Origin of the sequence: Mycobacterium sp. IS-836 (assembly GCF_001954275.1) — a bacterium.
In the GTDB taxonomy this organism is placed as follows: domain Bacteria; phylum Actinomycetota; class Actinomycetes; order Mycobacteriales; family Mycobacteriaceae; genus Mycobacterium.
The window spans coordinates 1-57,671 of the sequence record NZ_MBEU01000083.1 but is presented as its reverse complement, the minus strand read 5'-3'; the positions used below and the strand labels follow the sequence as shown (position 1 = coordinate 57,671).

At 65.4% G+C, this 57,671-nt stretch carries 41 protein-coding genes and 1 pseudogene (1 of these 42 running past the window's edge); 14 read left to right on the top strand and 28 right to left on the bottom strand.

Annotated features, from left to right (window positions below):
• The 4 genes from A5747_RS22420 to A5747_RS22405 form a co-directional block, all read right to left on the bottom strand.
• Positions 1-669, bottom strand: the 5' portion of a protein-coding gene (locus A5747_RS22420; RefSeq protein WP_076128420.1) for a glycosyltransferase. The gene continues 606 nt to the left of window position 1, outside the view; only the first 669 of its 1,275 coding nucleotides appear in the window; it begins with the start codon at positions 667-669; the stop codon falls past the left edge of the window.
• A gap of 121 nt (positions 670-790) precedes the next feature.
• The gene (locus A5747_RS22415) at positions 791-2,206 is read right to left on the bottom strand and encodes a UDP-glucose/GDP-mannose dehydrogenase family protein (protein ID WP_233148117.1); all 1,416 of its coding nucleotides are present in this window, start codon (positions 2,204-2,206) and stop codon (positions 791-793) included.
• Positions 2,190-3,155, bottom strand: coding sequence for a UDP-glucuronic acid decarboxylase family protein (locus A5747_RS22410; RefSeq protein ID WP_076128416.1), 966 nt, complete (start codon positions 3,153-3,155; stop codon positions 2,190-2,192). The genes A5747_RS22415 and A5747_RS22410 overlap by 17 nt, the downstream gene beginning before the upstream one ends.
• A gap of 363 nt (positions 3,156-3,518) precedes the next feature.
• Positions 3,519-4,787, bottom strand: a complete 1,269-nt coding sequence (locus A5747_RS22405) for a glycosyltransferase (RefSeq protein WP_076128414.1) — start codon at positions 4,785-4,787, stop codon at positions 3,519-3,521.
• A gap of 559 nt (positions 4,788-5,346) precedes the next feature.
• Here A5747_RS22405 and A5747_RS22395 point away from each other — a divergent pair.
• A complete protein-coding gene (locus A5747_RS22395) occupies positions 5,347-6,987 on the top strand; it encodes a GMC oxidoreductase (protein ID WP_076128410.1) in 1,641 nt (546 codons plus the stop codon).
• Between the two features lie 5 nt (positions 6,988-6,992).
• On the opposite strand, the gene A5747_RS22390 is transcribed toward A5747_RS22395, so the two are convergent.
• Positions 6,993-8,306 (bottom strand): wax ester/triacylglycerol synthase domain-containing protein, encoded by a 1,314-nt coding sequence (locus A5747_RS22390; protein ID WP_076128453.1) that lies wholly within the window; start codon positions 8,304-8,306, stop codon positions 6,993-6,995.
• A gap of 47 nt (positions 8,307-8,353) precedes the next feature.
• A complete protein-coding gene (locus A5747_RS22385; protein WP_076128450.1) occupies positions 8,354-9,628 on the bottom strand; it encodes a glycosyltransferase in 1,275 nt (424 codons plus the stop codon).
• Positions 9,629-10,116: 488 nt separating this feature from the next.
• Between A5747_RS22385 and A5747_RS22380 the strand changes: the two genes are divergently transcribed.
• A complete protein-coding gene (locus A5747_RS22380; RefSeq protein WP_076128408.1) occupies positions 10,117-12,207 on the top strand; it encodes an FAD-dependent oxidoreductase in 2,091 nt (696 codons plus the stop codon).
• A 792-nt stretch (positions 12,208-12,999) separates the two neighbouring features.
• Here A5747_RS22380 and A5747_RS22375 read toward each other — a convergent pair.
• Genes A5747_RS22375 through A5747_RS22365 form a run of 3 tightly spaced genes read right to left on the bottom strand, consistent with a single transcriptional unit; the run spans position 13,000 to position 16,911 of the window.
• Positions 13,000-13,941 (bottom strand): aldo/keto reductase, encoded by a 942-nt coding sequence (locus A5747_RS22375; RefSeq protein ID WP_158070287.1) that lies wholly within the window; start codon positions 13,939-13,941, stop codon positions 13,000-13,002.
• A 48-nt stretch (positions 13,942-13,989) separates the two neighbouring features.
• Positions 13,990-15,594 (bottom strand): GMC family oxidoreductase, encoded by a 1,605-nt coding sequence (locus A5747_RS22370; RefSeq protein ID WP_076128404.1) that lies wholly within the window; start codon positions 15,592-15,594, stop codon positions 13,990-13,992.
• A 48-nt stretch (positions 15,595-15,642) separates the two neighbouring features.
• The gene (locus tag A5747_RS22365; protein WP_076128402.1) at positions 15,643-16,911 is read right to left on the bottom strand and encodes a glycosyltransferase; all 1,269 of its coding nucleotides are present in this window, start codon (positions 16,909-16,911) and stop codon (positions 15,643-15,645) included.
• Positions 16,912-17,298: 387 nt separating this feature from the next.
• Between A5747_RS22365 and A5747_RS22360 the strand changes: the two genes are divergently transcribed.
• The gene (locus A5747_RS22360; RefSeq protein ID WP_083700595.1) at positions 17,299-19,473 is read left to right on the top strand and encodes an acyltransferase family protein; all 2,175 of its coding nucleotides are present in this window, start codon (positions 17,299-17,301) and stop codon (positions 19,471-19,473) included.
• A 229-nt stretch (positions 19,474-19,702) separates the two neighbouring features.
• Positions 19,703-21,901, top strand: coding sequence for an acyltransferase family protein (locus A5747_RS22355; RefSeq protein WP_142245692.1), 2,199 nt, complete (start codon positions 19,703-19,705; stop codon positions 21,899-21,901).
• 58 nt (positions 21,902-21,959) lie between these two features.
• Here A5747_RS22355 and A5747_RS22350 read toward each other — a convergent pair whose 3' ends face one another.
• Both A5747_RS22350 and A5747_RS22345 read right to left on the bottom strand, forming a co-directional pair.
• A complete protein-coding gene (locus A5747_RS22350) occupies positions 21,960-23,228 on the bottom strand; it encodes a glycosyltransferase (RefSeq protein WP_076128398.1) in 1,269 nt (422 codons plus the stop codon).
• Between the two features lie 135 nt (positions 23,229-23,363).
• Positions 23,364-24,272, bottom strand: a complete 909-nt coding sequence (locus tag A5747_RS22345; protein WP_142245695.1) for a sulfotransferase family protein — start codon at positions 24,270-24,272, stop codon at positions 23,364-23,366.
• Between the two features lie 833 nt (positions 24,273-25,105).
• On the opposite strand from A5747_RS22345, the gene A5747_RS22340 reads away from it, so the two are divergent.
• Positions 25,106-26,614, top strand: a complete 1,509-nt coding sequence (locus A5747_RS22340) for an MFS transporter (protein ID WP_076128446.1) — start codon at positions 25,106-25,108, stop codon at positions 26,612-26,614.
• Positions 26,615-26,666: 52 nt separating this feature from the next.
• On the opposite strand, the gene A5747_RS22335 is transcribed toward A5747_RS22340, so the two are convergent.
• Positions 26,667-27,941, bottom strand: coding sequence for a glycosyltransferase (locus tag A5747_RS22335; RefSeq protein ID WP_076128444.1), 1,275 nt, complete (start codon positions 27,939-27,941; stop codon positions 26,667-26,669).
• A gap of 472 nt (positions 27,942-28,413) precedes the next feature.
• On the opposite strand from A5747_RS22335, the gene A5747_RS22330 reads away from it, so the two are divergent.
• Positions 28,414-29,763: a hypothetical protein gene (locus A5747_RS22330; RefSeq protein ID WP_198938240.1), complete on the top strand. Its 1,350-nt coding sequence runs from the start codon at positions 28,414-28,416 to the stop codon at positions 29,761-29,763.
• A gap of 33 nt (positions 29,764-29,796) precedes the next feature.
• On the opposite strand, the gene A5747_RS22325 is transcribed toward A5747_RS22330, so the two are convergent.
• Positions 29,797-30,027 carry an MbtH family protein gene (locus A5747_RS22325; protein ID WP_076128392.1) on the bottom strand — a complete coding sequence of 77 codons (231 nt, stop codon included), beginning with the start codon at positions 30,025-30,027 and terminating at the stop codon, positions 29,797-29,799.
• Positions 30,028-30,671: 644 nt separating this feature from the next.
• On the opposite strand from A5747_RS22325, the gene A5747_RS22315 reads away from it, so the two are divergent.
• From A5747_RS22315 to A5747_RS22305, 3 genes are read left to right on the top strand one after another with little or no spacing between them, the layout of a single operon-like run.
• Positions 30,672-31,091 (top strand): MmpS family transport accessory protein, encoded by a 420-nt coding sequence (locus A5747_RS22315; protein WP_076128388.1) that lies wholly within the window; start codon positions 30,672-30,674, stop codon positions 31,089-31,091.
• The gene (locus A5747_RS22310; RefSeq protein ID WP_076128386.1) at positions 31,088-33,973 is read left to right on the top strand and encodes an RND family transporter; all 2,886 of its coding nucleotides are present in this window, start codon (positions 31,088-31,090) and stop codon (positions 33,971-33,973) included. The genes A5747_RS22315 and A5747_RS22310 overlap by 4 nt, the downstream gene beginning before the upstream one ends.
• A 24-nt stretch (positions 33,974-33,997) precedes the next feature.
• Complete coding sequence (locus A5747_RS22305) at positions 33,998-36,916, top strand: RND family transporter (RefSeq protein WP_076128442.1); 2,919 nt, start codon at positions 33,998-34,000, stop codon at positions 36,914-36,916.
• A 14-nt stretch (positions 36,917-36,930) separates the two neighbouring features.
• Here the strand turns inward: A5747_RS22305 and A5747_RS22300 are convergent, their stop codons facing one another.
• From A5747_RS22300 to mutA, 4 genes are all read right to left on the bottom strand, one after another.
• Positions 36,931-38,217, bottom strand: a complete 1,287-nt coding sequence (locus A5747_RS22300) for a serine hydrolase domain-containing protein (protein ID WP_076128384.1) — start codon at positions 38,215-38,217, stop codon at positions 36,931-36,933.
• Between the two features lie 64 nt (positions 38,218-38,281).
• Complete coding sequence (gene meaB / locus A5747_RS22295; RefSeq protein ID WP_076128382.1) at positions 38,282-39,283, bottom strand: methylmalonyl Co-A mutase-associated GTPase MeaB; 1,002 nt, start codon at positions 39,281-39,283, stop codon at positions 38,282-38,284.
• Positions 39,284-41,545 (bottom strand): methylmalonyl-CoA mutase, encoded by a 2,262-nt coding sequence (gene scpA / locus A5747_RS22290; RefSeq protein ID WP_076128381.1) that lies wholly within the window; start codon positions 41,543-41,545, stop codon positions 39,284-39,286.
• 5 nt (positions 41,546-41,550) lie between these two features.
• Complete coding sequence (gene mutA, locus A5747_RS22285; protein WP_076128440.1) at positions 41,551-43,440, bottom strand: methylmalonyl-CoA mutase small subunit; 1,890 nt, start codon at positions 43,438-43,440, stop codon at positions 41,551-41,553.
• A gap of 193 nt (positions 43,441-43,633) precedes the next feature.
• Between mutA and A5747_RS22280 the strand changes: the two genes are divergently transcribed.
• The 3 genes from A5747_RS22280 (at position 43,634) to A5747_RS22270 (ending at position 45,647) form a co-directional block, all read left to right on the top strand.
• Positions 43,634-44,404, top strand: a complete 771-nt coding sequence (locus A5747_RS22280) for a TVP38/TMEM64 family protein (RefSeq protein WP_076128379.1) — start codon at positions 43,634-43,636, stop codon at positions 44,402-44,404.
• 147 nt (positions 44,405-44,551) lie between these two features.
• Complete coding sequence (locus A5747_RS22275; protein ID WP_369805172.1) at positions 44,552-45,343, top strand: endopeptidase; 792 nt, start codon at positions 44,552-44,554, stop codon at positions 45,341-45,343.
• Between the two features lie 31 nt (positions 45,344-45,374).
• Positions 45,375-45,647 carry a hypothetical protein gene (locus A5747_RS22270; protein ID WP_076128377.1) on the top strand — a complete coding sequence of 91 codons (273 nt, stop codon included), beginning with the start codon at positions 45,375-45,377 and terminating at the stop codon, positions 45,645-45,647.
• A gap of 5 nt (positions 45,648-45,652) precedes the next feature.
• Here the strand turns inward: A5747_RS22270 and A5747_RS22265 are convergent, their stop codons facing one another.
• Positions 45,653-47,050, bottom strand: coding sequence for an MFS transporter (locus A5747_RS22265; protein WP_076128375.1), 1,398 nt, complete (start codon positions 47,048-47,050; stop codon positions 45,653-45,655).
• Between the two features lie 134 nt (positions 47,051-47,184).
• Here A5747_RS22265 and A5747_RS22260 point away from each other — a divergent pair, with 134 nt between their 5' ends.
• Positions 47,185-47,601 carry a nitroreductase family deazaflavin-dependent oxidoreductase gene (locus A5747_RS22260; RefSeq protein ID WP_083700594.1) on the top strand — a complete coding sequence of 139 codons (417 nt, stop codon included), beginning with the start codon at positions 47,185-47,187 and terminating at the stop codon, positions 47,599-47,601.
• A 35-nt stretch (positions 47,602-47,636) separates the two neighbouring features.
• Here the strand turns inward: A5747_RS22260 and A5747_RS22255 are convergent, their stop codons facing one another.
• Positions 47,637-48,785: an SPFH domain-containing protein gene (locus tag A5747_RS22255; RefSeq protein WP_139333350.1), complete on the bottom strand. Its 1,149-nt coding sequence runs from the start codon at positions 48,783-48,785 to the stop codon at positions 47,637-47,639.
• 49 nt (positions 48,786-48,834) lie between these two features.
• A complete protein-coding gene (locus tag A5747_RS22250; RefSeq protein ID WP_076128374.1) occupies positions 48,835-49,269 on the bottom strand; it encodes an NfeD family protein in 435 nt (144 codons plus the stop codon).
• A 57-nt stretch (positions 49,270-49,326) separates the two neighbouring features.
• On the opposite strand from A5747_RS22250, the gene A5747_RS22245 reads away from it, so the two are divergent.
• A complete protein-coding gene (locus A5747_RS22245) occupies positions 49,327-50,232 on the top strand; it encodes a hypothetical protein (protein WP_076128372.1) in 906 nt (301 codons plus the stop codon).
• Here A5747_RS22245 and A5747_RS22240 read toward each other — a convergent pair.
• From A5747_RS22240 to A5747_RS22205, 8 genes and pseudogenes are all read right to left on the bottom strand, one after another.
• Positions 50,198-51,251, bottom strand: a pseudogene (locus A5747_RS22240) (ferrochelatase). The gene A5747_RS22245 and the pseudogene A5747_RS22240 sit on opposite strands and share 35 nt — an antisense overlap.
• Before the next feature lie 6 nt (positions 51,252-51,257).
• A complete protein-coding gene (inhA, locus tag A5747_RS22235; protein ID WP_076128369.1) occupies positions 51,258-52,067 on the bottom strand; it encodes an NADH-dependent enoyl-ACP reductase InhA in 810 nt (269 codons plus the stop codon).
• 22 nt (positions 52,068-52,089) lie between these two features.
• Entirely contained in the window at positions 52,090-52,857 is a 768-nt protein-coding gene (fabG, locus tag A5747_RS22230) for a beta-ketoacyl-ACP reductase (protein ID WP_076128367.1), read from the bottom strand.
• Positions 52,858-52,999: 142 nt separating this feature from the next.
• Positions 53,000-54,007 carry a VWA domain-containing protein gene (locus A5747_RS22225; protein WP_076128365.1) on the bottom strand — a complete coding sequence of 336 codons (1,008 nt, stop codon included), beginning with the start codon at positions 54,005-54,007 and terminating at the stop codon, positions 53,000-53,002.
• On the bottom strand, positions 54,004-54,960 hold the full coding sequence (locus tag A5747_RS22220) for a DUF58 domain-containing protein (protein WP_076062884.1): 957 nt from the start codon (positions 54,958-54,960) through the stop codon (positions 54,004-54,006). The genes A5747_RS22225 and A5747_RS22220 overlap by 4 nt, the downstream gene beginning before the upstream one ends.
• Positions 54,957-56,090, bottom strand: coding sequence for a MoxR family ATPase (locus A5747_RS22215; RefSeq protein ID WP_076128363.1), 1,134 nt, complete (start codon positions 56,088-56,090; stop codon positions 54,957-54,959). The genes A5747_RS22220 and A5747_RS22215 overlap by 4 nt, the downstream gene beginning before the upstream one ends.
• Before the next feature lie 120 nt (positions 56,091-56,210).
• On the bottom strand, positions 56,211-56,957 hold the full coding sequence (gene ripB / locus A5747_RS22210) for an NlpC/P60 family peptidoglycan endopeptidase RipB (RefSeq protein WP_076128361.1): 747 nt from the start codon (positions 56,955-56,957) through the stop codon (positions 56,211-56,213).
• Positions 56,958-56,966: 9 nt separating this feature from the next.
• The coding region (locus tag A5747_RS22205) for an NlpC/P60 family protein (protein WP_142245690.1) at positions 56,967-57,671 on the bottom strand (705 nt) is incomplete at its 5' end.

The following is a 57,671-nucleotide window of genomic DNA, read 5'->3' as shown; positions in this document are numbered from 1 at the left end:
TTTCGCCCATTCGGCGGCCAGCCCCGGAAAGCACACTTCGTCGTAGGCCTGGATTTCCAGCGATCCGCGTTCAGCGATCCGTCGCGTCGCGGGGCCTTTGGCCTTCGGTAGGCCGAGTTCACGACGCTGCGCGTCCTCGGCCTTCTTCCAAATGCGCCATCCGAACCACTCGTACACGGTCATCGCAAGGCGGACCAGCGGTGGCGGCAAGCGTGTGGGAAAGGCGATCTGACCATTGGTCCGCAGCGGGAAGTAATGCAGTGTGGCCAGCGGAATGCCATGGTACTCCGCGACATTGGCGGCGACTTCCTCGTAAACCAGTCCGGTGAAGAGCAGGTCGGCGCCGTCGGCCAGCGCCGTCAGCGTCTTGCTCATCTCCCCCATGCATTCGCTGCGGTGCCCCCAAACCTCGCGCCACAACCGACGCAGCTCGCCGATCCTCCAAAAATTGCGGTAGAACTGCGTCCATAAGTTGCGGTGCGCGTCCAGCATCGCCTGCGTCTCCGGCCCATAGGCGACCGCCGAAAGTCCGGCCGATTCCGCGAAGCCGACTAGTTCGGGCGGGACCGCCATGCGCACCTCGTGGCCCCTGCGGAGCAACTCGCGGCCGGCGGCGACGGAGGGCTCGACGTCCCCGCGAGTTCCGTAGCAGGCCAGCACAAATTTCATCGCGGTCCTGGGCTTTCAGTTGTCATGCGCATAGGTGACACCAAAGTATCGGCCCGTCATCACCTTTGGTTGCTTTGACCGGCCTTGCGTGTTTGGTGTCGGCTGATCGTCGCCGCTGGTTCTACTGCAGCGGCGTTCGTATACCGATGCCGCTGTGAAGTAATCCTGACTCAATGAGCAAATTCGCGTCGAGAAGGTTTCTCGTATCGATAACGTTTCGTCCAGCCATCAGGTCGGCCACCCGCGCCCAATCGAGCGCCCGGAATGTCGACCACTCGGTGAGCAGTACCACAACATCCGCGTCTTTCACGGCCTGGTAGGCATCCGGGACGACCGTGATGCCATCGGTGACGCCAGGAACGTCCCCCGGCACAGCTGGGTCGTATGCCGCCAATTCACATCCCTCAGAAGCAAGCTGATCAGCCACGTCGAGTGCTGGCGAGTCGCGGAGGTCGTTTGTGCCGGCCTTGAAAGTCAGGCCAAGCAGCCCGATTCGCTTGCCATTCAACGCCCCTCCCGCAGCCGCCCGGACACGATCGACGACTCGTGATTTTTGTTCTGCATTACTGCGAACGATGGCTTGCAGAAGCGGCAATTCCAGCCCTATCTGCTTAGACATGTATAGAGCCGCGGCGGTGTCTTTGGGCAGGCACGAACCACCCCAGCCGGGCCCCGGCCGGAGATACGAATCGCCGATCCGAGGGTCGTATCCCATGCCTTCGGTGACCGCGGCGATATCCGCGCCCAGCCGTTCGCATAATTCGGCGACCTCATTGACGAATGACAATTTTGCGGCAAGGAATCCGTTGGCCGCGTACTTGACCAATTCTGCACTTGCCGTATCCGTAAATAGTGTGGGGGCGGCGAGCGAGTCGTAGAGTGCGGCGACCCGCTGAGCTGTATCCGCTCGGTCCGAACCGATCACAATGCGGTCCGGTTTGAGGAAATCATCGACGGCAAAGCCTTCGCGCAGGAATTCCGGGTTGGAGACAACGCCGATATCGGACTGTCTGAGCAGCGCAGCCACTCGTGCCGCCGTGCCGACCGGGACTGTCGACTTAATAACGAGAACGCTGCCGTTCGGAAGCGTGTCGCGAACTTCGAGCGCAACGTTGTCAAAGCAAGTCATGTTGGCCTGGCCGTCTACCCCCATTGGGGTGGGCAAACACAAAAATATGACTTCAGCATCCGCGACAGCGCCGGCACGTACGAAGCGCAGGCGCCCTGATGTGAGGCCTTGCCGGACGATTTCCGGGAGACGTGGCTCAACGATGTCCACATGACCGCGGCTCAGCCGCTCAACCTTGGCTTCGTCCACATCAGCGCATATGACCCGATGTCCGAGCATCGCAAGGCAAGCCGCCGTCGTGAGTCCGACATAACCGGCCCCCACCACGGCAATGCGCCCAGCCATATCAGTCCCCTCGGCAATGCATTCTCGATGGATCAATATACGTTCGCGTGTCGTAGTTCGGTCGGTGACAATGTCCGTTTGATCGCCGCCATAATGCGAGCCGCGTTCATCGATCCGCCTCACCAGGCTGTGCGCCGCCCTTGATAAGGTCACGGAACCAGCTGATTGTTAGTTTCAGTCCGTGGTCGAGATCTGTGACCGGCTTCCAACCGAGGACCTCACGCGCCCGCGAAATGTCTGGACAACGCATCGTCGGGTCGTCGGGCGGCCGTGCTATGAACTCGATGTCTGACCTCGACCCGACCGCTGCTCGTATGCGTTTCGCCAGTTCCAGCACGGTAATTTCCTCAGGGTTTCCGAGGTTGACCGGGCCCGGAGTATCGGACTTGATAAGGCATACCAGGCCGTCCACCAGATCGTCGACGTAGCAGACAGATCTCGTTTGGCTCCCGTCGCCGGTGACGGTCAAACTTTCGCCGCGCAACGCCTGCCAAATAAAGGTGGGTATCGCACGGCCATCACTTGGCCGCATTCGCGGGCCGTAACAATTGAAGATTCGAGCAATCCCCGTATTCGCTCCAAGCCGAGCGCGGTAACTGGTCGTCAGGGCTTCGGCAAATCGCTTGCCCTCGTCGTACATACTGCGTGGCCCAATGGGGTTGACATTGCCCCAATAGCCTTCCGGCTGCGGGTGGACTTGCGGATCGCCGTATACCTCGGACGTGGATGCCAAGACGAAGCGAGCACGCTTTTCGTGCGCCACTTCTAGGCAATTGAGGGTGCCGGCCGAGCCGGCCTTGAGCGTTTCGATCGGTAGACGTGCATAATCGTGCGGAGATGCGGGACTGGCCAGGTGCAACACGACGTCTAGCGGGCCGGCCACCGTGAACGGATCAGTGACGTCGGCCTTTATGTAGCTGAAAGAACCTAGCCGCGACAGGTGATCGATATTGCGCGGGCTACCGGTGCTGTAGTTGTCCAGGCAGACAACGTCATGGCCGTCGAGCAGCAAGCGCTCGCACAGCGCAGAGCCAATGAAGCCAGCGCCGCCCGCCACAAGTGCGCGACCCATGACTAAGAGAACTCTCCTCGCGATGCCGCCGGGTCGACGCATTGTACGAATACGGCCAATTTCATCGCAGATCGTGACCTTTCACTTGCCGTTCCGTTCTGCGAAACGAGTACGGGAGCCTCCCCATCATCCGGCTCAGCCGCCCAGGAGCATAACTCACTACCCGCGCTGGCGACCTGAAAATCCAGTACTTTGACCAAGCGTCCCGACAGCCAGACCGCCGACGAGAGTCCCTAAGGCGATAGCCAAGCCACGGCCGTTGGGGGCTCCTTACGAGAGGCGCACCGATGTGGGTTTGACTGCCGGATAGCCAGCGGTCGGATTTGCCGGGCGCTGATCACCGCGACGGGCCGCCTTCACCGGTCAGCCGGTGTGGCCGGCGCGGGCGAAACTCTCTAGGGCATCGGCGGCTGCCGCAACGCTGTCCGCGGATTTGGTCATCCGGGAGGCGATCTCGCGGGCCCGAGAGACGTACTGCGGGGCCAGGATCGTGCGCAGGTCCGCGACCAGCGATTCCCGGGTTGTGCTCGAAAAGCGCCGAGCGGTACCCACTTTTAGCCGTTTGACCCGAGCTCCCCAGTACGGCTGATCGCCCAACATCCACAGGATCAACGTCGGAACCCCGGCCCGCAAGCCTGCGGCGGTGGTGCCCGCGCCGCCGTGGTGCACGACCGCGCGGCAGGCGGGAAACGCGGCCGCGTGGTTAACCGCGCCTACCACCTTGACATGCTCAAAATGGGACACATGACTGAAGCCACCCCCGCCGGCACAAACCAACGCCCGCTCACCTAACTCCGTGCACGCCGCCCCGATCATTGCGAGCGCGTCGGCAGCGGCTTCCACCGGCATACTGCCAAACCCGAAGTAAATCGGCGGTGTTCCCGCAGCAATCCACGACGCGATCTCGTCATCGGCATCGGTTGGCAACTCCATCGTCAACGCACCAACAACAGGCCGTCGGCCTTCGAATTTGGCGCGTTCCTCTACGCGCCCGGGACAGCACGCCTCATCGTAGGCCTGGATTTCCAGTGATTTCCGTTGGGTGATGCGGCGCGGCGGGGGGCATGTCGCCTTCGGCAGGCCAAGTTCACGCCGCTGCGCGTCCTCGACATTCCTGGCCACGCGCCAAGCCACCCACTCGAAGGCCGCCGCTGCGGAGCGCACCAGCGGCGACGGCAGGATGGGTACAAGTTGCTCGTAGGCCCGCGCCGGCGCGTAATGATATGTTGCAAACGGAATGCCGTGATACTCCGCAACATTGGCAGCCAGCTCCTCGAAAACCGGTCCGGTGAACAGCAGGTCAGCCCCATCCGCCAGCGACACCAGGCTCGTGCTCATCTCCCCGCAGCGCTCGGTGATCAGCTGCCAGTATTCCCGCCACAGCATGGTCAGATCCCGGATCTTCCAGAACTTGCGGAATAAGCACGCCGACAAGTTGTGCTGCGCTTGCAGAACGGGCTGCATATCCGGTCCGTAAGCGACCGCCGTAAGCCCAGCCGATTCGCAGAAGCCAACTAAGTCAGGTGTGACGGCGATGGACACGTCATGCCCCCGACGCAGCAGCTCACGGCCGACGGCGGCGCCGGGCTCGACATCGCCGCGGGTTCCATAGCATGCCAGCACAAATTTCATCGCGAGAATCCAAGCCTTTCAGTTGTTGTCTGCTTAGGCGCTCTCAGGAGCATCGGTCATTATCGCTCGTTTTTCTGCAGGCGGCCGGGCGTTCGCCAATTGGCTTCAGTTGGTTGGTCGTTCGCGGTTGGTTCGGACAGCAGCCGCTGCGCAATACCTGCGAAATCAGCGATCCGCGTGACCGCGACTACGCGTTCCTCATGCTGAACGCACCGTTGGACCCGGTGCCACGACAACTCTTTTACGACCTCGATGGGTCGGCCGGACGGGTCGGCCTGCTTGGCAAAGGCGTCCCGAGATGAATACAAGACCGCTGCCTGCCGATGTCGGAGCGTTGAGCTTCGCCTACGCCACGTCCTGCGACCGGCGCCCCTTCTTGTAGGCGCGGTTGCACCGGTCCCGCCAGCAACACTAGCAACGGATCCAAGGCGGTATCGGACACCGAAGTTCCGCCGGGGTCGACGCAGGGAACGACGACCTTCGTGTGGCAGCCGATGGTACGTTCATGTTCGCCCAACAGGGGTACAGCTTTGGGCCATCATCTGCTGAGGGGTTCGTTTTGGCTGACGGCGAGGTGGACGCGCGCGAGGCGGAACGCGTTACGTGGGACGTGATTGTCGTGGGCACCGGCATGGGCGGCGGGATGCTGGGCTACTCGCTGGCCCGGTCAGGCCGCAGGGTGCTGTTCGTCGAGAAGGGGCGCTCGACATTGCCCGGGGCCCCGGGGACGATTCGCTCTGCGATACCGGAAATCGCCGAGCCAGTCGCCGCCCGCGCGGCAGCGACCTACCACGACGCCTTGTCCCGGGCCGGGCGCTCCACCGACGAGATCGAAGACATCAGCGGGCGGCACGCGCGACGTTACTTGGCCGGGGTCGGCAGCGGGACCGGCGGCTCGTCGGCCATCTACAGCATGGTATGCGAACGGTTCTTTGCTCGCGATTTCATTCCCCGGCAGGACTTTCGCAACCCCGGCGACTCCACGGTGCCGGAGGCGTGGCCGATCACCTACGACGAGCTGCGGCCCTGGTACGCCACGGCCGAGCAGCTGTTGGGGGTGCGCGGCCAGCATGATCCCCTGCGGCCCGAGGCGGCGGACGCCGATCTCCCTGCGCCACCGCCGTTTTCGGCAAACAACCAGCCGCTGGTCGACTACTTGCTGGGACGCGGATTGCATCCATATCACCTTCCGATGGCCTGTGATTACACCCAGGGTTGCGCGACCTGTCAGGGCTATCTTTGCGACCACTCGTGCAAAAACGACGCCGCCCGCAATTGCTTGCTGCCCGCGGTTGCCGAATACGGCGCCGAACTGCTTGCCGAATGTCGTGTCGTGCGCGTGGATGCGGACAGCTCGCATGTCCGCCAGGTGATCTGCGAACATCACTCCGGCAGGTTGACCCTGAAGGCAAAGGTGGTGGTGCTGGCCGCCGGTGCGCTGGTCACCCCGGTGCTCTTGTTCAATTCCCGGTCGGGTGATTGGCCGCGCGGATTGGCCAACGGCTCAGACTTTGTGGGGCGCAACCTGATGCGGCATCTCGTCGACCACATCGAGGTCTGGCCACAACCCGACTGCAAGGCCTCAGACCAAGACAAGCAGATCGGGCTGAACGATTTCTATTTCTGGGAGGGCCAGAAATACGGGACCGTGCAGTCAGGTGGCGCGATGCCGCCCATGGAGGCGCTGACCAACCACCCCGGCTGGCAGCACAAGGCAATGCGCTTCATCAGCCCGGCGGCGCGCCCAATCTACGAGCGGTTCTTGAGCGGCGGACTGCTGCTGGACGCCGTGATGGAAGATCTGCCGTATCTGGACAATCGCATCCTGCCGTCCGATCAGCCGGGCTCGGACGGCCGCCAGCGGCTGCGACTTCAATATCGCTTGCACCCCAACGAGATCGAGCGCCGCGCCATGTTCATGCGGCAGTTGAAACAGGTGTTTGAGCCGTTTCGCAAAATTACCCTGCGGACCGCCAAGGACAATGTGGTGCTGGCCCACGTCTGCGGCACGTGCCGCTTCGGTGCCGATCCCAAAACCAGTGTGCTGGACCCGCAAAACCGGGCGCACGAACTGGACAACCTCTACGTGGTGGACGCCTCGTTCTTCCCGTCCAGCGCCGGCATCAATCCCAGCTTGACCGTCGCGGCCAACGCCCTGCGGGTGGCCGCGCACGTGACCGACGTACATTTCGCCGCCTGACGGGATCAGAGAAGCGTGCCCGTGAGCGAGAACTCGTCTAGGGCATCCGAAAGCTCTTGTCGCAAACTGTCATTCGAGTTGGGGCGGCCCGGCTGGTAAGCAGTGACCGAGACGAAGACATGTCTCGGTGTAGCTCCTGAGACCAACCACAGCAGCCCGCCAAACGTGTGCACCATCGCCTTGGTCATGCCCGGGTAGAGAACTTTCATGGCGAAGTAGTCGGCATCCGTACCAGCCGGCCGGCCGGCGTCGGGATTGACCACCCCGAGGTTGGATGAGAGAACGCCGTTGGGCACGCCGCCCAATCGCTTGATTAGTCGCGGGGGAATCAGGGGAACAAGAGTCAACAATGACCGGTGCTCAGCGGTTCCCTCCTCCTGGCGAGTCAGCGCATCCTTGATCGCGGCTCGGATTCCGCCGAGGTCCTTGGTCGCGGGTGCGGGGTTGACCGGGACCGGGACAGCGAAATTCGCGTTGGCGCGAGTGTCGTTGGTGGTGCGTTCGTTGACTGGCATCCCCAAGACGAGGGAGCCACCCTCGGTGACGCGTCCCAATCGCTGGGCGAGTCGTGCGGCCAACCCCACAAGCAATGTGTTGCTGGTCCCCCCGAGTGACTGCGCGCGGGCCTTCCACGCGTCGCCATCGACGAAAACCGTTGCCGTTGAAAAGGTGATGGGTTCATCGGCGCCCGCGGGCAGCGCAGGCGCCGGGGTGGCGCTTGCGGCGCTATCTCTGCGGTTTCGGCGGGCCATCCGTACCGCGGTCGCGATGCCGCGGCCGATAGCGGGAATGTCGCGCAGGGTTTGGCGGGCGTCCTCGCATACGGCCTGCCACCGCCGGCGCGATGCGGCGGCGGGCCAGCTGATCGTGTCGTCGCGGCCACGTGCGGCGTCCGCCGCCGCCTCGCACATGCCCACGCCGTCGGCGAGGCAATGGGAAACGACCAGGCTGATCCCGGCGCCGCCGTCGGTGAACGGGACGACGGCAAGGTGCCATCCCGGTCCATGCTCGCAATCCAACGGGGTGTTGGCCTGCTCGCTGAGCCACGCGTCGAATTCTTCACGCGGCCGGGCCGACGCGACGATCTCGATGTCGGAGGAGCAGACTGCCGATATCCAACGGTGGCGGCCGAATGGCAAGGGCGACCGTTCTATGCAACGAGATAACCGCCCCCGCTGCAGATGTTCATGAAACTGCCTCAGATCGTCGATTTTGACCGGCCCGTCGTACAGCCACATGCATTGCAGCCGGGTGCCAACCCCCGTCGCGCGCCCAAGGTCAAAGGCGGCTTGGTCGATCAGATCGAGAACTCTGTCCATTTGCGTACCGTACTTCTTGTCGTCGCCGGTCGGTCGGCCTTCGTCGATCAGCCAACGCACCGCAGGCGGGCGACATTTTCCAGGAGATCCGCCGCGGCCGCCGCGCTCTCGGAAGGTTTGTTCGTTCGGATGGCGATCTCGCGGGCCCGAGCCATGTATTCCGGGTCGAGGATGGTGCGCAGGTCCGCGACCAGCGAGTCCTGGGTAGCCTTCGAAAGATACCGGCCAATGCCCACTTTCATTCGTTTGACCGCATTTCCCCATATGGGCTGATGCATCCGTAACGTAGCCAGGATCAATTGGGGGACGCCGGCGCGCAGGGCCGCGGCCAGGGTACCGGCGCCGCCGTGGTGCACGACCGCGCGGCAAGCCGGGAAGATGGCCGAATGGTTCACCGCGTCCACCACCTTGACGTGCTCGAAATCGCGGACGCCGCTGAAGTCGCTCCAGCCGGCGCAAACCAACGCCCGCTCGTCCAGCTCCGCGCAGGCCGCGCTGATCATGCCCAGTATGTCGGCGGCAGACTTAACCGCCGTGCTGCCAAACCCGAAGTAGATCGGCGGTCTTCCCGCGGCAATCCATGATGCGACCTCTTCATCGGCGTCGGTCGGCAACTCCATCGTCAGGGCGCCGACGAAGGGCCGCTGGCCATGCCATTTCGCCCATTCGGCGGTCAGCCCGGGAAAGCACAATTCGTGGTAGGCCTGGATTTCCAGCGAGCGACGTTCGGCGATCTGTCGCGACGCCGGGCCTGTGGCCTTAGGCAGGCCCAGCTCACGGCGATGGTCGTCCCCCAGCTTCTTTGTGAGGAGGCGCCAACTCACCCATTCATCCACGCGCATTGCGGAACGCCCCAACCGCGCCAGCGGGATCGGAACGAGGTGGCCGTGGGCGCGGAGGGGGAATGTATGCAGCGTGGCCAACGGAATGCCGTAGTAATCGGCGACATTGACGGCCGCCTGCTCGCCAAACCAGAAAGTGACGAGCAGGTCTGCCCCGTCCGCCAGCGACGTCAGCGCGCTACCGATCTCCTTCCAGCACCGGGTAAATAGTCGGTGATCTTCGCTCCCCAGCCTGATCAAATCCCGGATTTTCCAGAAGTCGCGCCAGAAACGCGTCATAAATTCCTCATGCAGCTCCTGCCACGCCAGCGAATCCGGCCCGCAGGCGACCGCCGAAAGTCCAGCCGCCTCGACGAAGCCAACCAGGTTGGGCGGGACGGCCATGCGCACGTCGTGCCCTCGATGCAGCAGCTCGCGGCCGACCACGACGTAAGGCTCGACATCGCCACGCGTTCCATAGCATGCCAGCACGAACTTCATTCGGAAAATCATAGAGTTGTCGTCAAGCGCGCCGACGCCCCGACACGTCAAACGCACGGGCCGAAGTTTCCGCTTCGGTGGGCGAATGCCAAGGCTTCGATGTCTGCCGCTCGAGATCCGTTGTCGCGGTGACCAAACCGGCTGGTCCGAAGCACTGCGCCGCGAAGCGATGAACTATGAAGAGTCGGTGCGCCTTTGACGCCAAGTCATCTTCGATGAGTCAGACGGCGACAGGCGGAGGTCGGTCTGGCCGCCACCATCCCGGTCGCGGTCTAGCGAACGCGGGCACAAATGGAGGCGGCGCCGGCGACGTCGACGCGCTGCTGGACGACCCGTGTTCTGCGCCCCGTTTGTGCGGTTCATTGCCGTCCCGGGCGGGGAGCCGCGATGCCCCGCAGGCGCAGTCACAACGGTGGCTGCGGGATTGGGCGCTACCGAACTGATCGGTTCGACCGTGCGGCGGCGATCGCCACGATAGCCTGGGACCCGTGGTTAAAACGGGGGCCAACGTCGACACCCAGCAGCTGTCCGCTAGCGACGGCGTGCTGCGGTCAACCGCGGCGAGCATCGTCGATCCCGAGATCGGTCCCCGCATACTTCTTGTGGGCGCAGGAAGATTCGGTAAGAAGCACTTGGCCACGCTTGAAGTACTGCACCAGCGGAACGTGCTTCGGCTTGCAGGGGTCGTGGTTCGTACGAAGGAAAGCGCCGAATTGTTGCATGCGTCGACCGAATTTCCGGTATTCGAGGGACTGAACGATGAATTGCTCGCCTCGGTTGATGGCGTTGTTGTCGCTACTCCGATGGCCACCCATGCCGACCTGGTTCGGCGGATATTGCCCCACGCGCATGTGTTAATCGAAAAACCACTCGGGGTAAGTCGTGATGAAGCAGAAGAAACGGCGCGATTCGCGCGAACCCAGCCGAGGGCACTCATGGTGGGGCACACCATGCGTTTCGACGCCACCGTAATGCGGCTGAAAGAAATGATCCGTCGTGTCGATCCGCTCGGCGTGGAGATATCGTTCATACAACCGCAAATCACCGATTTGGGTCGCGACATCGAACTAGAATTATTGCACCCGTTCGACATCGTCGACTTTTTGTTCGACGACAGACGCCTAATTCGAAAGCGCACCACCAAGCTCACCGAGCGCTGCCAGCTCGTCGGCGCGCAATATGCGGATAATTTGCATGCCGTGTATCGGTTTGGGTGGGCAGGCGAGAAGAAGCTACGGACGATAAAGCTCCTCGCCGATGATCTTGTCGTCGCCGCGGACCTGCTCACCGGGCAGATCGTGACATACAAAAAGGGCCAAATCGCGAACGCGATCGATTGTTCGGACCCCGTTACGCCGCTCGAGCGTGAATTGACGCAATTTGTCCGTGTTATCGCGGGGGAAACGATCGACTACCCGGACGCGAAGCTCGGCGAGCGCGTAGTCAAGATCGCGCTCGAGGGCCGCGGAAGCAAGGCGGCAAAGGGAAGACCGACGGTCGCCGTGATCGGCGCCGGAATCTTCGGGACGAACTGCGCGATCGAGTTGTCGCCCGGGTTTGATGTGGTGCTGTTCGAAAAAAATGACGACATATGCACCGAGGCCTCGAAGTACAACCAGTACCGGCATCATTGGGGTTATCACTACCCCCGCAGCCAGGAAACCATTGACGACATTGCGGCGACGATCGGCCCATTCGAAGAGCGATACGAAGCCGCGGTCATCAGAAATTTTCCGACGTACTACAGCGTGGCAAAACGCGGTTCGAAGGTCAGTAGCGCGGCATATCTCGAGTTCTGCCGCGACAACGACCTCGCGTACCACGAGGGCTATCCCGACGAAAGATTTCTCGACCGGATGAAAGTCGGCGCAAGCCTCAAAACCTTTGAACCGATCTACGATTTCAAGCAGTTGAAGAGGACTACCGCGGATCTGCTTGAAGCGTCGGAAGCCGAATTGCGGTTCAACAGCGAGGTCATCGGCGCGCGCATCGTCCAAGACGGAAAAATTTTGCTCGTCGTTAGAGACGCGGAGGGCAATACCACAGAGGAAGTGTTCGATCATGTCGTGAACGCGACCTATGCTCGCCACAACCACTTCCTCAAATGGCTCGGATTTCCGATCAAGCCGATCCGTATCGATCTGGTCGAAGTCGCCTGGGTGCGGCTCGGCATTCCAAAAATCTCTTTTGCGGTGATGGATGGCCCCTTCACCAACATGGTGCCGACCAAGGACGACGGATTATTCACGCTGGTCCACATTAAACACTCCGTCCGGAAGCGCTTCGTGCCGAAGGATGGCCTGGTGCCGTCCGATATATTCCGAGAGATTGGATCACCGGTGACCGAAAAAGTCATCCGTGAAAGTGCAAAGTGGCTTCCCATCGTGCGCGAGGCCGAGGTAGATAGTATCCATTATGTGTTGCGCGGAGTGAATGCGTATAGAGAGCATGATGACATGCGCACTTCCGATATCACCGAACATGGATTCGGCTGCTATTCGATCCTCGGTGGGAAAATCATCCACGCCGTCTCGGTCGCCCGGGAGGTCGCGCGAAGGATTGGTGCGCAGTATTCGTGATCGGGCTACGTGTCCCAGGAATAGGGGACCCGTTTGTTCACAAAGATTTCGTCAAAAAGAGTAGGCCGTGGTCGCGAACTCCATCGAATGCCTCCGACGTCAACGAAAAAATCCGCGTCCTCGGTCCTTGAAGAACCATCGAGTCAAGAACTTGTCTTGGCCGATTTGACTTTGGTAACCCAGCCCGAGCCGCTCCGCGGAAAAGACACCTCGATAGATGTCTTTTGGCGATGCTCAGGGATCGTGGCTCCGGAATAGCTAAACTATGGCTGCGCCGGCGGATCCCGGTGTCATGATTTGTCCAGAGTTATCCGTAAAAGGTAAGGCTCGTGAGTGAAGCAATCCTCGACCACGGGAACCCGGGTCAAGTAGATGATCGCTCCGAGCGCAGTTCCTTGCACGGCCGAGCTTTAGTGAGGTACTCCAACCTTTTGGGTCACGCCGCTGTTCGGTCGTCAAATCCAGCTCAGAGGGGTCGCGCACCGGCATCTCGCACGTGGCCTTCACCGTTACGCTGTGGCGGTGCTGCGATGGGCGCACCTACGCCACCTGTCCGCGGAGATCCAAGTGGCGCACGCAGCACGTCCCCCGCCCCGGCGAGCTGCCCCGACGAAATATTTCCCTCACCACGCACCGGTCGCCGTTGTTCGTCTTCTGCCACATCGTGCCTTCATCCCAAAGCTGTTGTGCGCAAAACAGAATTTTCCGCCGCTTCGCCCGGTGGGAGTGCTGCGCCGCGTGGGCGCCTGCGACGTTGACGCGCTGCTACGGTGTCCACGGAGATCGGGACCGTCATCGGGCGGTTTGACCCGTATCGAGCCAATGGAGCGTCGCTTCATTCAGCTTCAAGGACAACGCGCCCACGTTCTCGGCGAACTTCTCGAACGTCGAGCAGCCCACCACGGCGAATGGCTGAAGCGGGTGGCGCAGCACGTACGCGAGCGCCACCTGCGCGACGGTGGCATCGTGCTCACGCGCGAACGTCCTTGCGCGCTCGAGCCTTTCGATGTTTCTGTCGGTCCCGAAGTAGGTTGCACACCACCGGCTCCGTCGGTTGGCACCCGGATCCTTCGGATCGTAGTGGTCGGAAAAAAATCCGCGGGCAAGGCTCGAGTACGCGAACACCGCCAGCCCGTGCGCCGCATACCACTCGCGTGCGCCACGCGCGCCGTCGCCGCCGAGAGTGATGCCGCCAGGCCACGGAGGTCGCGTCCACTCGGCGAGGCTGAATTGAGCGCTCGACGCGCTGAACGGTTTGAGCCCCGCGCTGTCGGCGAACGCGTTGGCGGTGGCGATCCGCTCGTGCGACCAGTTCGACGCCCCGATCGCGCGGATCTTGCCTTCGTCGATGTGGCGGTTGAGCCGTTCGATGAGCGGTTCGATCCGCGCACTTGAGTGGTCGAAGTGCAGCAGATACAGGTCAACGAAATCCGTCCCGAGCGCCTTGAGCGATGCGTGCAGGTCGTGCGACACGTCGGAGGCCGAGAGCCGCGGTCGACGTGATAAGAGGTGGTGATGGCATCCCTTGCTGATCACGACGACCTCGTCACGGTTGCGACGTTCCCGGATCCAGGCGCCCAGCGTCCGTTCGCTGTCCCAGTAGATGCGCGCCGTGTCAAATGTGTTGCATCCGAGCTCGAATGACCGATCCATAAGCGAGAAGGCTTGCTGCTCAAGGGTTCGACTGCGCACCAGGGGCAGAGGCCGGCCATGTAGTCGATCGGTGCCGAACACAATGCGCGAGACCGGCTTGTCAATCCCAGCGACCCTCGCGTAGTCCATCTAGTTCACGCGCTTTCGATAGTCACCAACGATGAACCGACACGCTCGAACCGTCAGAGCCATCATCGTGAGCGTGGGATTCTGGAACCCGGGTGAAACAAAGCACGCGCCGTCAGTCACGAACACGTTGTCAGCATCCCAGCACTGACAGTACGAGTTCAGCACCGAGTCGTCCGGTTTGTCGCCCATGCGCGCGCCGCCCGTCTCGTGAATGGCGCCCCCGGGCCATAGCGCGCCGCAGTCGGCAAGGACGAGGGATCGAAGCCGTCGCACGGGGATGTTCCAGCGACCGACCTCGATGTTTTTGCCGACCCGCAGGCCCCCGGCGGCGGCAATTTCTGGAAGCTTGCGCTTCATGTGCGCAACCATCTCGAGGTCATCCTGGGAATGAGCGCATTCGATCCTGGCCACCGGGATCCCCCATGCGTCCTTGACCGTTGGGTCGAGCGAAACGTGATTCTCGTAGCGGGGCTGCATCTCGCCGAACGCGCTCATGATCCACACCGGCGCACCGCGGCCAATCGCCAGCTGAATCCCGTAGCCGCCGGAAAAGTTCTTCGATTCCTTGTCGAGGAAGCTCGGAATGTAGAGGCCCGTGCCGGCGAAGTCGAATCCATCCTCGTTGAGCCCGAGCTCCACGTCTTCGTCAGAGACCGTGCCGACTTGCGTGTAGGAAACGTGGTCGCACACATAACGTCCGAGATGGCCCGACGATCCGCCCACGCCGGCGGGGTGCCTGGCGGATTCCGAGTTCAGCAGGATCCGCACGCTCTCGATCGCCGAGGCACACAGCACGACGACGTGTCCCCGAACCGCCCGCGCAGTGCCCGTCGACCGCTCCACGTATTCAACGCCGGTCGCCCTCCCCGACTGTGCGTCGATCAGCAATCGGCTGACGACGGCATCGGTACGAACTTCGAGCCGGCCTGTCGCCAGTGCGAGCCGCATGGGAAGCGGAATCCTGTTGTTGTCGTACTTGGTCTTCCGCGCATGCGTCACGCGGATGTTCGGGAGGCGCATCTCGACATTCGTCAGGAACGCGTCTTCGAGCTTCGTCGTTGTCGCGGGACCGATGAACTGTCCGTCCGGGCAGTTTGGAATGCCCGCCGGTGCCCCGTAGACGCCGAGCGTCCGCTCGACGATGTCGTAATACGGCGCCAAGTCGTCATACGACAGCGGCCAATCGAGGCCGTCGCCACGGACGCTGGCGGCTTTGAGCTCGAAATCGGACATCCGGGGGACATGTCTCCACCAGGTGTGCAGACGCCCCCCGAGTTGCCGGCCCCTAAACCATAGGAACGTCTCGCCCCGCGGATTCGTGTACGGATTCTCTCGATCGCTGACGTAAAACTGCTTCGTGGTATCGGAAAACGACGAGCATCGCGCCTGAACGTGCTGTCCCCGAATCGCCGCCTTGACGCGACCGGCAACGCCCATCACGCCCACATCGGTGCGGGCCGGAAAGTCTCGGGCGATGTCCAGGTCCCGGCCCGCCTCGAGCAGGACCACATTCAGACCGCCTTCCGTCAACTCTTTGACCGCCCACGAGCCGGCGGCTCCCGAGCCGACGACGATGGCGTCATACGTTGAGTCGCTACTGCGCATGCGTGCGGTACTCATGCCGAGGCGATCGGGCAGCGCCGCCGGCGCCGATCAGCTGACGCGCTTCTGGCGGGCAAAATTCTCCAGGAGATCAGCGGCGGCCGCAACGCTGTCGGCGGGTTTGGTCATCCGGGCGGCGATTTCGCGGGCCCGGACGGCGTAATCCGGGGCAAGGATGGTGCGCAGGTCCGCGAGGAGCGACTCGCGCGTCGTCCTCGCAAAGCGCCGGGAGGTCCCGACCTTCAACCGTTTGACCGCGGCTCCCCAGAGTGGCTGTTCGCCCAACAACCACAAGATCAACGTGGGGACTCCGGCGCGCAGGCCCGCGGCCATGGTGCCCGGGCCCCCGTGGTGCACGACGGCGCGGCAAGTGGGAAACACGGCCGCATGGTTCACCGCACCCACCACCTTGACGTGTTCGAATTCGGGAAGGTCGCGGAAGTTACTCCACCCGGAGCCAACCAGCGCCCGCTCCCCCAGCTCCGCGCATACCGCTGCGATCGTGGCGAGCGTGTCGGCGGGAGAGTCGACCGGGATGCTGCCAAACCCGAAGTAGATCGGCGGTGTCCCGGCGGCGATCCATGAGGCGATCTCCTCGTCGCCATCCGTTGGCAACTCCATCGTCAGCGCGCCGATAAAAGGCCGTTGGCCGTTCCACTTCGCCCACTCCGCGGCCAGCCCGGGAACACAAACCTCGTCGTAGGCCTGGATTTCCAGGCATCCGCGTTCGGTGATTCGTCGGGACGCCGGACCCTTCGCCTTCGGCAGGCCCAGCTCACGGCGCCGCGCATCCTCCGCCTTCTTCCACACCTGCCAGACCATCCACTCGGTGACCGTCATCGTGGCGCGGCCCAACGGCGCAGGCAGGTAAGGCACGTACTGACCGTTGGGCCGCAGCGGGGCGTGATCGAGCGTGGCCAACGGAATGTTGTGATATTCTGCGACGTCGGCGGCGACGCCCTCGAAAATCATGCCGGTGAAAATCAGATCGGCCCCCTCCGCGAGCGACGTCAGGGTCTTGCTCATTTCCCCCCAGCTCGCGAAATTGGGCTCCCACGATGCACGCCACACCTCGATCAGATCCCGGGTCCGCCAGAAGTTGCCGAAGAGATCCCTCCAGAAGTTGCGGTGCGCGTCGATCGTGACCTGGGTATCCAGCCCGTAGGCGACCGCGGCGAGCCCCGCCGATTCGGCGAAGCCAACCATGTCGGGTGGGACCGCTATGCGCACGTCATGCCCGCGGTGCAGCAGCTCACGACCGACGGAGGCGCAGGGCTCGACGTCGCCACGTGTCCCGTGGCACGCCAGCACAAACTTCATTGCGGACCCTCGCCTTTCACGTCCAGTGCGGCGTTCTACAGAAGAAAGCGGCGGCCGTGCGTGCCCGGCTCAGCCGCCCAGCAGTATAGCCAGGCGCCAGCGTATCAATCTGAAAACCAGAAGATTTGGGCAAGCGGCGGGCAGCATCAGAACCGCTGCAGGAGAGCGCTGCAATATCTCTGACCGAATTGCCTTTGGGGCCAAGCGATCACACACATGCATCGGGCCGTGCCGCAAAACATGACGGCTACGGTTGCGGCCTAAGAGTTTGGCTGCGGGCGGTTGAGCCTCGTTCCCCAAAGGCGGGACGTAGGGAAGTCAATCCATTGGCTGCTGCCAAGATGTAAGAATGCCCTTTATTCGAAGCACGCGTCCTCTTGCGAGGTGGTGACCTTGCGCCAAGCCGACAGCTTTGGCACTGCAGAAGGGGTGCAACGTCGCCGGTCGGCGCAGACGGGATTTCGCCCCGACATCGAGGGCTTGCGCGCCATCGCGGTGTTCGCCGTTGTCCTCTTTCACGCCGACGTGCCCGGCGTCGGTGGTGGATACGTCGGCGTGGACGTGTTTTTCGTGATCTCAGGCTTCCTCATCACCGGGCTGCTGTGGCGCGAGGTGAGCACCACCGGCAGCGTCCGGCTGCGGCGGTTCTACGGCGCGCGGGCCCGCCGACTGCTGCCGGCTTCGGCCACGGTCGGCGTCGTTACCGCGCTCAGCTCGGCTGTCCTGCTACCCCCACTGCAGGCCCGGACCGTCTTTGGTGATGGCATTGCCTGCGCGTTGTATGTCGGCAACTACCGGTTCGTCCTCCAAGCCGTCGACTACTTCAGCACCACGCTGCCGTCGCCGTTCCTGCACTACTGGTCTTTGGGCGTAGAGGAGCAGTTCTACCTGGTGTGGCCGGCCATGATGATCGGTACGGCGTGGCTTATCCGGCGTGTGCGTCGGCGCAGCAGAGCCGATGCCCCCTCGGCGAAAAGCCCGTATCTGGTGGTCCTTGCGCTGGTCGCCGCCTTGTCGTTTGCGTTGTCGCTCGCGGCCACTTACCTGGTTCCCGCCGTGGCGTTCTTTTCGCTGCCGACCCGGGCTTGGCAGTTGGCTGCCGGCGGCCTGGTCGCCCTCACGGCCGGCCGATGGCGCCGACTACCAGCACTACCTGCCGCGATTGCGGGATGGGTAGGGCTGGCCATGATCCTGCTGGCCTGCACCCTATTCGATACCACCACGCCCTTCCCGGGTACCGCCGCGCTATTGCCGGTGCTGGGCGCGGCGCTGGTGATCGGCGCCGGCTGTGCTGCACCTTCTCAGGGATGCGGCCGCGTCCTGGCTTTGTCGCCGATGCGTGCGATCGGCCGGGTGTCGTATTCGTGGTATCTGTGGCACTGGCCGGTGCTGCTGCTCGCACCGCCATTGCTGGGCCACCAACTCGGGCTGGCCGACAGGTTGGCAGCGGTCCTGGTCTCCGGCGGCCTGGCCGTGCTCACCCTGCATCTCATCGAAAACCCGTTGCGCTTCGCCGCTGCCGTACGCCGGTCTCCCCTCGGCAGCCTTGCGCTTGGCAGCGCCGCCACCGCGGTTGCAGTCTGTGTGGGCGTAGCGCTGCTGGTGTTGATGCCTCCCCCAATCGGACGCGGCACCCCGGCCGCGAGGCTCATCGTAACTGCGGCGCCTGTCCCCGCGGGCCGCAGTATTGACGCGTACGACGCGGCGGTCCAGCACGCGTTCGCGCAGGTGCAGACGGCGGTCGCCGCAGCCGCCGACCTGAAGGCCGTACCGTCGAACCTGGACCCACCACTTGCCGACGCGGACGCCGCAATTCACGCCATCGACCTCACCACCTGCATGCGCAATTTTTTCCAGGCGGAACAGCCCGAGTGCGCGACAGGAGATACCGGCTCCACGACGACGGTTGCCCTGGTCGGCGACTCCCATGCTGCGATGTGGAGTTCGGCGCTCCAGCAGGTCGCCGCCCAACGGCGCTGGCGGCTGGAGGCCCTGATGAAGGCGGGCTGCCCATTGATGGATTTGCCCATGGGAAACATGCGCAGTTTCCACTGCGAGCAATGGCGCGGTCGGATAATGGCCCGATTACGCGCCGAGCACCCGCGGCTGGTCGTGGTGAGCATGTGGCGGGCCTACCATCCCAGCTACGGTTGGATACCAAGTTTCGCGACATACGACCCGGCGTGGATCGACAGCTTGACCCGCCTAGTGCAGCAGCTGCGCGGCACCGGTGCGAAGGTGCTGGTGCTCGGGCCGATACCGGACCCACAGTCAATGGTGCCGATCTGCCTGTCCGGACACCTCGATGACGCGACGGCCTGCTCGCCGGCGAGATCGACGGCGGTGAACGAATCCGGCATCGCGGCTGAGTCCGCCGCGACCAAAGCCGGCGGCGGACAATACGCCGACGTCACCGAGCTGTTCTGCACCACTGACCGCTGCCCGGTCATCGTAGCCAACTCCCTGGTCTACGCTGACTCGAATCACACGACGCTCGAATACTCCCTTGCATTGGCACCGGTAATCGGGGCGCTAGCCGACCGTGCGCTCGCGAGCAGTTGACATGCGGCAGCCCGAATTGCCTTTGAAGCCAAGCGATCACACGAATGCGCGCGGCAGCGTCGCAAGAATGACGGCAACCGTTAGCAACCTACGTCTTGCCTGAAGTTTGACTGCGACCGGCTAGGCCGCGTGTGCAGTTGCGGGATGTGGCCAAAGAAGCCCATTTGCTGATGCTGCGGTGTAAGAATGCCTCTACTCGAAGTACGCGTCCTCTGAAAAGGTGGTGGCCTTGCGCCAAGCCGACAGCGTTCGCCCTGGCGAAGGAGTGCAATGTCGGCGCCCCGCACAAACGGGATTTCGCCGCGACATTGAGGGCTTGCGTGCCGTCGCGGTGTTAGCCGTTGTCCTCTTTCATGCTGACGTGCCCGGTGTCGGCGGCGGCTACGTCGGCGTAGACGTGTTCTTCGTGATCTCGGGCTTCCTCATCACCGGGCTCCTTTGGCGCGAGGCGAGCACCGCGGGCACGGTCCGCCTGCGCCGCTTTTACGGAGCGCGAGCGCGCCGACTGCTGCCGGCCTCGGCTGCGGTGGGCGTCGTCACCGCGATCGCCTCGGCTCTGCTGTTACCCCCGTTGCAGGTCCGAAGTGTCCTGGGTGACGGCATCGCTAGCGCGTTGTATGTCGGCAACTATCGGTTCATCCTGCAAGGCGTCGACTACCTCGCCCCAACGATGCCGCTGTCGCCGTTCCAGCATTACTGGTCGTTGGGCGTCGAGGAGCAGTTTTACCTGGTGTGGCCGCCATTAATCCTCGGTACGGCGTGCGTGATCCGAAGGCTGCGTCGACGCATCCCGTCCCACGCCACCTCGTCGCACCGCCCGTATCTGGTGATCCTCGCGTTGGTTGGGGCCGTGTCGTTCACGCTCTCGCTGGGGGTCACATACTGGCTGTCTGCTGTGGCGTTCTTTTCACTGCCAACCCGGGCGTGGCAGCTCGCCGCCGGCGGCCTGGTGGCTCTCACAGCCGGCCAGTGGCGCCGGCTTCCGGCACTACCTGCCGCGATCATAGGATGGGCCGGGCTGGCCCTGATCCTGCTGTCCTGCAACCTATTTAGCACAAGAACGCCATATCCGGGCATTGCCGCGGTAGTCCCCATACTGGGCACCGCGCTGGTGATCGGCGCCGGCTGTGCCGCACCCTCTCAGGGATCCGCCCGCGTGCTGGCCCAGCGGCCGATGCGGGCGATCGGGCGCATGTCGTACTCGTGGTATCTGTGGCACTGGCCAGTGCTGCTGCTGGCCCCGCCCTTGTTGGGTCACGCGCTTGGGCTGGCCGGCAGGCTGGCAACGGTCCTCGTTTCCGGCGGGCTTGCCGTGCTCACCCTGCATCTCGTCGAAAATCCGTTGCGATTCGCCAGTCCCGTGCGCCGCTCTCCTCTGGCCAGTCTGGCGCTCGGCGGTGCAGCCACTGCGGTAGCCGTTGGTGTCGGCGTGGCGTTGTTGATTGTGGTGCCCCTGCCGGTCGGTCGCGGCGCGCCAGCCGTGGCGCTGACCATCAACGCGAGCCCTCCCCCCAGCGGCTCCAACATCGACGGCTACGACGCAGCCTTGCTGCACGCCGTTGCCCAAGTGCGGGCCAAGGTCGCCGCATCCTCCGACCTCAAAGCCGTACCGTCGAACCTCGACCCGTCGCTTGCCAACGCGTCGGGCGAACTCAAGGTCATGTTTGTCAATGGATGCCTGCGCAATTTTCTTCAAGTCGGACAGCCTAAGTGCGCAACGGGCGATACCGCCGCCACGACGACGGTGGCCCTGGTCGGTGACTCGCACGCCGCGATGTGGGCTCCGGCGTTCCAGCAGGTCGCCACGCAGCGCCACTGGCGTCTAGAAACCATGGGCAAAGGCGGCTGCCCAGTGATGAACTTGCCCACCAACCCTAACCCCCTCCGTCGCCTGCTATCCACCGATTGCGAGCGGTGGCGCAGTCAGATCATCTCTCGGTTACGCGCCGAACACCCGCAGCTGGTCGTGGTGAGCATGTGGCGGGGTTACGGCGCCGGCACCGGTGCGGACTTCGGTTGGGTGCCGGGTTTCACCTCATACGACCGGGCATGGATCGACAGCCTGACCCGACTCGTGCAGCAACTGCGCAACGCCGGCGCGCGGGTGCTGGTGCTCGGGCCGATCCCGGATCCCCAATCAGTGGTGCCCATCTGCCTATCCGGGCACCTCGACGACGCAACCGCCTGCTCACCGCCAACATCGATGGCGGTGAACCAATCCGGCATTGTCGCGGAGTCCACCGCAACTAAGGCCGGCGGCGGTTACTACGCCGACCTCACCAACCTGTTCTGCACAGCCAACCGCTGCCCGGACATCATCGGCAACGCCCTGGTGTACTTCGACCGGAATCACCTTACAGTCGAATACGCCCGGGCGTTAGCACCGGTGATCGGTGCGCTGGCCGACCGCACGCTCGCGGGTAACTGACATGTCCCTTGCAGGACAGGCACTTTCACGACCGGTTCGGACGCCCTGCCTTCGTCGATCAGCAAACCCGCCGCGTGCGGGCGAAATCCTCCAGAAGATCAGCAGCGGTGGCAATACTGTCGGCGGGTTTGCTCATCCCGGTGGCGATCTCACGGGCCCGCGCGACATATTGCGGGGCAAGAATGGTGCGCAGGTCCGCCACCAGCGATTCGCGCGTAGTACGCGCAAAGGGCCGGGCCGTGCCCACTTTCAATCGTTTGACCACCGCTCCCCAGAGCGTCTGGTCCGGCCACGTCGAAAGGATCAACGTGGGGACTCCGGCACGCAGGCCTATGGCTGTGGTGCCAGCGCCCCCGTGGTGCACGACCGCACGGCAGGCGGGAAAGGACGCCGCATAGTTCATCGGGCCCACCACGTTGACGTTCTCGAAATTGTGGACGTCGCCGAAGTCAGTCGACCCGGCGCCAACCAGCGCCCGCTCGCCCAACTCTGCACAGGCGGCGTCGATCATCGCCAGCGTGTCCGCCGGAGATTGGACGAGCGTGCTACCGAACCCGAAGAAAATCGGCGGTGTTCCCGCGGCGATCCACGACACGATGTCCTCGTCGGCGGCCGTCGGCAACTCCATCGTCAGCGCACCGACGAAGGGCCGCAGGCCATCCCATTTCCCCCATTCGGCCCCCAGCCCGGGAAAGCACGCCTCGTCGTAAGCCTGGATCTCCAGCGATCCGCGTTCCGCGATCCGTCGCGGCGCGGGCCCGGTGACCTTAGGTAAACCGAGTTCACGGCGCTGCGCATCCTCGAGCCTCTTGGTCATGGGCCGCTCCAGCCACTCGTTCACCGCCATGACGGCGCGGCCCAACGGCGCCGGCAGAATCGGAACGAGCTGGCCGTTGACTCGCGTCGGAAGGGTGTGCAGTGTGGCCAACGGAATGCCGTAGTACTCCGCAACATTCGCCGCGGGTTGCTGGCCAAGCAAGCTGGTGAACAGCAGGTCGGCCCCGTCTGCCAGGGATACCAGCGTCGCGCTCATCTCCCGCCAGGCCTGGGCAAACCGCTGCCAATCTTCGCGTGCCAGCCTGATCGCATCCCGGATTCGCCAGAAGTTGTGGAACAAGTGTGTCGTGAAGTCGCGGTGGAGGTCCTGCCACTTGCGCGCATCCGGCCCGTAGGCGACCGGCGCAAGCCCGGCCGACTCGGCGAAGCCGACGAGATCGGGCGGGACGGCCGTGCGCACCTCGTGCCCTCTGCGCAGCAGCTCGCGACCGACGGCGACGGAGGGCTCGACATCACCGCGTACTCCGTAGGCTGCCACCACAAACTTCATCGCGGACCTTAGCCTTTCCATCGTCGCGCGAGGGGCCAACCACACGCGCAACGGCCATTATCCCTAGTTCTTCGATTCTCGGCTGGGCGTTCGCCGATTGGCTTCGGCCGTAACGGCGTTCGCTGAATGCCGGGTCTAGGCCCAAGTCCCGCGGCGTCGGTGAGCCAGCGCGTTGACCTCCATGATCAGTTTGAACACGGATGGCCGGATGCGCCGGTTGAGCTTCTGCAGCCGCTGGAAATCCTTGAACACCGTACGGAAACCGCTTTCGCTCGCGCGATACGCCTCGAAAACGCGGTCCAGCGCAGCATGATCCCAGGGTTCGTCCCGCGCGGCGGCGCCGAGCGTTTCGTAGACCGCGGAAACCCAGTCTGTGCCAAAGGGCTCTGCCACCGGGTCGCAGTGTCGTTGGCGGTGCAAATCCGGCTTGAGAAACTCATCGATCGCGTCCTCGTCCCGGGTGTCGAGATCGACCTCGAGCGCCGCGGAAATCCTTTTTATTTCCCGGCGCCAGTCATCGAGAACATTGGCGTACTCGACGAACACGCGCGGTAAGCCGCGCGTGTTCCTCTCCGCCAGTAGGTTGAATTTCAGCCACAAGGCGCTCGACAGATCCGGTGAGGCCGAAATCTGCGCAGCCACCGACGCGATGACCTCCTGCGGACGGCGCACCGTGATCACGGTCATGACGTCGAATCCGGCCAGACGCGCCGCGTCGAACCACACGTCGGCCAGGAGCGTAATCCTCGGGTCCTTGATGACCACGAGCGGCGCGGCCGGCAACGTGTTGAGATACGCCCGGATATCGGCGACGCAGGCGGCCCTCGCCTTGTCGCCCAACACACCTTCCTCATGCAGGCGTAGTGTCGGGTCGAAGATAGTGCTGTGGTGCCGGTACAGGATCGCTTCGTTGAGATAGTTGGCTTTGCGCGGCTCGAAATAGCCGAGCGGATTGTCCGCCATGGCCCCCACCAGCCCGGCCGGGAGCGTAGCACCGCAGAACGAGAGAAGTCCCGTAAGCGCCGCCGTCCCAGAGCGGTTCATGCCCAACACGAACAGAACGACCGGGCGGCCCGGAGCCCCGGCCTCTGCGGCGGGACTCACGCGCGTGACTCCGCCGTCACCGCACCAACGGAACAAGATCCGGCGGTACGCTTCGCGGCAGCGCGTCGGCTCTTGATCATGGCGCCAGGTTAGACGAAAGCGGCGGGCGCGGCCATTTTTCGCGAATCACGGAATGTCGCGTCAGTCCATGGCGGCCCGGACTCAGCGCCGCTCCCCCGCGCTTCGCCGTTCCCAGGGCCAGATTCGTTGTCCCCGTTGCGATATCGGCGGGCAAGCATGATCGGGTGCGAGTCGGAACGAGATCAGACGGCTAAGCCGGCCGGATCGCATCAGAGAGGCGGTCATGACCGGGGTGGCGGCCGCGGGACATCTGGAACCACGGGCGGCACCGCCTCCCCTTATTTTATCCCGAAGCTGCCCGTGATACGTTGCGCGACAGAGCATTTCGCCGAACGGCGCGACCAATCGGTGAGATTGCCGGCCCGTTCGGGCCCCGAAACGGCGTGCCGTGGGTCGGCGGCGCCATTTCGGCGTGACCGGGCCAGCCTCCGGAGGGGCGGACAGGCTAGCTCAGAAGCGGGTGCGAGCCCACCGGGCTGACCACGGTCGAGCCGCCTGTGAGCGGAGGGCGCCCGCCGATGCGAACGCTTAAGCAGGCGTTTAAGACTGGGCTCGTCCGATGAGAAGGATGTTTATCTCGTCGTTCTGCCGTTAACAATTCTTTAGATGCGGTAGCGTCCCGCTATGACGGCTCTAACGATGCAGGGCCGCATACCCCACTAGACGACAGAACGGGCGGAATGAGCGACCCCATGCCCATCGAATCGACTGCGCTGGGCCACACCAGCAGCGAAGAGCCGACCAGCATGCCGTCGCGCCGGTTTATTGCCGCAATCGTGACCCTGGGCGGCATGCAGCTGATGTCGATGATGAACGGCACCATCACGATCGCCGCCCTTCCGAAGATCCAGAACGAGCTGAACCTGTCGGATGCTGGGCGGAGCTGGGTGCTCACCGCCTACTTGCTGGCCTATGGCGGCCTGATGCTGGTGGGCGGTCGCGTCGGTGACACCATCGGACGCAAGCGTGCCTTCGTCGCGGGGGTCGCGCTGTTCACCATCACCTCTGCGGTCTGCGGCATCGCCCAGAACGGGGGCACCCTCATTGCGGCCCGGCTGCTGGAGGGCGTGGCTGGCGCGGTCATCGCGCCTACGACGATTGCGCTGGTGGCGACCACCTTCCCGAAGGGTCCGACACGCAATACCGCGATGGCGGTGCTGGGCGCGATGGGCAGTATCAGCTCGGTGCTGAGCCTGGTTGTGGGCGGGGCGCTCGCCGATTTGGCGTGGCGGCTCGTTTTTCTGGTGAACGTACCGATCGGGCTGTTCGTGATCTACCTCGCTCGCACGGCACTACGGGAAACTCAGCTCGAGCGCATGAAGCTGGACGTCGCGGGGGCGGGCTTGGCCACGCTGACCGGCATCACCGCGGTTGTCGCCTTGTCGCTGGGACCCGAGAAGGGCTGGCTGTCGGCCCCCACAATCGGCGCGGGTGTGCTGGCGATCGGGGCCTTCGTAGCGTTCGTCGTAGTGGAGCGCACCGCTGAAAACCCCATCGTGCCGTTTGACCTGTTCTTCGACCGCAACCGGTTGGCCACATTCGCTACCATCTTCCTCGCCGGTGGGTTGCTGTTCAGCCTGACCGTGCTGGTCACCCTGTATGCGCTGAACATCATGGGCTACACCGCGCTGCGCGCTGGCCTTGGCTTCATTCCGTTCGCCCTTGCGGTGGGCGTCGGCGTCGTCGCGTCGTCAAAGCTGGTGACGCGGTTTCCGCCGCGGGTACTGGTGGTCGCCGGCGGCATGCTGCTGGTGAGCACCATGCTGTACAGCTCGACATTTCACCGCGGCATCCCGTACTTCCCGAATCTGGTGGTCCCGCTTGTCATAGGCGGTATCGGCATCGGCCTGGCCAACGTCCCGCTCGGGCTGTCGGTGATCGCCAGCGTCGGCCAAGACCGGATCGGGCCTACGTCCGCGATCTCGCTGATGCTGCTCAGCCTCGGCGGGCCGGTCGTGATGGCCGTCATCCAAGCCATCGTCACGTCCCACACGCTGTCCCTGGGCGGCGTCAACGGGCCGGCGAAGTCGATGAACGCCGCCCAGCTGCATGCGCTCGACCAGGGTTATACCTACGGTTTGCTGTGGCTGGCCGGGGTAAGCGTCCTCGTCGGTGCGGTGGCGCTGATGATTGGCTACACCGCCGAGGACGTCGCACGCGCACAGGAAGTGAGGAAGGCCATGGACTCCGGGGAGCTGTAGCCCTTCGTTCCCAACCGCCGGGCGGCTTCCCTTGTCCCACAGTCACTTTGGCCTATAAACCAACACGCCGCGAGCGGGTGAAATTTTCCATCAGATCGGCGGCGGCCGCGACGCTTTCGGCGGGTTTGCTCATCCGCGTCGCGATTTCGCGGGCCCGCGCGACATATTCCGGGGCGAGGATGGTCCGCAGGTCCGCGATCAGCGATTGCTGGGTGGTGTTCGAGAAGCGCCGGGCGGTGCCCGCCTTCATTCGTTTGACCCGCCCCGACCAGATCGCCTGATCGGGCCCCGTCCAAAGCGCCAGCAGGGGGACCCCGGCGCGCATGGTGGCGGCCGTTGTGCCCGCGCCGCCGTGATGCACGACCGCGCGGCAGGCCGGGAAGGCGGCCGCGTAATTCATCGGACCGACCACCTTGACGTGTCCGAAATGGGGAAGCTCGCCGAAGTCGGTCCAGCCGGAGCCAACCAACGCCCGTTCGCCCAGCTCCGTGCAAGCCGCGCTGATCATGGTGAGCGTGTCGGCGGGCGATCCGACGTGTGTGCTGCCGAACCCGAAGAAGATCGGCGGTGTTCCCGCGGCAATCCACGACGCGACCTCCTCATCGGTGTCCGCCGCCACTTCCCTCGTCAGCGCACCGACGAATGGCCGCTGAGCCCTCCATCTCGCCCATTCGGGCGCCAGTCCGGGGAACCAAAAGTCGTCGTAGGCCTGAATTTCCAGCGATCCGCGCTCGGCGATCCGTCGCGGCGTGGGCCCGGTTGCCTTGGGCAGGTTCAGCTCGCGGCGCTGCGTGTTGACGAGCTTCTTGCCCCAGCGCCAACCCAGCCACTCCAGCGTCGTCATCGCGGAGCGGATCACTGCCGGCGGCAGGAAGGGAAGGATCTGGCCATTGACCCGGATCGGCGTGATATGCAGCGTCGCCAGCGGAATGTCGTGATACTCCGCGACGTTGGCCGCGACGTCTTCGAAACCGGGGCAGGTTAGCAGCAGGTCAGCCCCAGCGGCCAGCGCCGTCAGGGTCCGGCTCATTTCCATCCAGCGCTCCGCACCGAGTGCCAGCACGTCGCGCCACACCCTGATATGGTCCTGGATCTTCCAGAACTTCCCAGGCAGAAACGTCGCCGCGTTGCGCTGCGCTTCCAAAACGGTGACCTGCGTGTCCGGTCCGTAGGCGACTGCCGAAAGCCCGGCCTCCTCGACGAAGCCGACGAGGTCGGGCGAGACGGCCAGGTGCACTTCGTGCCCGCGGCGCGCCAGCTCGACCCCGACAGCGAGACCGGGCTCGACATCGCCGCGAGTTCCATAGCTCGCCAGCACAAACTTCATCGCGTGGTCCGGCCTTTCACGTGTCGTGCGCATTCCGGCGAAATGAAAGCGGGTTCCCATCCACTGCTCAATCGCCCGGCAGTATAGCGGTAATACCCGCACTGTCGCGGGCGAATCAGAGACATATCGCAACCCACGCACCGGCCGCCGGTGGCATGGCCCACGATGGGCCCGGGCTAACGGTTCGAGATATGTTGTACAACAACGTATCTCGTGGACATCGAGCGCCAGAATAGCTGTGCAGCAACGTATTTCGGACTGTCCTGATCGACGTGGCCAAAACAGCTGGTCAGACTGCTTCGCTGGCCGCATGGTATTCGCACCGACGTATCGCAGCGGCGTTCTTCGATGCGATCAGCGGCGAATCGGCTACTCTCATCTGATGGCGACCCGGACACGCTGGCGTGCACGCGCATCCCGGGGGGATCGCGCACCCAAACGTGATGCGCGGCCGGACAATCGGCTCGCGATCATGGACCACGCACTGTTTTCCCAGCATCGCGCCATCGGCCGGCAGGTAGTCGTCCAGGTCGTTTGGGTTTACGAGGACCCGATCGACCTCGATGGGGTGAGGCGCTTCAACCGCGCCCTGGGCGACGGGCTGCTGGGCCGGCACATCGAGCGTTCGCCGATCTTCGCCCGTCATCGGTGGGTCGCGGATTCGGGACCCGCCGACATCGACGTCGCGCCTCGCGCCCGCCCACGCGCGGAACTCGGCGACTGGGCCGACGAGCGCTCGCAGCTGCCGATCGATTTGGAACGGGGCCCGGGCTGGCATATCGGGGTCCTTCCGCTCACGGACGGCTCGACGGCCGTCAGCCTGGTGACCTCCCACTACCTCATTGACGGCTTTGGGCTCGCGTTCGCGATCGCCGAGGCGATCCTGGAGCGATCGCGCGATCTTGGCTACCCGCCCCCGGCCTCACGCAGCCCACTGCGCGCGGTGGCGCAGGACATCCGCCAGGCCGCGCGGGACATGCCCGAGGCCGCGCGAGCGGTTGCCGCGGCGAGAAGACTGGCCCGTCGCCAGCGGCGTGAAGCTTCAGGATCACCGGCGCCGCAACCCGTCGCCGCCGGTGGAGTCGGCGGCAATGACGAGACCGTCGTCGTGCCCGTCATCACGGCCCACATCGACGTGGATGAGTGGGAAGCCCGCGCGAAAGCTCTTGGCGGAACGAGTGAAACGCTGCTCGCCGGGTTCGCCGCGAAACTCGGCGAGTGCGTCGGACGCCGACGTGCCAGCGACGGCGCCGTTCCCTTGCTGCTGCCGATGAGCGAACGCACCGAGAGCGATACGCGCGCGCTGGCAGTGTCGTATGCGACCGCCCACGTCGATCCGACGCGGGTAACGACAGATCTGGGTGACGCCCGCGCCGCGATCAAGCAGGCGCTTAGCACTTTGCGGGAGGCGCCGGACGAAGACGAGCGGCAACTCCTCTGGCTGACCCCGTTAGCGCCGAAGCGTGCATTGAAACGGGTGGCCGACGCGGCGCTCAACGACCCGGATCTCCCGGTGTTCTGTTCCAATCTCCGCGACCTCGGCTTGGTGGTGATCCTGCTTGCCCGCAACGAGGCCGAGTTCGCCGCCCTCTCCGCTCACCTGTATCCACTGCACCTCATCCGAGTGATCGCGCAACGCGTGACGCGACAGTGGCTCGAGCGCGCGGGCGGCCAATTGACCGTGCAGTCATGGCGCATCGGCGACAAGATCGGCATCACCATCGAGTCCTACCAACCCGGCGCGGATAACACCAAGCCCGCTTTGCGCGAGCTTGTTACGCGCACCCTGGCCGAATTCGAGCTGACCGGCGAGATCGACTAAGCCCCGAGCTTGCCGCGAACCGTCCTGCGGCCCTTACTCGTCGGAAGTGCCGCCCGCGGCCAGCCTGTCGCGCAGGCTCTTCGGCCGGATATCGGGCCAGTTCTGCTCGATGTAGTCCAGACAGGCGGCGCGCTCGGCTTCGCCGTAGACCACCCGCCAGCCGGCTGGAACATCGGCGAAGGCCGGCCACAGGCTGTGCTGCTCCTCGTCGTTGACCAACACGAAAAAGCTGCCACTCTCGTCATCGAACGGATTGACGCTCACCGCGTGATCCTCCCGCCCCTCTAGTCGACATCGGTAAAGCCGTTCCAAACCATACCTCGCAGCCGAGGCGGCCCGTCCGGGGTTTCGGACAAGTTCCCGGCATGACTTCTCCTCGCCGACCTTGGTTGCTGTGACCTGCGGGCGAGCCAGTCAACGTCACCGATACACGTGGCGTGATTTGCCAGAGATATCGAGGGTCGGTCGAGTGCTGTCGCGAATATGGCGTGCATTACGATCCAATATCGCGTTGAGAACGAGCCGAGATGGGGGCTTGCCCGCATGGTTTACTCGTCAGGATCGGGTTGCGCTTCCCGAGTTGCTGCACGTTTGAGGTGACCGCCGCACGGTTAGCCTGCGACGACAACCACATTCGATGTACGGTCAACGAGGTGTCGCGGCCGGTCTTGGGTGGCATGCTCGGCGGCTGAGAGGGCGCCGAGCATGGAGACTGGTGGGAGGTTAATGCGGTGGTGGAACGCGGTGGCGTTGCGCAAGCGCGGTCCGATCTCGCTAACCCTGGTCCCCCAGATGTTAGTTATCCAACCGGCCGCTCAGCCGCTAACTGGGACAGTGCTCACCGGCCTCCAGAGCTAAGTGGTTCTCAAGGGAGTCGTCGCGATCGGGGGTTTTCGATTTTCAGTGTGATGAGGCGTCTGTGGGTTCCGCTGGTCATCCTCGTGGTCGTGCTTGCCGGAGGGTTCACTGTGTCGCGGCTGCATGGCGTCTTCGGCAATGAAAAACGACTCTCCTATTCCGATACCCGAGTCGACAACGCCAAGCCGTTCAACCCCAAGCACCTCAGATACGAGGTCTTTGGAGATCCTGGGACGGTGGCCGACATCAGCTACTTCGACGTCAACGGTGAACCCCAGCACCTCAACGGAGCGCAGCTGCCGTGGACGCTGGAATTCGCGATCAGCTCGGCTACGGCCATCGGAAATGTCATGGCGCAGGGCGACAGTGACATGATCGGCTGCCGCATCTTGGTCGACGATGTGGTCAAAGCCGAGAAGACTACGCACGAAACGAGCGCGTTCACCTTCTGCCTGCTGAAGGCCGCATGATCGACCAGGACACGCGCAACGAGCCGGCCGCGCAGTCCCGCGCAGCGCGGCTGATCCACCGATTTTCGCTGCCCGTCATTCTCATTTGGGTGGGAATCGCCATAGTCCTCAGCGTCGCCGTCCCCTCCTTGGAGAAGGTCGAGAAAGAGCACTCGCTGTCGCTGAATCCCTCCGATGCGCCGGCGTTCCAGGCGATGAAGCGGATGGGCCAGGACTTCAAGGAAACCAATTCCGACAGCGTGGCGATGATCGTCTTGGAGGGCCAGCAGCCCCTCGGCGACGAAGCCCACAGCTACTACGATCGCCTGATTCGCCAGCTGCAGGCCGACACGAAACACGTACAGCACATCCAGAATTTCTGGGGCGATCCACTCACGGCCGGCGCCGCCCAAAGCTCCGACGGCAAGGCCGCCTATGTGCAACTGGACCTCACCGGTAGCCCGGGCTCCACGCTGGCGAATGATTCGCTCCAAGTCGTCAAGGACGTCGTGGCACGGACGCCGGCGCCGCCGGGAGTCAAGGCCTATGTCACGGGACCCGCGGCCATCGTCTCGGACATGGGCAGCAGCGGTAACCGAACCGTCATCCTCATCACGGTGGTGAGCCTGGCCGTCATCTGCACCACGCTGCTCCTCGTCTACCGCTCGATCATCACCGTCGTTCTGCTGTTAGTGATGGTCGGGATAGAACTGCAGGTGGCGCGAGGAATTGTGGCGTTCCTCGGTGACCAGGGGCTGATAGGTCTCACCACCTTCGCCGTCAACCTATTGGTATCCATTGGAATCGCGGCGGGCACCGACTACGGCATCTTCTTCTTCGGCCGATATCAAGAGGCGCGCCAGGCCGGCCAGGACAAGGTATCCGCCTACTACACCACTTACCACGGGGTCGCCAAGATCGTCTTGGCCTCGGGCCTGACTATCGCCGGCGCGCTTTTCTGCCTCAAGTTCACCCGGCTGCCGCATTTCCAGGCGCTGGCCATTCCGTGTGCGCTCGGCGTGATCGTCGCGGTCGCCGTTGCCCTCACGCTCGTTCCCGCGGTAATTCACGTCGGGAGCCGATTCGGTTTGCTCGACCCCAAGCGGAGGATCTCGGAACACCGCTGGCGGCGAATAGGCACAGCGATCGTCCGGTGGCCCGCGCCCATTCTGATCGCGACATTAGCGGTCGCACTGATCGGGCTTTTGACGTTGCCGGGATACAAGCCCAGCTATAACGACATGCACTACATGCCGCAAAATATCCCGGCGGCCCTGGGGCTCCAGGCGGCACAGCGACATTTTCCTCAGTCACGAATGCTGTCGCCCGAGATCCTGATGGTCGAGGCCGATCACGACCTGCGAAATTCGGCAGATGCGTTGGTATTGAACAAACTAGCCAAGGGCGTCCTGGCCGTTCCAGGAATTTCCCGAGTGCAGGCCCTGACCCGGCCCGAGGGCACCCCGATCGCGCACACGTCGATCCCGTTTTTACTCAGCATGCAAAGCGCCGCGCAGCAACAACTCTTGCCGTACCAGAAACAGCGCATGAATGACTTGCTCACGCAGGCCGACGAGCTGACGAAAATGATCGACATCATGCAGCACATGTATGGCCTGATGCAACAACTCGTCGCCACCACTCACCACATGGTCGGTGAAACGCACGACATACAAGCGATCACCGACGAGCTGCGGGATCACGTTTCGGATTTCGAGGACTTCTGGCGACCGATCCGCAGCTATTTCTACTGGGAAAAGCACTGCTACGACATTCCGATCTGCTTTTCGCTGCGATCCGTTTTTGACACCCTCGACGGCATCGACTTGCTCAGCGACAAGCTCAAGGATCTGGTCGCGGATCTTGACCAAATAGACGTGATCATGCCCCAAATCCTCATGCAGTTCCCGCCGATGATCGAAACCATGCAAAGCATGCGGACCATGATGCTGACCATGCACAGCACCATGTCCGGGATGTTCACCGCGATGGACCAGGCAACCGACAACTCGACGGCCATGGGGAAGGCTTTCGACACCTCCAAGAACGACGATTCCTTCTACATCGCGCCCGAAACTTTCAAAAACGAAGACTTCAAACGAGTCATGAAGATATTCCTGTCGCCAGACGGGAAGGCCGCCCGCATGCTCATTACGCAACGGGCCGATCCGGCGTCGCCCGAGGGCGTCGAACGGGTCGAGGCAATAAGGACGGCGGCCGAGGAGGCGCTCAAGGGAACTCCCCTGGAAGACGCGAAGATATATCTGACTGGCACCGCCGCGATGACGAAAGACATTGTGCTCGGCTCCAAGTACGACCTCATGATTGCCGGCGTCGCAGCGGTATGCCTCATTTTCATCATCATGCTGATCATGACGCGAAGCTTTATCGCCGCGCTGATCATCGTGGGCACGGTGTTGCTGTCGCTGGGCGCATCCTTCGGGCTGTCGGTGCTGGTCTGGCAATACTTGATCGGCATACAGATCCATTGGCTCGTGCTGATCATGGCGGTGCTGGTCCTTTTGGCGGTGGGGTCTGACTACAACCTGCTGCTGGTGGCCCGCATGAAAGAGGAATTGGGCGCCGGCATAAAGACGGGCATCATTCGCGCCATGGGGGGTACCGGCAAGGTCGTGACCAACGCCGGCCTGGTGTTCGCGTTCACCATGGCGTCGATGATCGTCAGCGACCTGGTCATCATCGGTCAGATCGGTACGACGATCGCCCTGGGTCTGCTGTTCGACACCCTGATCGTGCGCGCGTTCATGACGCCAGCCACCGCCGCGCTGCTGGGACGCTGGTTCTGGTGGCCTCAACGAGTACGCCCCCGCCCCGCCAGCGCACTGCTCCGTCCGGAAGGGTCGCGCCCATTGGTGCGCGCCCTGCTGAGACAGCCGCGGTAAGTGGCGGACTACCCGGTTGAGCCCATGAGCACCGAACGCCAGCAGGTTCCGTTCCTCGCGCGGTCGATCCGCAGGCTCTCGATTCCCATCATCCTGTCCTGGGTCGGGCTGGTTCTCCTTGTCACCCTGGCGATTCCATCGCTGGAGCACGTCGGAGAGGAGCACTCGGTACCACTGAGCCCTCAAGACGCGCCGTCGGTGCTGGCGATGAAGCGCATGGGCAAGGACTTCAAGGAATCCGATTCGGACAGCTTCGCGATGGTCGTGCTGGAGGGGCAGAAGCCCCTCGGTGAGGACGCACACGCCTACTACGCCAAACTGATTCGCGACTTACGCAGCGACACAAAGCATGTCGAGCACGTGCAGGACTTGTGGGGAGATCGGCTCACGGCGGCGGGCGCGCAGAGCGCGGACGCCAAGGCCGCCTACGCGCAGTTGAATCTGGCCGGCAACCAGGGCACGACCCTGGGACAGGAATCGGTGGCCGCGGTCCGCAACATCGTCGGCCGAACAGCGCCGCCGCCCGGTGTGGGGGTCTATGTGACGGGCCCATCGGCGCTCGTCACGGACATGCAGCACAGCGGCAATAAATCCATTCTGAAGATCACCGCGATCACCATCGCGATGATTTTTGCGATGCTGTTCCTCGTCTACCGCTCGATCATCACCGTGGTCCTGTTGCTGGTAATGGTCGGCGTCGAACTGGGGGCGGCACGCGGGATCGTCGCATTTCTCGGCCATTACGATTTTCTTTCGCTCTCGACGTTTGCGATCAACCTGCTGGTGTCCCTCGGGATCGCCGTGGGAACCGACTACGGCATCTTCTTCTTCGGCCGATATCACGAGGCACGCCAGGCCGGCGAGGATCCGGAAACGGCCTACTACACGACCTACCGCGGGGTGGCTCCCGTCGTGCTGGCCTCCGGTTTGACGATCGCCGGGGCGGTCCTGTGCCTGAGCTTCACCCGAATGCCCATCTTCCAGACCATCGGCGTGCCGTGCGCGGTGGGCATGGTGGTGGCGGTCGCCGTCGCGCTCACCCTGGTCCCGGCGGTTCTGACGGTGGGCAGCGGGTTCGGGCTGTTCGATCCCAAGCGCAGGATCGGGTTCGGACGATGGCGCCGGGTCGGCACGGCGATCGTCCGCTGGCCGGGCCCGATTCTCGTCGCGACGCTCGCGGTGGCGCTGGTCGGTCTGGTGACCCTGCCGGGCTACAAGACGAGTTACAACGACCGGCTCTACATACCCAAGGACATTCCGGCGAATATTGGGTATGCGGCCGCGGATCGTCATTTTTCGCAGTCCCGGATGATGCCCGAAATCCTGATGGTCGAGTCGAATCACGACATGCGCAACCCGGCGGATTTCCTCGTGTTACACAAGCTCGCCAAGGCGATTTTCCGGGTGCCGGGCATTTCTCGGGTGCAGGCCATAACACGGCCCGAGGGAACACCGATCGAGCACACCTCGATCCCGTTCCTGCTCAGCATGCAAAACGCGAGTCAGCTGCAAAACATGCATTATATGCAGTTGCGCGCCGATGACATGCTGAAGCAAGCCGACCTGATGACGCAACAAATCGCGACGATGAAGCGCTTGTACGAGTATCAGGCGCAGCTCACCGAGATCACGCACCACTCGATCGTCGAGACCAAGGAAATGTCCGAGGTCGTGCACGAGCTGCGGAATCATGCCGCGGATTTCGAGGATTTCTGGCGACCGATCCGAAGCTACTTCTACTGGGAAAAGCACTGCTACGACATCCCCATCTGCTGGTCGCTGCGGTCGATATTCGACACGCTCGACGGCATCGACGAGATCAGCGACAAAACCGACGACCTTGTGAAGGACCTCGACCAGCTGGACGCGTTGTTGCCGCAGCTGCTGGAGCAGTTCCCGCCGATGATCGCGATGGCGGAGGACGCGCGGAAGATGATCCTGACGATGCACAGCACCATGGCCGGCACCCTCAACGGGATAGATGAATCAGGCGACAACGCCACCGCAATGGGCCAGGCGTTCGACGCGTCGAAGAACGACGACACCTTCTATCTGCCCCCGGAGGTTTTCCAGAACGCGGACTTCCAGCGCGCGATGACGTCCTTCCTGTCTCCGGATGGGAAAGCGGCTCGCTTCATCATTTCGCACAAGGGCGATCCGGCGACGCCGGAGGGCATAGCGCGCATCGATCAGATCAGGACGGCCGCCCAGGAGGCGCTCAAGACCACTCCCCTGGAGGACTCCAAGATCTACATCGCCGGCACCGCATCGACCTTCAAGGACTTCCATGACGGTGCCAAGTACGACCTCTATATCGCTGGGATCGGCGCGCTCTGCCTGATTTTCATCATCATGCTCATCATCACCCGAAGTTTTATCGCCGCACTGGTCATCGTGGGCACGGTGGCGGTTTCGCTGGGGGCATCGTTCGGGCTTTCGGTGCTGATCTGGCAGTACGTTCTGGGCTTCAAATTGCACTGGATGGTGCTGCCGATGTCGGTGATCGTCCTGCTGGCGGTCGGGTCCGACTACAACCTGCTGTTGGTATCCCGCATGAAAGAGGAAATACTCGGCGGCATCAACACGGGCATCGTCCGCGCGATGGGCGGTACCGGCAAGGTCGTGACGAACGCCGGCCTGGTGTTCGCCTTCACCATGGCCTCGATGGCGGTCAGCGATCTGCGGATCATCGGGCAGGTCGGCACGACCATCGGCCTGGGCTTGATGTTCGACACCCTGGTGGTGCGGTCGTTCATGACGCCGTCGATCGCCGCGCTGCTCGGGCGGTGGTTCTGGTGGCCGCAGCGGGTCCGCCCGCGCCCGGCCAGCCAGATGCTTCGGTCTCTCCCGCCGCGCCCGGTGGTGCGGACACTGCTTGGGCCTGGGCCGAAGTTCCACGGCGACGACGCCGACACGACGCCGTTCCGCAGGCCGTCCTTCTAATCAGCCCCGCCGGGTCAGCCGGCGACGGGCTCCGGCTCACCGAACGGGGAACCGAACTCGGTCACCGGCCGGAAGCCGTTTCTGCGCGCCCGCGCGACGCCGCGCCGGATCAGATTGCCGAGCGTGGCCAGTCCGGTGTGGTCCAGCACCAGGAAAGGCGACAGCAGCCGGTTGTGCACGAAGGAGAACGCCACCCCGCTCTGCGGGTCGGCCCACCCCAGCGAGCCGCCCATCCCGACGTGGCCGAAGCCGGGCATCACATTCCCGAACGGCACGCTGTGGTAGCCGAGGTGAAATGACAACGGCACCATAATGTTTCGGTCACGCCGCAGACTTCGGCGGCCGGTCAGCCCGGCGACCAACTCGCGGGACAGGAATCGGGTGCCGTCGATCTCGCCACCGTTGGCGATCGCACCGTACATCCGCGCCAGGCCGCGGGCCGTGGCCACGCCGTTGGCGGCCGGCATCTCGGCGTCCAGCAGCGGAATCTCGCCTTTCACGGCGGCCGTGAGGCCGTCGAAGTACATCGAGCGGAATCCCCCGGACAGTCGGGTGCCGAGCTTGACCACCGCATAGTTGACGGCCGGAATGCCGGGCATGTTCTGCGGCGTGATGATCTCGGCGACCCGGGTCGGCGCCTCGGCGGGCGGCCGGCCCAGGTGCAGGCCGTCGGTGTCCAACGGCTGGGCGAGCTCCTCGCGGATCAGCTCGCGCATGCCCTTTCCGGTCACCGCTCGCGCCAGCCCCGACATCAGCCAGCCGTAGGTCAGCGCGTGGTATGCCGGTTTGCCAAGAAAGCGTCCTGGGGCCGCGGCCGCCAGCCGTTCCTCCATCACGAGGTGATCCAGCAAGTCATCTCGGGTGGCGCCGCGCAACCCGGACAACCCGGCCCGGTGCCTCATCACGTCGCGCACCGTCAGGAACGACTTGCCGTTGGCGCCGAACTCCGGCCAGTACTCGGCGACAGGAGCGTCGTAGTCGATCAGTCCGCGATCGGCGAGTCGGTGGATGACGGTGGACGTCATGCCCTTGGTCGCGGAGAAGACCATCGGCGCGGTATCGGCCTGCCACGGCTGCCGACCGCGCCGGTCCGACCAGCCAGTCCACACGTCGACGACGGGCTGGCCGTCGAGATAGACCGCCAGCGCCCCGCCGCCGAATCGGCGTCCGGGGAAGGTGCTCGCGAAGCCGCGTACGACGCACGAAAAATTTGGGTCCGCCGTGCCGGACACACGATGCCCTGCGCCGCGGGAATCGTGAGAAGGGACCGCACGGAGATCGACCCGGGACTGCACTGTCACACTGTCAAATTTACTTGGATTTCATACTTTACGTACGGCAAACAGCGACTTAGTTGCCTTTCCGTTAGCCGGACGCAACGTCGAGTATGCGTTGCGCGGCCATGGCCGGCGTCAACTCCCCCGCCTTGACCTGACGCTCCAGGTCGGCGCGGATCTTGCGCACCGCGGGGTTGGACAGCACCCGGTCGAGCACCGTGTCGCGGACCATCTGCCAGGTCCAGTCGACTTGCTGGTCTCGGCGACGAGCTTCGAATTCGCCGGCGTCGGCGAGCACCTGGCGATGACGCTCGACGGTGTCCCACAGTTCCGTCAGGCCTGTCCCCTGCATTGCGCTCATAGTGAGAACCGGTGGGCGCCAAAGCGTTTCACGCGGGTAGATCAGCCTGATGGCCGCGGCAAGCTCCCGGGCGGCAATCCGCGCGTCGGCCAGGTGCTCGCCGTCGGCCTTGTTCACCACCACGACGTCGGCCAGCTCGAGTACCCCCTTCTTGATGCCCTGCAGTTGATCGCCGGCGCGCGCCAGGGTCAACAAGACAAACGTGTCGACCATGTTCGCCACGGCCACCTCGGACTGCCCAACGCCGACGGTTTCAATCAGGATCACGTCGAATCCGGCGGCTTCCAGTAGCACGACGGTCTCCCGGGTGGCCTTTGCCACCCCGCCCAGCGTCCCCGAGGTCGGCGAGGGCCGGATGTAGGCGTCGGCGTGCTGGGCCAGCCGCGCCATCCGGGTCTTATCGCCCAGGATCGAACCGCCGGTGCGGGTCGACGAGGGGTCCACCGCCAGCACCGCCACCCGGTGCCCCTGATCGATCAGATGCATGCCCAGCGACTCGATGGTGGTGGACTTGCCCACGCCCGGAACCCCGGTGATGCCGACCCGATGCGCGTTTCCGGAGTGCGGCAGCAATGTCAGCAACAGCTGCTGCGCCTGGTCACGGTGATCGGGACGGGTCGACTCCAGCAGGGTGATGGCCCGAGGCAGCGCGGCGCGATCGCCGCTGCGGACGGCGGCCGCCAACCCGTCGACGGTGTCGTCGGCATTGTTGTCCGGGTCGGGTGCCATCTAGGTGAGCGTGTACCCCAACCGCTCGGCGAGCTTGTTCAGCAAGCCGATCGCCGCCTCGGAGATCACCGTTCCCGGCGGGAAGATGGCGGCGGCTCCGGCGGCGTACAGCTCGTCGAAGTCACCCGGCGGAATGACGCCCCCGACCACGATCATGATGTCGGGCCGGCCCACCTCGGCCAGCGCGTCGCGCAGCGCCGGCACCAACGTCGAATGCCCGGCGGCCAGCGATGACACCCCGATGACATGCACGTCGTTGTCGGCGGCCTGGCGGGCTACCTCTTCGGGGGTGGAGAACAGCGATCCGACGTCCACGTCGAACCCGATGTCGGCGAACGCCGTCGCGATCACCTTCTGGCCGCGGTCGTGGCCGTCCTGGCCCATCTTGGCCACCAGGATTCGCGGCCGGCGACCGTCGGCCTCCGCGAACTTCTCGACGAGTTCGGTCGCCTTGGAAAGCGGGGTGATGCTGTCACCTCCTCCGGCTTCGTCGCGGTAGACCCCGGCGATCGTACGGATCTCAGCCTGGTGGCGCCCGTAGACGCGCTCCAGCGCGTCGGAGATCTCGCCCACGGTGGCCTTGGCCCGGGCCGCGTCGATGGCCAGTGCCAGCAGATTATTGCCCAGACCATCATCACCGGCGCGACCGTGGGCCGCGGCGGCGCGGGACAGCTCGGCCAGGGCCGCGTCGACCGCCGACTGATCCCGGCTCGCGCGCAGCTCCTGCAGTTTGGCCAGCTGCTCGGCCCGAACCCGGCTGTTTTCGACCTTGAGGACCTCGATGTCCTGGTCCTCGTCGACCTGGTACTTGTTGACCCCGATCACGGGCTGAATGCCCGAGTCGATGCGGGCCTGGGTGCGCGCGGCGGCCTCCTCGATGCGCAACTTGGGGATGCCGTCGCTGATCGCCTGGGCCATGCCGCCGTGCTCGGCCACCTCGGCGATGTGCGCGCGGGCCCGCTGCGCGAGCTGATGGGTCAGCCACTCCACGTAATACGAGCCGCCCCACGGGTCGATCGGCCGCGTGGTGCCCGACTCCTGCTGCAACACCAGCTGGGTGTTGCGGGCGATGCGGGCCGAGAAGTCGGTGGGCAGCGCCAGGGCCTCGTCCAGGGCGTTGGTGTGCAGCGACTGCGTGTGGCCCTGGGTCGCGGCCATCGCCTCGATACAGGTGCGCGCGACGTTGTTGAATGCGTCCTGCGCGGTCAGCGACCAGCCCGAGGTCTGCGAATGGGTGCGCAGCGACAGCGATTTCGGGTCTTTCGCGCCGAATCCGGCGACCAGCTCGCTCCACAGCAGCCGGCCGGCCCGCAGCTTGGCGACCTCCATGAAGAAGTTCATCCCGATGCCCCAGAAGAAGGACAGCCGCGGGGCGAACTTGTCGATGTCGAGCCCGGCGTCCAGGCCCGCCTTGATGTAGTCGACGCCGTCGGCCAGGGTGTATGCCAGCTCCAAATCGGCTGTGGCTCCGGCTTCTTGGATATGGTAGCCGGAGATCGAGATCGAGTTGAACTTCGGCATCTTGGCGCTGGTGTAGGCGAAGATGTCGGAGATGATGCGCATCGACGGCTTCGGCGGATAGATGTAGGTGTTGCGCACCATGAATTCTTTGAGGATGTCGTTCTGGATGGTGCCGGCCAGTTTCTCCGGCGGCACCCCCTGCTCCTCGGCGGCCACCACGTACAGCGCCAGGATCGGCAGCACCGCGCCGTTCATCGTCATCGACACCGACACCGTCGACAGGTCGATGCCGTCGAACAGCTGCCGCATGTCGAGGATGGAATCGATTGCCACCCCGGCCATTCCGACGTCGCCCTGGACGCGGGGGTGGTCGGAGTCGTAACCGCGGTGCGTGGCCAGGTCGAAGGCCACCGACAGGCCCTTCTGGCCGGCGGCGAGGTTGCGACGATAGAACGCGTTGGAATCCGCGGCGGTGGAGAATCCGGCGTACTGGCGGATCGTCCAGGGCTGGTTGACATACATCGTCGGATACGGGCCCCGCACAAACGGCGGCTCGCCCGGGAAACTGTTCAGCGGGTAGCCCTCGGCCGCCGCCGCGGCCCGGTCGGCGGCGATGTAGACCGGCTTGACCTCAATGCCTTCCGGTGTATGCCAGGCCAGCTGGTCGGGTGTGCATCCCTGCGCCGACGCGGTCGCGGCGACGTGGGATTCCACCGCGGCTTCGGTGGGTGGCCGCACATCGCGGTCGCCGTGCAGCGGGATGTCGGAGAAGCTGCCGATCGCAGCGGTGCTCGTGGTCATTGCGGCTAGGCTCCCAATCGGGTGAGCAGATTCGAAAGGGCTTCGACCGCATCGATTTTCGCGGTCAGGAACTCGTCGGGCCGGTCCCCGGTGTCGTCGAGGTCCCCCACTGCCTTTTCGGGTCCCGCGAGGTAAATCCGTGACACGCCGGCGCTTCGGGCCGCCTCGACAACCCCGCCCGCCTCTTCGCGGTACCGCTTGTCGGTGCCGCACAGCACCGCCACGCTGGGCGACCCGGCATCGGCGACGGCGGCGGCGACACCGGCGGCGTCAACGGTTCCCGGGTTGACCGCCTCGATACCACCCGAGGCCAACAGGTTTGACGCAAACGTGGCCCGGACGTTGTGCTCGGCCAGGGGGCCCAGCGGCAGCAGCAACGCGCGCGGTCGCGCACCCGTGCGGGCGAGGTAGCTGTCCGAGCGGTCGCGCAGCGCCTCGAATGCGGCGGCGTAGCGCTGAACGTTGCCGGCGGCGCGCAGCGCGACCGACGAATCACCTTGCGGCTCACCTTGTTTCAGAGGCGGTTCCGCGAGGTTGGGGAATTCGTTGACGCCGGTGATCGCGGTGCGGCGATGCGCGATGTCGTCGGCGCGTCGTGCGGCGATGTCGGCGATCTGATCGGCGACGTAGCCGCGGGCGTCGGCGAATCCGCCGCGCGCCTCGATGGCCTGGAAGTGCTCCCAGGCCTGCCGGGCCAGCTGCTCGGTGAGGTCCTCGACGAACCACGAACCGCCGGCCGGGTCGAGCACCCGCCCGACGTGTGACTCCTCCAGGAGCAGCAGCTGGGTGTTGCGGGCGATCCGGCGCGAAAAGCTCGCCGCCGTACCGGGAAAGCCACCCGGGACCGCCACGTCGAACGGAAAGACCAGCACCGTGTCGGCGCCGCCGACGCCCGCTCCGAAGGCGGCCAGCGTGCAGCGCAGCATGTTCACCCACGGGTCGCGCTGCGTCATCATCGGCAGCGACGTCTCCGCGTGCACGACCGTCGCCCCGCCGTCGGGACTGCCGACGACCTCGGCGACCCGCGCCCACAGCTGACGGAACGCCCGCATCTTGGCGAGGGTCATGAACTGGTCGTCGTCGGCGGCCAGCCGGAAGCTGATCTGCCCCAGCGACTCGTCGACCGGTATGCCGGATTCGGTGAGCACCCGAAGGTAGGCCACGCCGGCCGCGACGCTGCCGGCAAGCTCCCAGCTCGCATTGGCGCCGAGATTGTGGAACGCGGGCCCGTCGACGGTGATCGCGCGCACCCCCGGCTCGCGGGCCGCTCGCGAGGCGACGGCGACGACCTCGGCGGTCGCGGGCGCGGGACGGTCACTCAGCTCCGCCGTCAGCGGGTCGGCCCCCAGGTCGACCGACAGAGTGGCGCGGTTCTCGGGTTCCAGGCCGGCGATCATGGCCAGGACGACGTCGCTGGCCGCCGAGAAGTCTGCCCCCGCATCGAGGATCACCGGGGCCAGGTTCAGGTACACGCCCGCCAGCAGGCCCTCGAGCTGGTTCGCCGCCACGCCCGACTCGCCCACCCGGATCAGCAGCGCGCTGACGCCGTCGGTGAGCGCGGCCAGCACCGCCGCGTTCGCATCACCGGCGGCGGTCCCGGCGGCGGGAAAGACCTCGGCGACCTTCCAGCCGGACGTGACGTCACGCAATGCGTCCGCGCCGCGCACGTAGGGCCACTCGCCGGGCAGCGGCGGCTCGGGCAACTCGTCGAACGCGGTATAGAGGGGCCGAACGGCAAACCCGTCGTAGGTCGCGGCATCCAGCAGGTGCTCGGGCTGGTCCCCCAACTCGGTGGGGTCGCGCCGGGTGCTCTTGGACAGCACGCCGGCAACCGCGCCGCGCCAGCGCTCGCGAACCTGTTCCAGCTCCGCGAGCTCGGGTACATCAATGGACACCGACTGCTCCTGTTTTCGCAGCAATTGGCAACATTGCTTCGGTTTGCCTGAAGAAAACGTCACTTACTAATGAGGCTAATTGATTGCCCCCGTCGCGAAAAAACGGTGAGGCGCGGCGATCCGGGCCTGCCGGGGGCGAAACGCCAGCTACGGGAAACGAGTTATTTACCTCGGCCCCGTAACCTTAGGACGCGTGACGGCCCCCGCCACCGGCAAAATCACCGATACGCTGCGAGATCTCGGCAGCGCGATCGGCGCCACCGCCCGCCAGCTGTCCCGGCCGCGGGTGGTGGCGACAGTGGTCGGTATCACAGTGCTGGCCGCGGCGGCCACCTGGCTTCCGCTGCCTTCGCCGGTGCAGATGCGTGATTGGGCGGAGTCGGTGGGCCCCTGGTTCCCATTGGCGTTCCTGCTCGCGCACATCGTGGCCACCGTCGTGCCGGTCCCCCGCACGGCCTTCACCCTGGCCGCGGGGCTGCTGTTCGGCCCGGTGCTGGGGGTGCTGATCGCGGTGGTCGCCAGCACCTGCAGCGCGGTGATCGCGCTCTATCTGGTGCGCGCGGCCGGCTGGCGGCTGAACCGCCTGGTGCGCCACCGTTCGATCGACACTGTGGACGCGCGGCTGCGGCAGCGGGGCTGGCTGGCCGTCCTGTCGTTGCGGCTGATTCCGGCCGTACCGTTTTCGGCGATCAACTACGCCGCAGGCGCGTCCGCCGTACGGGTACTGCCCTACACGCTGGCCACGCTGGGCGGCCTGCTGCCCGGCACCACCGCCGTGGTGATCCTCGGCGACGCGCTCGCCGGTCACCCCAGCTCGCTGCTGTACCTGGTTTCGGTGTGCACGGGTGCTTTGGGGCTGACCGGGCTGGTCGTCGAGATACGCCACTTTCGCCAGCACCACCGCCGCGCTGCGCGGCGCGCGCCGCACAACGAGCCCGCCGCCGAGCCGGCCATCGTCAGCTGACCCCCCGGCGCTATTGAACGTGCCGCCCGTTGCCTGAAAGATCTACAGGATGGTGAGGGTTCGCGAGCTCGCGAGCCGGGGGGCCGTGGTGTCGTGACGGGCGCAGCCCTGCCCGTCGTCAATCGGATCAAGCCGCGGCGTCCGAGAATGCACACCTCGCTGCTGACGCTGGCCATCCTGTTCAGCTCCGCCGCACTGGTGGCGGCCGTGTGCTTGCTGCCCAGGCCCGCCGACACGACCCAAGCGCCCCCGTCGCCCGCCCTATCGCCCATCGCCTTGCCCGCGGCAAGTGCGATCGGCCCCGGTGTGGGCATCTACGTCGAGTACGCCGACGGTTCGGGCGGAATGGGTTGCACCGCAGGGTTTTTGGTGCGCACCGCGGTGGGTCAGACCGGCGTTCTCACCGCCGGTCACTGCAACAGGCCCGGCCAACCCAGCAAGGTGGTGGTGAACCTCGCGGGCATCCTCCCGTACACGACATTTGGCGTGTTCGCGCGGACGGTCAGCGAGGGAGTTCGCAGCGAAGAACACGACATCGGGCTGATCATGCTCGACGGTGACGTCGTGCCGCAGGCCTCGGCCATCGCCGGCTCGCTGCCCGTTTCCGGCGTCGCGCGCGAACTGCAATTCGGCCAGCACCTGTGCAAGTTCGGCATGAGCACCGGGGAAGCCATCTGCGGGCAGGTCCTGGATCTCACCGACAGCAAGGTCACGTTTGCGGCGCCCGGCCGATGCGGCGATTCGGGCGGCCCCGTCTATCTCGTGCAAAGCGACGGCACCGCCGCCGCGGTCGGCATCGACATCCGCGGTTTCAATCCCGCCAAGCCCGACGCCGGGTGCTCGGCCCCGGCCAAATTCTCCGTCGCCGAGCTGGTGCAGCCGTGGCTCGACACGTGGAACCTCACCGCGGTGACCTCCCCACCGGCCGCGGCACACTGACGATCGGCTAACCAACGATACGAGGAGCCAGATGACCTCCGAGAACACGAATTACGCCCCGGCACGGCGGTTTTCCTCCGCGGCGGTGATCGGCGCCGGGCTGGTCGGATTGGTGATCGGTGCGATCGCCGTCTTCGCGATAACCGGGTTGGTCTGGACGGTCCGGGTGCAGCTGCCGCCCCCGCCGTATCCGCCGCCGCTGTCGTCGAACGGGCCCGGTTGCGTGTATCCCGCTCCGTCGGTGTCGAGCACCGCGCCCGCGGTCGTCCCCGCGCCGCCCGTGCCGCCGCTGCCGCACGCATAGCGCCGCTATTCCGGACGCGGCGATCCGACGAGGTCGCGAAACTCGTCGGGGTCCACCGATGGCCCGGAGCCCAGCAGCGGTTTGCCGGCCACTTCCGGTGTGAAGATCAGGGTGACGGCGCCCACGAGACCGGCGAACATCAGCATGTACGCCGGCATCATCGGGTTGCCGGTCCCAGCGACGAGAGTCTCGGCGAGCAGCGGGGTGGTGCCGCCGAAGGCGGACACCGCGATGTTGAATCCGATCGACACCGCGCCGTAGCGCACGTGGGTGGGAAACAGCGCGGGCAGGATCGCCGGCTCGAGGCTGCTCAGGAACAGCATGGGCAGGCCGACGAGCGCGACGCCGGCGAACTTCGCCGGATAGTCCCCGCCGAACCGCATCAGCGTGAAGGCCGGCAACGAGACCGCCATGAGCAGGCCACATCCCGTCCACATCAGCGGTTTGACGCCGATGCGGTCCGACAGCATCGCGACGAGCAGCACCCCGATCGTCAGGACGGCCAGCACCACCAGGACCATCACCAGGGCGGCGGTGTCCCCCACGCCGGCGGTCTTCTTCAGGTAGGTCGGCACGTACCCGCTGACCATGTAGCTGGTGTCGGTGACCGCGAGCTCCACCCCAAGGCAGATCAGCAGCCCCTTCCACTGCCGCACGACGGTCAGCACGAATTGGGTGCGCACGGAGATGGGCAACGCAACCTTGTGCACCTTCTCGTATCCGGGCGACTCGTCGATCCGCGAGCGCAGGTACACCGCGATCAGGCCGAGCGGCGCCGCCAGGAGAAACGGTATGCGCCAGCCCCAGGTCAGCATGTCGGCGCTCGGCAGCACGGTCTGCAGCCCGGTGACCAGCGTGGCGCCCACGACGAAGCCGGCGAGCGTGCCGACCGGCAGGAATCCGGCCAGCATGCCCCGTTTGTGATCCGGGGCGTGTTCGGCGATGAAGGTCATGGCGCCCGCGTACTCCCCGCCCGACGACAGGCCCTGACCGATACGAATGACCGTGAGCAGGATGGGCGCCCAGATTCCGATCGTGTGGAAGCCGGGCAGTACGCCGGTGGCGGCCCCGCACACGGCCATCAGCGAGATCGTCATCACCAAGACCGGCTTGCGCCCGATGCGGTCGCCGAGCGGGCCGAAGATGAACCCGCCGAGGGGCCGAACGACGAATCCCGCCGTCATCGTGCCGAAGGTGGCGATCAAGTTGCCCGCGCCGGAGTTTTCCCCGGGATAGAACGTCTCGGCAAGCAGGGTGGCGACCAGGCTGAAGAGGGTGAAGTCGTACGCCTCCATGAAATTGCCGATCGCCGTGCCCTGGATCGACCGATGCGTCGCGCGTCTATCGGCGACCCGGACGTCGTCGCGCGTCCAGGTCGGGCGGTGGCCCGCTTTCCGGTTCATCGAGGGTGTCCATACCCGAAACTCGCGGCGCCTACGCCGTCGGCGCGGGCTGGAAGGATGGAAACATGCCCGAACCGTCTTCCCGATCCCGGTTGGCCCGCACCGGCGCCCGGCTGCTGCGCTCGCGGCGGCTCATGCGCGCACCGGTCTGGATGTATCGGGCCCGGGCGGGCGCGCTGTTCGGCTCGCGCATCCTGATGCTCGAACACATCGGCCGCAAGTCCGGTGTGCCGCGCTACGCCGTGTTGGAGGTGGTCGATCACCCGTCCGCCGACGTCTACGTCGTCGCTTCCGGATTCGGCCGAAAAGCGCAGTGGTTCAGCAACATTGCGGCCAACCCGCGGGTCCGGGTATACGTCGGGAGCCGTGCGCCGAGGCGCGCCACCGCACGAGTCCTCGACCAAGCCGAGGCCGACCGAATGCTTGCGGCCTACCGCGGCCGGCATCCGCGTTCGTGGGAGCGATTCCGGCCCGTGCTCGAAGACACGCTCGGCGAGCGGATCACCGACACCGACACGCCGCTGCCGATGGTCGAGTTGCGTCTGGATTAGGTGTTCGGCGAAGCCAAAGCGCCCGTCCGCCAATCCTATTGAGTCAACTCCGGCGGTGCCGCGCCCGGTTGGCCGTCCACGGGCTGGCGGGCTATCGCCTCGGCCTTGGCGACCGCCTGGGCGATGGCCGGGTCGGTGTCGGTCGAGAACCAGTCGGCGACGTCGGCGTCGTCGTCGGACGCGTGCTTGGGTGTGTCGTCGACCGGCGACGGCTCGAACCGGAACACCCCGTCCTGACCCGGCGTGCCCAGCAGCCTGGTGAATCCCTGCAGCGCCGCGCTGAAATCGCTGGGCACCACCCACACCTTGTTGGCGCTGCCCTGCGCCATTTTCGGCAGCGTCTGCAGGTACTGGTAGGCCAGCATCTCCGGGGTGGGCCGGCCGGCCTTGATCGCGGCGAACGTCTTCTCGATGGCCTTGGCCTGCCCCTGCGCCTGCAGGTAGGCCGCGGCGCGCTCGCCCTGGGCGCGCAACATCCGGGACTGCCGTTCGGCCTCGGCGGCCAGGATCGCGGCCTGCTTGGCGCCCTCGGCCGCCAGGATCTGGGCCTGCTTGGCGCCCTCCGCTTCCTTGATCGACGACTCGCGCATGCCCTCGGCGGTCAGGATCATCGCCCGCTTCTCCCGGTCGGCCTTCATCTGCTTTTCCATCGAGGCCTGAATCGACGGCGGCGGGTCGATACTGCGCAGCTCGACCCGGGCCACCCGCAGGCCCCAGCGGCCGGTCGCCTCGTCGAGTACGCCGCGCAGCTGGGCGTTGATCTGATCGCGCGAGGTCAGCGTTTGCTCCAGCGTCATGCCGCCGACGACGTTGCGCAGCGTGGTCGTGGTGAGCTGTTCGACCCCGACGATGTAGTTGCTGATCTCGTAGACCGCCGCCTGCGGCACGGTGACCTGGAAGTAGACCACGGTGTCGATGTTCAACGTCAGGTTGTCCTCGGTGATCACCGGCTGCGGCGGGAACGACACCACCCGCTCGCGCAGGTCCACGCGCGCCCGGACGCGGTCGATGAACGGCACCAACAACGTCAGCTGTCCGCTGACCGTGCGGCTGTACCGACCCAGCCGTTCGATCACCGCGGCTTCGGCCTGCGGTATCAACGCAACCGACTTGGCCACCACGATGATCGCAAAAATCACCAGGACGGCCAGCAACACCAAACCAGCTACCGCACCACCTTGCACCGGAGTTCCTTTCTCTCGCAGCGTTTCTCGCAGCGTCTATGCCGAGGGACTACACGCGTCTGAAAACCACCGCCGTAGCGCCTTCGATGTGCGTGACGGTGACCGACTCACCCGGTTCGTACACATCGTCGTCGTTGAGAGGACGAGCCGTCCAAACCTGGCCGTCGAGTTTCACCCGGCCCTCGTCGCGGGCAATCCGATCGAGCACCAGCGCGCTTTTGCCCTCCAGCGCCTTGATGCCCGTCGGCAGTGTCTCCGGGGGTGTCAGCCGCCGCCGCAGCGCCGGTCGCACCAGCGCGAGCAGTAGCACGGACACGATCAAAAACACCGCCCCGTCGACCCAGAGCGGCGCATCCGTAAGCCAGCTGGTTGCCGACGCGGCCAGCGCACCGCCGCCGAGCATCAGCAAGAACATATGGCCGCTGAGCGCCTCCGCACCGGCCAGCACCAGCGCGAATATTAGCCAGATCACAGCGACCGCCATGCGGCCAGAATACGCGTGATCGGCCTTCGCCGGGCCAAACAACTACACTGCGAGATCATGTGGTGTCCGAGTGTTTCCCTGTCCCTGTGGGCCAACGCCTGGCTCGCGGGCAGGGCCGCGCCCGACGACGTTTTGGACGCGTTATCCCTATGGGCACCAAAGCAATCGGTTAGCGCGTATGATGCCGTGGCCGCGGGCCACACCGGGCTGCCCTGGCCCGAGGTCCACGATGCCGGGACGGTTTCGCTGTTGCAGACGCTGCGCGCCGCGGTCGGCCGGCCGACGACGTCGGCGGCTGCCCCACGCGGGTTGCGCGGAACGATCAACATGGTTTTGCCGGTGCCCGGCGACGTGCGCGGGCTGGCCGCGGGCACGCAGTTCGAGCACGACGCCCTGGCCGCGGGCGAGGCGGTGATCATCAGCAACCCGGACGATCGCGCCACAGCCGTCGGCCTGGTGCCCGAGTTCCGTTACCGCGATGCCGAGGACGATCCCGTCGACAATGGGCCGGACTTTCCGGAACTCTCCGCACTGTCGTGGACGGTGTACTCGCTGCCCGGCGCACCCGTGTTCGACCATCACGAGCTGGGCGACGCCGAATACGGGTTGCGGTCGGCCGTGCGCTCGGCCGCCGACGCACTGGGCACCATCGGCCTGGGATCCGCCGCGGCCGACGTCGACGATCCGCGCGGGCTTGTCGAGCAGCTGCTGGAATCCACCCGGCAACACCGGATTCCGGACCATGCGCCGTCGCGCGCGTTGCGGGTGCTGGAGAACGCGGCGCACGTCGACGCGATCATCGCCGTCAGCGCCGGGCTCAGCCGGTCGCCCGGAGCCGCCGGCCCGCAGTCGTCGTCGGAGGCTCGGATCGCCAGCGATGCGCTGCGGCCGCTGACCGCGGTGGTGCGTTCGGCGCGGATTGCCGCGGTCAACGCGATCCTGCACTCGGCCTGGGACGACTAACCGCATTCCGCCGCAACGCAATGCGGTGGTCGGCACGGTTCGCCGTTCACGCTGGCGAGGCAGCCGGGCACCGGTTCGGGCCCACTCACCCGGGCCGGCGCAAGGTCGAACCGGAGTTCGTCGATCAAGCTCGCGGCCAGCCGGGCGAATCGTCGATCGGCGTTGGGGGTCGTGGCGCGGGCGAACGCCATCCCCGTCGCCTCGGCCTGTGCTCGCAATTCCTGGTCGAGGTCCCACACCACCTCGATGTGATCGGAGACGAACCCGATCGGGCAGACGACGACGGACCCGGTGCCCGCGGTGGCGAGCGTCGTCAGATGGTCGGCGACATCGGGTTCCAGCCACGGCACCTGTGGCGGGCCCGATCGGGACTGCCACGCCAGGTCGTAGGCGCCGTATCCGGCGGCCGCCGCGACCAGCCTTGCGGCGTAGGCGACTTGGCGGCTGTAGAGCCGCGGGCCGCAGCGCTGGTCGGCGGCCACCGGGACCGAATGCGCGGTGAACACCAGCCGAGCGTCGCCGCGTAACCCATCGGGCAGCGTGTCGGCGGCCGCCGCGATGGCGTCGGCGAACATCTCGACGAAAAGCGGATGGTCGAAGTACGGCCGCAGTTTCACCAACTCGGGCGCCTCCGGGCCGGTGACCCGCCGGGCCCGGGCAATGTCCTCCACATACTGCGTGCAACTGGAATAACCGCTCCACGCCGACGTGGTGAACACCGCCGCACGACGAATACCGTTGTCTCGCATCGTCGCAACGGACTCTTCGACGTAGGGTTCCCAGTTGCGGTTGCCGAAATAGACCGGCAGGTCCTGTTCGGCCTGAAGTTGCGCGATCAGCGCCCGGTTGATGCCATTGATCGGCGATACCCCGCCGAAATGCAGGTAGTGCTCGGCGACGTCGTCCAGCCGCTCGGGCGGCACGCCCCGGCCGCGGGTGACATTCTCCAGGAACGGCTGGACCTGCTCCGGCCCCTCCGGTCCGCCGAACGACAGCAGCAGGACCGCGTCGAATTCCATTGCCGTCTAGAGCAATTGGGTGCTAGCGCCGCCATCGGCGTAGATGATGGTTCCGGTGGTCGCCGGCAGCCACTCGGAGAGCACCGCGCAGACCGTCTTGGCGACCGGCGTCGGATCCTTCATGTTCCAGCCGATCGGTGCGCGCTGGTCCCAGCCCTCTTCCAGCAGCTGCATCTGGGCGCCGGCCTCCTCGCCGAGCGCTCCACCCACGATCGCGCTCATCGCGAGCGTTCGGATCGGGCCCGCGGCAACGAGATTGGACCGCACACCGAACTTGCCGGCCTCGCGCGCCACGAACCGGTTGACCGATTCCAGCGCGCTCTTGGCCACGGTCATCCAGTTATAGGCCGGCATCGCCCGGGTCGGGTCGAAGTCCATACCGACGATGGAGCCGCCGGGGTTCATGATCGGCAGCAGCGCCTTGGCCAGCGAAGCATACGAATACGCGGAGATGTGGATGCCCTTGGAGACATCCTCGTAGGGCGCGTCGAAGAACGGGTTGATGCCCATCCCGGTCTGCGGCATGAACCCGATCGAATGCACGACACCGTCGAGCTTGTTGCCCTCGCCGATTTCGGCGGTCACCCGCTCGGCCAGGGTGTCCAAGTGCTCCTGGTTCTGCACGTCGAGTTCGATCAGCGGGGCCTTCTCCGGAAGCCGGTCGGCGATGCGCTGGATCAGCCGCAACCGGTCGAATCCGGTCAGCACCAACTGCGCCCCGGCCTCCTGCGCCGCCTTTGCGATGTGGAACGCGATCGACGAGTCGGTGATGATCCCGGAGACGAGAACCCGTTTGCCTTCAAGCAGTCCTGTCATGTCCGTCCTTATATCTGGGGCCTCAGTGGCCCATGCCCATGCCGCCGTCGACCGGGATGACCGCGCCGGCGATGTAGCTCGCGTCCTCGGACGCGAGGAAGCTGACTACCCCGGCGACCTCGGCGGCGGTGCCGACGCGCTTCGCGGGGATGAACTCGAGCGCACCCGCCTGGATCCGCTCGTCCAGCGCGCGGGTCATCTCGGTGTCGATGTAGCCCGGGGCAACCACATTCGCGGTCACGCCGGCCTTGGACAATTCCCGGGAGATCGAGCGGGCCATGCCGATCAGCCCGGCCTTGGCGGCCGCATAGTTGGACTGGTTGCCAATCCCCCAGCTGCCGGAGACCGAGCCCACGTAGATGATCCGGCCGAACCGCTTTTTCTGCATGCTGCGCGCCGCGCGCTGGGTCACCCGGAACGCCCCGGTGAGGTTGGTGTTGATGACCTCTTCGAACCGCTCCTCGGTCATCCGGATGAGGAACGCGTCCTTGGAGATGCCGGCGTTGGACACCAGCACCTCGACCGCGCCCTGGTGCTCCTCGACCTCTTTGAAGGCGCGATCGACGGCGTCGTTGTCGGTGACGTCGCACTCCACGCCGAACAGCCCCTCGGGCGCCCCGGATCCGCGATGCGTGATGGCCACCTTGTGGCCGTCGGCGGCCAGCCGCTGCGCGATGGCCAGACCGATCCCCCGGTTTCCGCCCGTCACCAGCACGGAACGGGATACGAATGCGGGTTTGCCGCCCTGGGCGGCGATCTCGGTGGCCTTCTCAGTGGCTGTGTCAGTCACCCGGCCAACTTAGCGTCTCGCTGCGGCGGGGCCGAAATCGGCTGGCCGGGCTGCCGAACGTGAAGCTACGGCGAAATCCGGCCCGAATTTTCGCCGTGGCTTCACGCTCGGCGAAATCGAGGCGACACACGGCGCGGGAAAGTTAGGTGGGCAGCCGGCGGTTGATCAGCAGCGCCGCCAGCGCCGCCAGCGCCAGCACCAGCGCACCCAGCCGCACCCAGCCCACGCTCGCGTCGCCCTTGATCGTCTCGTAGCCGATCTGCTGCTGCAGCGTCGCGTACACCGACTTCAGTTCCTCCAAGCTGCCGGCGTTGTGCCAACTTCCACCGGATAGCTCGGCGACCTTCTTCATCGTGGAGTCGTCGACGGGCACCGGCTGGCGCTGGTCGTTGATCTCGACGAAGCCGTACGGGGTGCCGAACGAGATCGTCGAGATCGGCACGCCCTGGTCCTTGGCAGTGCGTGCGGCGGTGAATGCGCCCTTCGGATTGTCCGGGTTGGTCGGCATCGTCTCCTTGCCGTCGGAGAACAACACGATGCGTGCCGGCGGCGGCTTGTCCCCACCGCCGATCACCGCGCCCACCGTCGCGATGGCCTGCAGCGCGGTGAAGATGCCCTCTCCTGTGGCGGTGCGGTCGGCGAACTGCAGCTTGTCCAGCCCGACCTTGGTCGCCTCCCGGTTGGTCGTCGGTTGTACCAACACCGTGGCGGTCCCGGCATATTCGATCAGCCCGAGGTTGATCCCGGGCGTCAGCTCGTCGGCGAACTGTTTGGCCGCCTCCTGCGCGGCCGCCATCCGGTTGGGCTGCACGTCGGTGGCCCGCATGGACTGCGACACGTCGATCACCAGCATCACCACGGCGCGGTTGCGCGGGATCCGCACATCGTTCGTCGGCCCCGCCATCGCGATGGTGAACAGCACCAGCGACGCCACCAGCAGGATCGCCGGCAGATGCCGCCACTTGGCGGGCCGCTTCGGGGCGACGCTTTCCAGCAGCTCCATGTTGGCGAACCGCAACATCCGACGCTGCCGCGCCAATTGCATCAGGACATACAGCGCGGCCAAGCCGAAGACCACGAAAAAGAACAGGAAAAACCACGGGTGGTCGAAGCCAGACAACGACATCGGCCCCAGCACGGGCAGCGTCACTGGCGTCCCGCCATCGCCCCGCGGCGGCGGGACTCGACGAAGCGAACGATGTCGGCAATCCAGTCTCGGTCGGTGCGCAGCGTCAAAACCGGTGCGCCGCAACCACGAATCGTGCGCGACACCTCGGTGCGATGCGCCGCGGCCGCCTTGGCGAAGTCGTCGCGCAGCTGGGCGTCGATGGTGAATTCTCGGGTGACCCCGGTTTCGGCGTCCTGCAGCACGACATCACCGACGTCGGGCAGTTCGACATCGCGGGGATCGAGCACCTCGATGGCCAGCACCTCGTGGCGGGCCGCGATCGCCCGCAGCGGGCGCATCCAGTTGATCGGCCCGAGGAAATCGCTGATGATCACGGCCATTCCACGACGGCGTTCAGGCCGGCGCAGCGCATCGATCGCGGTCGCCAGATCCCCCCGGACCCCGACGGGCGCCTTGGGCGTCGTCGCGATGGTCCGCAACAGCGTCTGCTCGTGCTGGCGTCCGGAGCGGGCCGGCACCCGGGTGATGGTCGCGCCGGTGGCGACGATCGCGCCGATCCGGTTGCCGCCGCCGCTGTTGAGGAACGTGATGGCCGCGGCGGCCGCCACCGCCAGGTCGCGCTTTTCGCAGACCGTGGTGCCGAAGTCGAGGCTCGCCGACATGTCGATCACCAGCCAGGTCTCCAGCTCGCGGTCGGCGATCATCTGCCGGACGTGCGGGTGCGTGGTGCGCGCCGTGACGGCCCAGTCCATCCGCCGGACGTCGTCGCCGGGCTGGTACTCCCGCGACTCACCCGGCTCCGACCCCGGCCCCGGAATCAGGCCGAGGTGGTCGCCGTGTAGGACACCGTCGAGCTTGCGCTTGACGGTCAGCTCGAGGTTGCGCAGCGCCGCCGCCAGCTTCGGGTCGTCGATCTGCCCGCGCTCGAACGACGGCGGATGGACGACCGCGCGCGTCGGTTTGGGATCGGTCACCGACCGCTAGCCGCCACGGTCTGCATCACCGGGGGTACCGAATGACCTTGCTGGGGAACGGCATTCACCTGCGGCAGGGCGACGGTCTGCAGGACGCGATTGATCACGATCTCCGGCGAGATCTCGTCGGCGAGCGCATCGTAGGTCAGCACCAGCCGGTGCCGCAGGACGTCGGGAATGACCTCGACGACGTCCTGCGGGATCACGTAGTCGCGGCCGCGCACCAGCGCCAGCGAGCGCGCCCCGGCGATGATGCCCAGCGACGCGCGCGGCGACGCACCGAACGCGACCCAGGTTTTGACGTCGTTCATCCCCAGCTGCTCCGGGTACCGGGTGGCCATCACGACGCGCACCACATAGTCGACCAGCGCGTGATGGACGAAGACGTTGGCCGCGATGTCCTGCAGCCGCACCAGATCGCCGGTATTGAGGATCTGTTTGGGCTGCGGCGGGCTCACCCCCATGCGGTAGATGATCTCCCGCTCCTCTTCGGCTGACGGGTAGCCGACGTTGATCTTGAACAGGAAGCGGTCCCGCTGCGCCTCGGGCAACGGGTAGACGCCCTCGTGCTCGATCGGGTTCTGCGTGGCCATCACCAGGAACGGGTTGGGCAGCGGGAAGGTCTTGCCGCCGATCGACACGTGGCGTTCCTGCATGACCTCCAGCAGCGCCGACTGCACCTTCGCCGGCGCGCGGTTGATCTCGTCGGCGAGCAGGAAGTTGACCACCACCGGCCCGAGTTCGGTGTCGAACTCCTCCTTGCCCTGGCGGTAGATGCGGGTACCGATGATGTCGGTGGGCACCAGGTCGGGCGTGAACTGGATGCGGGCGAACGTCCCGCCGACCACGCGCGCGAACGTCTCCACCGCCAGCGTCTTGGCCACGCCGGGAACACCCTCGAGCAGCACATGCCCCTTGGACAGCAGGCCGACCAGCATGCGCTCCACCAGCTGGTCCTGGCCGACGATGATCCGCTTGACCTCGAAGATGGCGCGTTCGAGCGTGTGTACCTCGGCGGCCAATCCGTCGGCGCCGCCGCTCGAGGGCGCCTGATGGGCCGGTGAGCCGGATTGCCCGCCCTGGCCCGAGTAACCGCTGGCGCCCGGGGGCGGCCCACCTGCTGATGTCATCAAGAACCCTCCACGTTCAATCGGACACGACTGCCGGGCAGCGACGTGCCCTCGTCCAACTATTCCAGGCCTGCCGGTTCCCGTCGACGCTCGCCCAGCTGATGGCTCGCTGGCCTGCGATCAGTACTCGATGATCCTAGTCAGGAACGGCGTCATGCCGGGGGTGCGAACCGGACTGACCGTAACCTTGCCGGCGAGGCTGGAAGCCTCGAGCATCTGGCCGTTCCCGAGGTACATGGTGACGTGCTGGCCGCCGCCGGGCCCGTAGAAGATCAGGTCGCCGCGCCTGGCCTCGCTGGGAGGAATGTGGCGCCCGGCGTTGTACTGGTCACCGGAGAACCGTGGGATCAGCACGCCGACCCCGGCGAAGCCGTAACGCATCAGGCCCGAGCAGTCGAAGCCGTTGATGTTGGCGCCGTCGCCCACGCCCTTGCTGGGGCCGTCGAGCGAGCCGCCGCCCCACGAGTAGGGCACGCCCATCTGCGAGCCCATGCGCTTGATCACGTACTCGATGGCCTGGCGGCCGTAGACCCGCGGGATCTTGCTGCCGGGATTGGTGGGGGGCGCGGCGGACGGAGCGGGATCGCCGCCGAGGTTGATCCCCAGGGTTCCGAGAAACTGCTTGCCCAGATCCAGGGTGGTCTGGGTGGCCTGGGCGGTGGCCGCCAGCGACTGGTTCGCGACGGCGAGCGGATCTCCCGGCGCGCCGGCGCTGATGGTGGCGGGCAGTGTTGGGTCCCACGCGCCGGGATCGGCGCTAGCCAAGGGAGCGGGCGCGGCGACAGACAACATCAGCCCGATCACCACCGCGGGGAGCGCCCCCAGCTTGGAAGCCAAGTTGAGTGCGCGAAAACGCTTATGCCGCATAGCTCCTCGTCACCAATCGATGTAGCGGACCACGTAGGGCGTCATGCCGCTGGTGCGCACGGGCGCGACGCGTACCTTCAGGCCGATGTCGGGCGCCTCGAGCATCTGGCCGTCGCCGAGATAGATCGTCACGTGCTGGCTGCCGCCGGGGCCGTAGAAGATGACGTCGCCGCGGCGCATCTGTGACGACGGGATTTTGCGGCCCAGGTTGTACTGCGAACCCGAGTAGTGCGGCAGCTTGATGCCGACCCCGGCGAACGAATACAAGACCAGGCCCGAACAGTCGAAGCCGGTGATCCCGGCGCCGGAGTCGATTCCCTTGCTGGGCCCGGCGGCGTTGCCACCACCCCAGGAGTAGGGCACGCCGATCTGCGACATGCCGCGGCGGATCACGTACTCGGTGGCCTGCCGCCCGTACACGCGCGGGATGCGGCTGGTGCCGTTCGGGGTGGCGTTGGTGATGCCGGTGTCGTCGGGCTTGAGGATGCCCAGCTGCTGCAGAAAGCTGCGGCCCATGCCGGCGGTGACCTGCGTCGAGGTCGCCGAGATGCCGAGCACCTGGTTGATGACCGCGATCGGGTCGCCGGGGACGTTGGCGCTGGGGATCATCGGCAACGTCGGATCCCAGCCGTCCCACTGGCGCCCGCCGACGGGCGGCGCACCGCCCGGCGCACCGGGGTCCCATCGGTCGCCGGACGCCGGGAACCCCGGCCC

Coding starts and splice junctions, on each gene's coding strand:
- A5747_RS22315 (WP_076128388.1), top strand. CDS start 30,672: ATGAGGCGTCTGTGGGTTCCGCTGGTCATCCTCGTGGTCGTGCTTGCC.
- A5747_RS22405 (WP_076128414.1), bottom strand. CDS start 4,787: ATGAAATTTGTGCTGGCATGCTATGGAACCCGCGGCGATGTCGAGCCC.
- A5747_RS22215 (WP_076128363.1), bottom strand. CDS start 56,090: ATGACATCAGCAGGTGGGCCGCCCCCGGGCGCCAGCGGTTACTCGGGC.
- A5747_RS22270 (WP_076128377.1), top strand. CDS start 45,375: ATGACCTCCGAGAACACGAATTACGCCCCGGCACGGCGGTTTTCCTCC.
- ripB (WP_076128361.1), bottom strand. CDS start 56,957: ATGCGGCATAAGCGTTTTCGCGCACTCAACTTGGCTTCCAAGCTGGGG.
- A5747_RS22350 (WP_076128398.1), bottom strand. CDS start 23,228: ATGAAGTTTGTGGTGGCAGCCTACGGAGTACGCGGTGATGTCGAGCCC.
- A5747_RS22365 (WP_076128402.1), bottom strand. CDS start 16,911: ATGAAGTTTGTGCTGGCGTGCCACGGGACACGTGGCGACGTCGAGCCC.
- A5747_RS22265 (WP_076128375.1), bottom strand. CDS start 47,050: ATGAACCGGAAAGCGGGCCACCGCCCGACCTGGACGCGCGACGACGTC.
- A5747_RS22275 (WP_369805172.1), top strand. CDS start 44,552: ATGCACACCTCGCTGCTGACGCTGGCCATCCTGTTCAGCTCCGCCGCA.
- A5747_RS22370 (WP_076128404.1), bottom strand. CDS start 15,594: ATGCGCAGTAGCGACTCAACGTATGACGCCATCGTCGTCGGCTCGGGA.
- A5747_RS22310 (WP_076128386.1), top strand. CDS start 31,088: ATGATCGACCAGGACACGCGCAACGAGCCGGCCGCGCAGTCCCGCGCA.
- A5747_RS22335 (WP_076128444.1), bottom strand. CDS start 27,941: ATGAAGTTTGTGCTGGCGAGCTATGGAACTCGCGGCGATGTCGAGCCC.
- A5747_RS22260 (WP_083700594.1), top strand. CDS start 47,185: ATGCGCGCACCGGTCTGGATGTATCGGGCCCGGGCGGGCGCGCTGTTC.
- A5747_RS22385 (WP_076128450.1), bottom strand. CDS start 9,628: ATGAAGTTCGTGCTGGCATGCTATGGAACGCGTGGCGATGTCGAGCCT.
- A5747_RS22245 (WP_076128372.1), top strand. CDS start 49,327: ATGTGGTGTCCGAGTGTTTCCCTGTCCCTGTGGGCCAACGCCTGGCTC.
- A5747_RS22410 (WP_076128416.1), bottom strand. CDS start 3,155: ATGGGTCGCGCACTTGTGGCGGGCGGCGCTGGCTTCATTGGCTCTGCG.
- meaB (WP_076128382.1), bottom strand. CDS start 39,283: ATGGCACCCGACCCGGACAACAATGCCGACGACACCGTCGACGGGTTG.
- A5747_RS22340 (WP_076128446.1), top strand. CDS start 25,106: ATGCCCATCGAATCGACTGCGCTGGGCCACACCAGCAGCGAAGAGCCG.
- A5747_RS22250 (WP_076128374.1), bottom strand. CDS start 49,269: ATGGCGGTCGCTGTGATCTGGCTAATATTCGCGCTGGTGCTGGCCGGT.
- scpA (WP_076128381.1), bottom strand. CDS start 41,545: ATGACCACGAGCACCGCTGCGATCGGCAGCTTCTCCGACATCCCGCTG.
- A5747_RS22345 (WP_142245695.1), bottom strand. CDS start 24,272: ATGAACCGCTCTGGGACGGCGGCGCTTACGGGACTTCTCTCGTTCTGC.
- inhA (WP_076128369.1), bottom strand. CDS start 52,067: ATGACAGGACTGCTTGAAGGCAAACGGGTTCTCGTCTCCGGGATCATC.
- A5747_RS22330 (WP_198938240.1), top strand. CDS start 28,414: ATGGACCACGCACTGTTTTCCCAGCATCGCGCCATCGGCCGGCAGGTA.
- A5747_RS22390 (WP_076128453.1), bottom strand. CDS start 8,306: ATGGACAGAGTTCTCGATCTGATCGACCAAGCCGCCTTTGACCTTGGG.
- A5747_RS22305 (WP_076128442.1), top strand. CDS start 33,998: ATGAGCACCGAACGCCAGCAGGTTCCGTTCCTCGCGCGGTCGATCCGC.